57 protein-coding genes and 3 tRNA genes (2 of these 60 only partly in view) are annotated in these 56055 nt (G+C 62.9%); 32 read left to right on the forward strand and 28 right to left on the reverse strand.

Translation table 11 applies throughout. The features are described 5' to 3' along the window. Positions 1–537 carry the 3' portion of a DUF4282 domain-containing protein gene (locus JGU71_RS13825; protein WP_199704742.1) on the forward strand. Its footprint begins 24 nt before the window's first position, so only the last 537 of its 561 coding nucleotides appear in the window; its start codon lies off the left edge, out of view; the stop codon is at positions 535–537. A 1-nt stretch (position 538) separates the two neighbouring features. Here the strand turns inward: JGU71_RS13825 and JGU71_RS13830 are convergent, their stop codons facing one another. Next, a complete protein-coding gene (locus JGU71_RS13830; RefSeq protein ID WP_199704743.1) occupies positions 539–949 on the reverse strand; it encodes a MarR family winged helix-turn-helix transcriptional regulator in 411 nt (136 codons plus the stop codon). Between the two features lie 87 nt (positions 950–1036). Here JGU71_RS13830 and JGU71_RS13835 point away from each other — a divergent pair, with 87 nt between their 5' ends. Together JGU71_RS13835 and JGU71_RS13840 are read left to right on the forward strand one after the other, a co-directional pair. Then, positions 1037–2509 carry an MFS transporter gene (locus JGU71_RS13835; RefSeq protein WP_199704744.1) on the forward strand — a complete coding sequence of 491 codons (1473 nt, stop codon included), beginning with the start codon at positions 1037–1039 and terminating at the stop codon, positions 2507–2509. Beyond that, on the forward strand, positions 2506–3324 hold the full coding sequence (locus JGU71_RS13840) for a DUF72 domain-containing protein (protein ID WP_199704745.1): 819 nt from the start codon (positions 2506–2508) through the stop codon (positions 3322–3324). The genes JGU71_RS13835 and JGU71_RS13840 overlap by 4 nt, the downstream gene beginning before the upstream one ends. Here the strand turns inward: JGU71_RS13840 and JGU71_RS13845 are convergent. Both JGU71_RS13845 and rfbA read right to left on the reverse strand, forming a co-directional pair. After that, a complete protein-coding gene (locus tag JGU71_RS13845) occupies positions 3304–3891 on the reverse strand; it encodes a dTDP-4-dehydrorhamnose 3,5-epimerase family protein (protein ID WP_199704746.1) in 588 nt (195 codons plus the stop codon). The genes JGU71_RS13840 and JGU71_RS13845 overlap by 21 nt on opposite strands. Before the next feature lie 6 nt (positions 3892–3897). Then, a complete protein-coding gene (gene rfbA / locus JGU71_RS13850) occupies positions 3898–4773 on the reverse strand; it encodes a glucose-1-phosphate thymidylyltransferase RfbA (RefSeq protein WP_199704747.1) in 876 nt (291 codons plus the stop codon). An 87-nt stretch (positions 4774–4860) separates the two neighbouring features. On the opposite strand from rfbA, the gene rfbB reads away from it, so the two are divergent. Beyond that, the gene (gene rfbB, locus JGU71_RS13855; RefSeq protein WP_199704748.1) at positions 4861–5883 is read left to right on the forward strand and encodes a dTDP-glucose 4,6-dehydratase; all 1023 of its coding nucleotides are present in this window, start codon (positions 4861–4863) and stop codon (positions 5881–5883) included. Between the two features lie 66 nt (positions 5884–5949). Here the strand turns inward: rfbB and JGU71_RS13860 are convergent, their stop codons facing one another. Next, positions 5950–8100 (reverse strand): MMPL family transporter, encoded by a 2151-nt coding sequence (locus JGU71_RS13860; RefSeq protein ID WP_199704749.1) that lies wholly within the window; start codon positions 8098–8100, stop codon positions 5950–5952. A 129-nt stretch (positions 8101–8229) separates the two neighbouring features. Here JGU71_RS13860 and JGU71_RS13865 point away from each other — a divergent pair, with 129 nt between their 5' ends. Continuing rightward, on the forward strand, positions 8230–8823 hold the full coding sequence (locus JGU71_RS13865) for a TetR/AcrR family transcriptional regulator (RefSeq protein WP_199704750.1): 594 nt from the start codon (positions 8230–8232) through the stop codon (positions 8821–8823). On the opposite strand, the gene JGU71_RS13870 is transcribed toward JGU71_RS13865, so the two are convergent. Then, complete coding sequence (locus JGU71_RS13870) at positions 8824–10314, reverse strand: DUF2142 domain-containing protein (RefSeq protein WP_307829646.1); 1491 nt, start codon at positions 10312–10314, stop codon at positions 8824–8826. Continuing rightward, entirely contained in the window at positions 10311–11261 is a 951-nt protein-coding gene (locus JGU71_RS13875; RefSeq protein WP_199704751.1) for a glycosyltransferase, read from the reverse strand. The genes JGU71_RS13870 and JGU71_RS13875 overlap by 4 nt, the downstream gene beginning before the upstream one ends. Positions 11262–11352: 91 nt before the next feature. Here JGU71_RS13875 and JGU71_RS13880 point away from each other — a divergent pair, with 91 nt between their 5' ends. The 3 genes from JGU71_RS13880 (at position 11353) to JGU71_RS13890 (ending at position 15319) form a co-directional block, all read left to right on the forward strand. Then, on the forward strand, positions 11353–11844 hold the full coding sequence (locus JGU71_RS13880; RefSeq protein WP_199704752.1) for a GtrA family protein: 492 nt from the start codon (positions 11353–11355) through the stop codon (positions 11842–11844). 105 nt (positions 11845–11949) lie between these two features. After that, positions 11950–13848, forward strand: coding sequence for a glycosyltransferase (locus JGU71_RS13885; RefSeq protein WP_199704753.1), 1899 nt, complete (start codon positions 11950–11952; stop codon positions 13846–13848). Then, positions 13823–15319: a glycosyltransferase family 39 protein gene (locus tag JGU71_RS13890; protein WP_199704754.1), complete on the forward strand. Its 1497-nt coding sequence runs from the start codon at positions 13823–13825 to the stop codon at positions 15317–15319. The genes JGU71_RS13885 and JGU71_RS13890 overlap by 26 nt, the downstream gene beginning before the upstream one ends. Before the next feature lie 13 nt (positions 15320–15332). On the opposite strand, the gene JGU71_RS13895 is transcribed toward JGU71_RS13890, so the two are convergent. Next, positions 15333–15920, reverse strand: a complete 588-nt coding sequence (locus JGU71_RS13895) for a TetR/AcrR family transcriptional regulator (protein ID WP_199704755.1) — start codon at positions 15918–15920, stop codon at positions 15333–15335. A gap of 21 nt (positions 15921–15941) precedes the next feature. Here JGU71_RS13895 and JGU71_RS13900 point away from each other — a divergent pair, with 21 nt between their 5' ends. Continuing rightward, on the forward strand, positions 15942–16307 hold the full coding sequence (locus tag JGU71_RS13900; protein ID WP_199704756.1) for a hypothetical protein: 366 nt from the start codon (positions 15942–15944) through the stop codon (positions 16305–16307). Further along, the gene (locus tag JGU71_RS13905; RefSeq protein ID WP_233529206.1) at positions 16304–16813 is read left to right on the forward strand and encodes a hypothetical protein; all 510 of its coding nucleotides are present in this window, start codon (positions 16304–16306) and stop codon (positions 16811–16813) included. The genes JGU71_RS13900 and JGU71_RS13905 overlap by 4 nt, the downstream gene beginning before the upstream one ends. Positions 16814–16818: 5 nt before the next feature. On the opposite strand, the gene JGU71_RS13910 is transcribed toward JGU71_RS13905, so the two are convergent. From JGU71_RS13910 to JGU71_RS13940, 7 genes are all read right to left on the reverse strand, one after another. Then, positions 16819–18969, reverse strand: coding sequence for a putative bifunctional diguanylate cyclase/phosphodiesterase (locus tag JGU71_RS13910; RefSeq protein ID WP_199704757.1), 2151 nt, complete (start codon positions 18967–18969; stop codon positions 16819–16821). A gap of 89 nt (positions 18970–19058) precedes the next feature. Next, a complete protein-coding gene (locus JGU71_RS13915) occupies positions 19059–19916 on the reverse strand; it encodes an SDR family oxidoreductase (RefSeq protein ID WP_199704758.1) in 858 nt (285 codons plus the stop codon). 52 nt (positions 19917–19968) lie between these two features. Further along, complete coding sequence (gene rsgA / locus JGU71_RS13920; protein ID WP_199704759.1) at positions 19969–21009, reverse strand: ribosome small subunit-dependent GTPase A; 1041 nt, start codon at positions 21007–21009, stop codon at positions 19969–19971. A gap of 175 nt (positions 21010–21184) precedes the next feature. After that, positions 21185–22093 (reverse strand): galactofuranosyltransferase GlfT1, encoded by a 909-nt coding sequence (gene glfT1 / locus JGU71_RS13925; RefSeq protein WP_199704760.1) that lies wholly within the window; start codon positions 22091–22093, stop codon positions 21185–21187. Further along, a complete protein-coding gene (gene wzt, locus JGU71_RS13930) occupies positions 22090–22902 on the reverse strand; it encodes a galactan export ABC transporter ATP-binding subunit Wzt/RfbE (RefSeq protein WP_199704761.1) in 813 nt (270 codons plus the stop codon). Before wzt ends, glfT1 begins: the two co-directional genes overlap by 4 nt. 10 nt (positions 22903–22912) lie before the next feature. Beyond that, on the reverse strand, positions 22913–23779 hold the full coding sequence (gene wzm, locus JGU71_RS13935) for a galactan export ABC transporter permease subunit Wzm/RfbD (RefSeq protein ID WP_443624008.1): 867 nt from the start codon (positions 23777–23779) through the stop codon (positions 22913–22915). A gap of 31 nt (positions 23780–23810) precedes the next feature. Next, positions 23811–24383: a bacterial proteasome activator family protein gene (locus JGU71_RS13940; RefSeq protein ID WP_199704762.1), complete on the reverse strand. Its 573-nt coding sequence runs from the start codon at positions 24381–24383 to the stop codon at positions 23811–23813. Between the two features lie 157 nt (positions 24384–24540). On the opposite strand from JGU71_RS13940, the gene JGU71_RS13945 reads away from it, so the two are divergent. Then, entirely contained in the window at positions 24541–25740 is a 1200-nt protein-coding gene (locus JGU71_RS13945; protein ID WP_199704763.1) for a cysteine desulfurase-like protein, read from the forward strand. Here the strand turns inward: JGU71_RS13945 and JGU71_RS13950 are convergent, their stop codons facing one another. Beyond that, on the reverse strand, positions 25741–26721 hold the full coding sequence (locus JGU71_RS13950) for an NAD(P)H-quinone oxidoreductase (RefSeq protein ID WP_199704764.1): 981 nt from the start codon (positions 26719–26721) through the stop codon (positions 25741–25743). A 62-nt stretch (positions 26722–26783) separates the two neighbouring features. Between JGU71_RS13950 and JGU71_RS13955 the strand changes: the two genes are divergently transcribed. Further along, positions 26784–27278: a MarR family winged helix-turn-helix transcriptional regulator gene (locus JGU71_RS13955; protein ID WP_199704765.1), complete on the forward strand. Its 495-nt coding sequence runs from the start codon at positions 26784–26786 to the stop codon at positions 27276–27278. Between the two features lie 34 nt (positions 27279–27312). Further along, positions 27313–27400 (forward strand) — tRNA-Ser (locus JGU71_RS13960). A 74-nt stretch (positions 27401–27474) separates the two neighbouring features. On the opposite strand, the gene JGU71_RS13965 is transcribed toward JGU71_RS13960, so the two are convergent. Next, a complete protein-coding gene (locus JGU71_RS13965) occupies positions 27475–28608 on the reverse strand; it encodes a site-specific integrase (protein ID WP_199704766.1) in 1134 nt (377 codons plus the stop codon). After that, positions 28595–29236, reverse strand: coding sequence for a hypothetical protein (locus JGU71_RS13970; protein WP_199704767.1), 642 nt, complete (start codon positions 29234–29236; stop codon positions 28595–28597). The genes JGU71_RS13965 and JGU71_RS13970 overlap by 14 nt, the downstream gene beginning before the upstream one ends. Positions 29237–29346: 110 nt before the next feature. Between JGU71_RS13970 and JGU71_RS13975 the strand changes: the two genes are divergently transcribed. From JGU71_RS13975 to JGU71_RS14025, 11 genes are all read left to right on the forward strand, one after another. Next, a complete protein-coding gene (locus JGU71_RS13975; protein ID WP_199704768.1) occupies positions 29347–29562 on the forward strand; it encodes a helix-turn-helix transcriptional regulator in 216 nt (71 codons plus the stop codon). Beyond that, a complete protein-coding gene (locus tag JGU71_RS30575; protein ID WP_372433171.1) occupies positions 29486–29842 on the forward strand; it encodes a helix-turn-helix domain-containing protein in 357 nt (118 codons plus the stop codon). Before JGU71_RS13975 ends, JGU71_RS30575 begins: the two co-directional genes overlap by 77 nt. A gap of 2 nt (positions 29843–29844) precedes the next feature. After that, positions 29845–30345, forward strand: a complete 501-nt coding sequence (locus JGU71_RS13985; RefSeq protein WP_199704770.1) for a hypothetical protein — start codon at positions 29845–29847, stop codon at positions 30343–30345. Next, the gene (locus tag JGU71_RS13990; protein ID WP_199704771.1) at positions 30345–30545 is read left to right on the forward strand and encodes a hypothetical protein; all 201 of its coding nucleotides are present in this window, start codon (positions 30345–30347) and stop codon (positions 30543–30545) included. The genes JGU71_RS13985 and JGU71_RS13990 overlap by 1 nt, the downstream gene beginning before the upstream one ends. A gap of 632 nt (positions 30546–31177) precedes the next feature. Continuing rightward, positions 31178–31363 carry a hypothetical protein gene (locus tag JGU71_RS13995; RefSeq protein ID WP_199704772.1) on the forward strand — a complete coding sequence of 62 codons (186 nt, stop codon included), beginning with the start codon at positions 31178–31180 and terminating at the stop codon, positions 31361–31363. A gap of 745 nt (positions 31364–32108) precedes the next feature. After that, the gene (locus JGU71_RS14000; protein ID WP_199704773.1) at positions 32109–32291 is read left to right on the forward strand and encodes a helix-turn-helix transcriptional regulator; all 183 of its coding nucleotides are present in this window, start codon (positions 32109–32111) and stop codon (positions 32289–32291) included. A 1-nt stretch (position 32292) separates the two neighbouring features. After that, complete coding sequence (locus JGU71_RS14005; protein ID WP_199704774.1) at positions 32293–32604, forward strand: hypothetical protein; 312 nt, start codon at positions 32293–32295, stop codon at positions 32602–32604. A 7-nt stretch (positions 32605–32611) separates the two neighbouring features. Next, entirely contained in the window at positions 32612–37333 is a 4722-nt protein-coding gene (locus JGU71_RS14010) for a phage tail tape measure protein (protein ID WP_199704775.1), read from the forward strand. A gap of 32 nt (positions 37334–37365) precedes the next feature. Then, the gene (locus tag JGU71_RS14015; protein WP_199704776.1) at positions 37366–37608 is read left to right on the forward strand and encodes a hypothetical protein; all 243 of its coding nucleotides are present in this window, start codon (positions 37366–37368) and stop codon (positions 37606–37608) included. Positions 37609–37690: 82 nt separating this feature from the next. Further along, a complete protein-coding gene (locus tag JGU71_RS14020; protein ID WP_199704777.1) occupies positions 37691–38452 on the forward strand; it encodes a hypothetical protein in 762 nt (253 codons plus the stop codon). Between the two features lie 180 nt (positions 38453–38632). Beyond that, positions 38633–39001: a phage terminase small subunit gene (locus JGU71_RS14025; protein ID WP_443624014.1), complete on the forward strand. Its 369-nt coding sequence runs from the start codon at positions 38633–38635 to the stop codon at positions 38999–39001. Positions 39002–39230: 229 nt separating this feature from the next. Here JGU71_RS14025 and JGU71_RS14030 read toward each other — a convergent pair whose 3' ends face one another. Then, a complete protein-coding gene (locus tag JGU71_RS14030; RefSeq protein WP_199704779.1) occupies positions 39231–39641 on the reverse strand; it encodes a hypothetical protein in 411 nt (136 codons plus the stop codon). A 199-nt stretch (positions 39642–39840) separates the two neighbouring features. On the opposite strand from JGU71_RS14030, the gene JGU71_RS14035 reads away from it, so the two are divergent. Then, the gene (locus tag JGU71_RS14035; RefSeq protein WP_199704780.1) at positions 39841–40671 is read left to right on the forward strand and encodes a hypothetical protein; all 831 of its coding nucleotides are present in this window, start codon (positions 39841–39843) and stop codon (positions 40669–40671) included. A gap of 291 nt (positions 40672–40962) precedes the next feature. On the opposite strand, the gene JGU71_RS30410 is transcribed toward JGU71_RS14035, so the two are convergent. Further along, entirely contained in the window at positions 40963–42021 is a 1059-nt protein-coding gene (locus JGU71_RS30410; protein ID WP_199704781.1) for a helix-turn-helix domain-containing protein, read from the reverse strand. Between the two features lie 551 nt (positions 42022–42572). Here JGU71_RS30410 and JGU71_RS14045 point away from each other — a divergent pair. Further along, complete coding sequence (locus JGU71_RS14045) at positions 42573–43553, forward strand: Abi family protein (protein ID WP_199704782.1); 981 nt, start codon at positions 42573–42575, stop codon at positions 43551–43553. A gap of 357 nt (positions 43554–43910) precedes the next feature. Here JGU71_RS14045 and JGU71_RS30225 read toward each other — a convergent pair whose 3' ends face one another. Next, entirely contained in the window at positions 43911–44783 is an 873-nt protein-coding gene (locus tag JGU71_RS30225) for an anti-sigma-D factor RsdA (RefSeq protein WP_199704783.1), read from the reverse strand. Next, complete coding sequence (locus JGU71_RS14055; RefSeq protein ID WP_199704784.1) at positions 44776–45354, reverse strand: sigma-70 family RNA polymerase sigma factor; 579 nt, start codon at positions 45352–45354, stop codon at positions 44776–44778. The genes JGU71_RS30225 and JGU71_RS14055 overlap by 8 nt, the downstream gene beginning before the upstream one ends. A gap of 567 nt (positions 45355–45921) precedes the next feature. Between JGU71_RS14055 and JGU71_RS14060 the strand changes: the two genes are divergently transcribed. Beyond that, positions 45922–46872: an alpha/beta hydrolase gene (locus tag JGU71_RS14060; RefSeq protein ID WP_199704785.1), complete on the forward strand. Its 951-nt coding sequence runs from the start codon at positions 45922–45924 to the stop codon at positions 46870–46872. 4 nt (positions 46873–46876) lie between these two features. Here JGU71_RS14060 and JGU71_RS14065 read toward each other — a convergent pair whose 3' ends face one another. Together JGU71_RS14065 and JGU71_RS14070 are read right to left on the reverse strand one after the other, a co-directional pair. Then, positions 46877–47728: a DUF1932 domain-containing protein gene (locus JGU71_RS14065; RefSeq protein WP_199704786.1), complete on the reverse strand. Its 852-nt coding sequence runs from the start codon at positions 47726–47728 to the stop codon at positions 46877–46879. Positions 47729–47765: 37 nt separating this feature from the next. Continuing rightward, positions 47766–48254, reverse strand: coding sequence for a hypothetical protein (locus tag JGU71_RS14070; RefSeq protein WP_199704787.1), 489 nt, complete (start codon positions 48252–48254; stop codon positions 47766–47768). A gap of 181 nt (positions 48255–48435) precedes the next feature. On the opposite strand from JGU71_RS14070, the gene JGU71_RS14075 reads away from it, so the two are divergent. Continuing rightward, on the forward strand, positions 48436–49425 hold the full coding sequence (locus JGU71_RS14075) for an alpha/beta hydrolase (RefSeq protein WP_199704788.1): 990 nt from the start codon (positions 48436–48438) through the stop codon (positions 49423–49425). Next, positions 49409–50377, forward strand: coding sequence for an alpha/beta hydrolase (locus JGU71_RS14080; RefSeq protein ID WP_307829647.1), 969 nt, complete (start codon positions 49409–49411; stop codon positions 50375–50377). The genes JGU71_RS14075 and JGU71_RS14080 overlap by 17 nt, the downstream gene beginning before the upstream one ends. Here JGU71_RS14080 and JGU71_RS14085 read toward each other — a convergent pair. Together JGU71_RS14085 and hisC are read right to left on the reverse strand one after the other, a co-directional pair. Continuing rightward, on the reverse strand, positions 50371–52068 hold the full coding sequence (locus JGU71_RS14085; protein ID WP_307829648.1) for a bifunctional metallophosphatase/5'-nucleotidase: 1698 nt from the start codon (positions 52066–52068) through the stop codon (positions 50371–50373). The genes JGU71_RS14080 and JGU71_RS14085 overlap by 7 nt on opposite strands. Positions 52069–52177: 109 nt before the next feature. After that, the gene (gene hisC, locus JGU71_RS14090) at positions 52178–53266 is read right to left on the reverse strand and encodes a histidinol-phosphate transaminase (RefSeq protein ID WP_199704790.1); all 1089 of its coding nucleotides are present in this window, start codon (positions 53264–53266) and stop codon (positions 52178–52180) included. A 121-nt stretch (positions 53267–53387) separates the two neighbouring features. Here hisC and JGU71_RS14095 point away from each other — a divergent pair, with 121 nt between their 5' ends. The 3 genes from JGU71_RS14095 (at position 53388) to JGU71_RS14105 (ending at position 54417) form a co-directional block, all read left to right on the forward strand. Then, positions 53388–54116, forward strand: coding sequence for a dienelactone hydrolase family protein (locus JGU71_RS14095; RefSeq protein WP_199704791.1), 729 nt, complete (start codon positions 53388–53390; stop codon positions 54114–54116). Between the two features lie 97 nt (positions 54117–54213). Continuing rightward, positions 54214–54305, forward strand: a tRNA-Ser gene (locus JGU71_RS14100). A 39-nt stretch (positions 54306–54344) separates the two neighbouring features. Next, positions 54345–54417: transfer RNA gene (locus JGU71_RS14105), tRNA-Arg, on the forward strand. 54 nt (positions 54418–54471) lie between these two features. Here JGU71_RS14105 and JGU71_RS14110 read toward each other — a convergent pair. The 3 genes from JGU71_RS14110 to JGU71_RS14120 all read right to left on the reverse strand — a co-directional run. Further along, the gene (locus JGU71_RS14110) at positions 54472–54933 is read right to left on the reverse strand and encodes an SRPBCC family protein (RefSeq protein WP_199704792.1); all 462 of its coding nucleotides are present in this window, start codon (positions 54931–54933) and stop codon (positions 54472–54474) included. A gap of 66 nt (positions 54934–54999) precedes the next feature. Next, on the reverse strand, positions 55000–55386 hold the full coding sequence (locus tag JGU71_RS14115; protein WP_199704793.1) for a RidA family protein: 387 nt from the start codon (positions 55384–55386) through the stop codon (positions 55000–55002). A 13-nt stretch (positions 55387–55399) separates the two neighbouring features. Next, positions 55400–56055, reverse strand: partial view of a DUF998 domain-containing protein gene (locus tag JGU71_RS14120; RefSeq protein WP_233529207.1) — the 3' portion only. It continues 31 nt past the right edge of the window; 656 of the gene's 687 nt are visible here — the last part of the coding sequence; the start codon falls outside the window, past its right edge; the stop codon is at positions 55400–55402.

Here is a 56055-nt window from a genome sequence, read left to right on the forward strand (position 1 = left end):
GAGGACGTCGACCTGGCCACGTGGGCAGTCGACTCCGACGAGTACTGGGAACCAGATGCTCCCGAACCTGAGCCGACGCCTGCGACGTGGCCGAACCGCGTCGTTGCCTTCGGTCACTGGGCCACCTCTGTCGCGCGTGGGCTGCTCGACATCCGTTTCACCCGGGTAGCGACGCGGGATCTGCTGCCTGCGGTTTACGCCCTCGGTTTGGTGCTTGCCGTTGCAATCCCGATCGCCCTGACTGTGCTGGTGTTCCAGTGGTCGATTTTCGCGGGAGTGCTGTTCCTCCTCGTCGTCGCACCTGTGATGGGCGTGACCATCGCCGCGACGATCCGGCTGTGTCTAGAGCTTGTGCTGAGCCTGATCGAATTGGCAGGCATGGTCGACGACATTTCGACAATGGGCGCCGAGCTGCAGAACTCACTCGGCGATCTGTCCGGTCCGGTACATCAGATGGCGTCGAGTGTTCGCGCTGTGCAGTTCTGGCGCTTCAAAGAACGCAGGCAGTCGGCGAAGGTCCGCGAGATGCGGCGTTAGTTCAGACCAACGTTGAAGCGAGCACGGCTCGGTGCGTCTTGCGGGCGTCGGCGTGCAGGGCGCGGCCGGTATCGGTGAGGCAGACGAAGATCGATCGACGATCGCTTGTACACATGTTTCGTTCGACGAGGTGATCGCGTTCGAGCCGCGCAACCGTGCGTGACAGCGCACTCTGGCTCAGATAGATGTCCTGGGACAGATCACTCATCCGGTAGCTGCCGCTTGCTTCGTCGACGAGGCGGTCCAACGTCTCGAATTCGCTGACGCCGATGTTGTGCCCGTCCTGCAAGGCCTTTTCGAGCGCGCACGACACCGCCGAATGTTTGGCGAGTAGAAGCCGCCACTGGTCTACAAGTTCGCTGTCGGCGTCCGGTGTGGTGGTGAGCCGGCTCGCCGTCGAGTGCTCTGCCATGGCCGCGACACTAGCATGCACACGCATTGAATGCAATCGCATTTATTGCTGTTGCATTTAATGCATACGCATGTAATGTCTCATCCCATGACCTCCACTGCCACGATTCCGAACGCGGAGCACGCGCCCGCCGACAACGATTCGAACTGGTCACTTCGCCTCTGGGGAATTCTCATCACCCTCTGCGTCGTGTTGTTCCTCGATGGACTCGACGTCTCGATGGTCGGCGTCGCTCTCCCGTCCATCGGCGACGAACTGAACCTGTCGACCTCCACACTCCAATGGCTGATCAGCGGCTACATCCTCGGCTACGGCGGACTGCTGCTGCTCGGCGGCCGCACAGCCGACCTCCTCGGTCGCCGCAAGGTGTTCCTCATCGCACTGAGCGTCTTCGCGGTGGCGTCGCTGCTCGGTGGCGTCGTCGACTCGGGACCGCTGCTGATCGCAACCCGCTTCATCAAGGGTCTTGCCGCCGCGTTCACCGCCCCGACCGGACTCTCCATCATCACAACGACCTTCGCCGAAGGAAAAGCACGCAACAAGGCGCTGTCGATCTACACCCTGTTCGGCGCGAGCGGCTTCTCGTCCGGGTTGGTGTTCGGCGGTCTGATGACAGGTATCGGCTGGCGCTGGACCTTCCTGCTTCCGGTCCCGATCGCAATCGGCGCACTGATCGCAGCATTCATCCTCATCCCGCGCGACAAGGCGGACACCTCGGGCGGCTACGACATCGCAGGCGCGATCCTGTCCACCTCCGCGATGCTGCTTCTCGTCTACACCGTGGTCTCGGCGCCCGAAGCAGGCTGGGGATCGGCTCGCACGATCGGATCGTTCGTCGCCGTTGTTGCCCTCGGTGCGGCGTTCGTCAGCGTCGAGCAACGGGTCGCACATCCGTTGCTTCGCCTCGGAATATTGCGTCGCGGCAGCCTCGTTCGTGCCAATGTCGCCATCATCGCGATGGCAGGCTCGTACTTCAGCTTCCAGTTCATCGTGACGATCTACTTGCAGAAGACGCTCGGTTGGTCGCCGTTGGCGCTGGCCATGGCGTTGCTACCCGCAGGCTTGCTTGTCGCGTTCAGCGCGCCTTTCGCTGACCGCATCATCGACCGCTTCGGCACACCACGTCTGATCATCGTCAGCCTGGTAGCCATGGCAATCGGCTACTTCCTGTTCCTCCGTGTCGATACCCATCCCGCCTACGTCGCATTGCTGCTGCCGACGGTGCTGCTGCTCGGCCTCGGCTTCGCGCTCGGATTCCCGTCGATCAACATTCAGGCGACCAACGGGATCGACGATCACGAACAGGGCCTCGCCGCCGGTTTGGTACAGACGTCGATGCAGGTCGGGGCGGCGGTCGTCCTGGCGATCACCACCGCGATCATCACGACCGACGCGACCGCGCCGGACGAGGTGCTCGACGCCTACAGGCCGGGCCTGGTGTTCGTGGGAATTGTCGCAGTGGTCGGGGTGCTGGTAGCGGCGACCCACTTCATCGGCCGGACCGACAAGACACCCGCGGTGTCGAGCGAACCGAAGGATCGGGTAACTGTAGTGCCATGATTCGCGTTGGCACCTCCGGATGGGTCTATCCGCCTTGGCGTGGACAGTTCTATCCGGAGGGCCTCGCGCATCGTCGTGAACTCGAGTACATGTCCGAGCGAGTCGACTCCATCGAGATCAACGGGTCGTTCTACGCATTGCAACGACCGAGCAGCTATCAGAAATGGGCGGAGCAGACCCCCGACGACTTCGTCTTCGCGGTCAAGGCTCCACGCTTCATCACACACATGAAGAGGTTGGTCGACGTCGAAGAGCCGTTGGCCAACTTCTTCGCGTCGGGGATCCTCGCGCTCGGCCGGAAGCTCGGTCCGGTGCTGTGGCAGCTTCCGCCGAATCTGACGTTCGACGTAAAGGTCCTCGCCGCCTTCGCCCAACGACTGCCACGCACGACGAACGAAGCCGTCGAATTTGCCAAAGGCCACGGCGACAAGGTCGAGGGCCGCGCCTGGACGAGCACCGACGCCGACCGACCCTTTCGTCACGCTGTCGAAATACGCAACCCGAGTTTCGCTGTACCGGAGGCTGCGGACATATTGCGCGACAACGGGATTGCGCTCGTGATCGCCGACAGCGCAGGAAAATTCCCCGCCCCCGAAGAACTGACCGCCGACTTCGTCTACGCCCGACTGCACGGCGACGAGGAGCTCTACGTCAGTGGATACACCGACGACGCGCTGGACCGCTGGGCCGAGAAGCTCCGCAGCTGGACCACCGATCGCGACGCATTCGTCTACTTCGACAACGACGCGAAGGTGCGCTCCCCACATGATGCGATGGGTCTGCGGGCTCGGCTGTCACGCCCCGAAGGTGGGTAGCAGTCCGTCGGCTCGAGCCTGCGCGAAGCTCCGTGCGACGGAGTCCTTCGCAGACAGTGAGTAGTCGAGCGGCTCGCCGTTGCGGCCGACGGTCGGCCAGTCGATTCGCAGATCCGGATCGAGTGGGCTGACGTCGTGATCGAGTTCTGGGCTGTATTCGAGCGAGCACAGGTAGATGACCGTCGAGTTGTCCTCCAACGACAGGATGGCGTGGCCGAGGCCTGCGGACAGGTAGACCGCGCGCCGATCGACGTCGTCGATGAGCACCGAATCCCACTGCCCGAACGTCGGCGAACCGACCCGCAGGTCGACGACCACATCGAGAAAGGCGCCTCGTGCGCAGGTCACGTACTTCGCCTGGCCCGGCGGGTTGTCCGTGTAGTGAATGCCGCGCAGTACGCCGGCCGCCGACACGGAACAGTTCGCCTGCGCAAGCATGACCGGCGCACCGACCGCGGCAGTGAATTCCGTGGCCTTGTACCACTCGAGGAAGACGCCACGGTCGTCGCCGAACTGCTTCGGCGTCAACTCCCAGGCACCGGAAATAGCCAGTTCACGTATCTGCATCGACAGTCACCAATCCCGGCCGCGTTCGAGCAAGTTCAGTAGGTACCGTCCGTAACCCGACTTGACCGACGTCTCGCCACGCTCACGCAGTTGGTCGTCGGTGATGAAGCCGCGCCGCCACGCAACCTCTTCCGGCGCACCGATCTTGAGACCCTGGCGTTCCTCGATCGTGCGCACGTAGTTGCTCGCGTCGAGCAGCGAATCGAAGGTCCCGGTGTCCAACCACGCTGTTCCACGCGGCAGAACCTCGACACCGAGCCTGCCGGCTTCGAGGTATGCCTTGTTGACGTCGGTGATTTCGTACTCACCCCGCGCGCTCGGCTGCAGGTCCCGCGCAATCGCGACGACGTCGTTGTCGTAGAAATAGAGGCCTGGAATAGCAAAGTTCGATGCCGGCTGCACCGGCTTTTCTTCGATCGAGATCGCCCGACCGTCCTTGTCGAAATCGATGACGCCGTATGCCGAGGGATCCGATACCCAGTAGGCGAAGACGGCGCCACCGTCGACATCGTTGAACCGATTCAGCCGGGTGCCCATGCCCTGGCCGTAGAAGATGTTGTCGCCGAGGATAAGCGCGACCTTGTCGTCGCCGACGTGATCGGCACCGAGAACGAACGCCTGCGCTAGACCGTTGGGTTCTCGCTGCTCGGTGTAGGTCAGCGAGATGCCGAATTGTGCGCCGTCGCCGAGCAACCGCTGGAACGCGTCGGCGTCGCCGGGGGTCGTGATGATGAGGATGTCGCGGATACCAGCGAGCATCAGGGTCGAAAGTGGGTAGTAGATCATCGGTTTGTCGTAAACCGGAACCAACTGTTTGCTGACGCCGATCGTGATCGGATGCAGGCGTGATCCCGTTCCGCCCGCGAGGATGATTCCACGCATAATCGACAAGTCTCAGGTTTCCGCGCTACCGGCGCAAGTTCGTCGCGAATACTCTCGGCCGAGAGCGAATCGCGTATCGTCGCAGAAATGCACTTGCTGGTCACCGGAGGCGCGGGTTTCATCGGGTCGAACTTCGTGCACACGACGGTCACGGAGCGCCCGGATGTCGTTGTCACCGTGCTCGATTCGCTCACCTATGCAGGCAACAGTGCCTCGCTCGATCCGGTGCTAGACAAGATCGACTTCGTCCACGGCGATATTGCCGACCTGGATCTTGTCGACGAATTGGTGAGCAGCGTCGATGCGGTTGTGCATTTCGCTGCCGAGTCGCACAACGATAATTCGATCGCCGATCCGTGGCCGTTCCTGCAGACCAACATCGTCGGCACCTATTCGTTGTTGCAGGCCGTTCGCCGCCACGACGTTCGCTACCATCATATTTCGACTGACGAAGTGTACGGCGATCTGGAACTCGATGATCCACAACGTTTTTCGGAGTCGACGGCGTACAACCCGTCGAGTCCGTACTCGGCGACCAAAGCGTCGAGCGACATGCTGGTCCGTGCGTGGACCCGGTCGTTCGGGGTGCGGTCCACAATCTCGAACTGCTCCAACAACTATGGCCCGTACCAGCACGTCGAGAAGTTCATTCCACGCCAGATCACGAATCTGATCGACGGCGTCCGACCCCGCCTCTACGGCGCGGGCAAAAATGTGCGCGACTGGATTCATGTCGACGACCACAACAGTGCGGTGTGGGCAATTCTCGAACGAGGCGAGATCGGGCAGACCTACCTGATCGGCGCGGACGGCGAACTCGACAATCGGTCCGTCGTCGAGATGATCCTCGAAGCGTTCGGTCGCGAACCCGACGACTTCGATTTCGTGTCGGATCGGGCAGGTCACGATCTGCGTTATGCGATCGACTCTTCTCTGCTGCGGTCGGAATTGGGCTGGTCACCGAAGTTCGGCGACTTCCGGTCCGGTCTCGGCTCGACGGTCGAGTGGTACAGGGCGAACGAAGACTGGTGGCGGCCGCGGAAAGCGGCGACCGAGCAGGCCTATGTGGACCAGGGCGAAGTCGAACAGGGCGACGCCGCCCAGACCTGACGAGTGGGCTCTCACTGCGGGAATCTTCGAGGTGAATCCCGCGCTGAAAGCCCACTCGGCGAGGGTCTAGGCGTTGACCGATTCCCGCTCTTCCGACACTCCGACCCGATCGTGGATCTTGCGTAGTGGCGCGGGCGCCCACCATGCCGATCTGCCGAGCACTCGCATCGCTGCCGGAACGAGGACGCCGCGGATCAGCGTCGCATCGATGAGAACGGCAAGGCCGGCGCCGATTCCGAACATCTGGATGAAGCTGACCGACGAGGTTCCGAACGAGAAGAAGCTCACCGCGAGGATCACTGCGGCCATCGAGACGATGCGGCCGGTGCGTGACAGACCGTCGGCGACGGCGTCTTCGTCCGATGCACCGTTGTCGTGCATTTCCTTGATGCGGCTCATGACGAAAACCTCGTAGTCCATCGACAAGCCGAAGGTGATGCAGAACATCAGCACCAGCATCGACGTGTCGAGCGGCAGCGGGGTGAAGCCGAGCAATCCCGACAGCCAGCCTTCCTGGAAGATCAGCACCAGCACGCCGATCGTCGCGGACAGACCGATCACGTTGAGTACGAGGGCTCGAAGTGGTTGCAGCACACTGCCGGTGAAGAGGAACAGCAGAACGAAGGTCGACAGCACTATCAACCCGATCGCAAGCGGCAGCCGCGACGCGATTGCGTCCTGACTGTCGATGATCTCTGCTGTCTCGCCACCGACGAGCACGTCGGCGCCTGCGGTATCGGACCGTACAGCGGTGACCAGTTCCTTCGCCGCATCCGAGCGCGGATCGATGTCGGTGACGATCGACAACCGTTGCGCATCCCCGGCTGCGAAGCGAGAGTCCATCGGCGACGTGGCGACGAGACCACCGTCGACGAAGGTGCCTGCGCTTGTGTCGACCCGCTCGACGTCGTCGAGTTGTGAGAGGCGACCGGCAAGACCTTGCAGATCCACGACCGCCCCGGTGCTCACCACGTCGATTGCGGAGGTGTCGTCGGCGGTGAACTTGTCGCGCAATGCATCACCCGCCTCCCGGCTCGATGCAGAGGTCGGCAGCACGCGGTCGTCCGGAGTGCCGAATTCGACATGCAGCAACGGTGCTGCGAGCAGGACCATAAGCGCGACGACTGGTAGCGCGGTGACGAGCGGCCGTCGCATCACCAGTCGGGCGAGCGTGCCCCAGAACGGGACGACCGTGCTCGGCAGATGCTTTGCCCATGGCAGCTTGCCCGCATTCACCCGAGGGCCCAGCACCGTCAGCATCGCGGGCAGAACGATCAGCCCGCCGAGCATCGCGATGACGATTACGCCGATCCCCGCGTAGGCGAACGACCGCAGGAAGTACATCGGGAAGACGGTCAGCACTGCGAGGGCAGCTGCTACGGCTGTCGAGCTGAACAGGATTGTGCGGCCTGCAGTTTCGATGGTTCGGACAACGGCGGCGTCGACGTTGCCTGACTTCGCGTACTCCTCCCGGAAGCGACTGACCATCAGTAGGGCGTAGTCGATGGCGAGGCCGAGGCCGAGGCTGGTCGTGAGGTTGATCGCGTAGATGGACACATCCGTCGTGGACCCGAGTATCGCGAGTTCGGCGAACGTCCCGAAGATTGCGAACACCCCGATGGCAAGGGGCAGCAGGGCGGCGACGATGCTGCCGAACGCAAGTCCGAGCAGCACGAGCATCAGCGGAATGGCGATCATCTCCGCTCGGATGAGATCGGTGCCGATCTGTTCGCCGACGTCGTGCATCACGCCTTCTTTGCCGCCGATCGAGATGTCGAACCCGTCGACCGAACCGGAGAAGTTGTCGATGATGCTTTTCGCGGATTCGTCTGCGGGAGCTTTCAGTGTCACAGCGACAATCGCCATCGTCGCGTCGTCCGATCGCATGGTCGGTGCGTTGGTCTGCCAGTAGGAGATGACGCCGGCGACCGCCGGATCTGCTGCCAGCCGGTCGGTGAGCTGTGTGCCTGCGGCGCGGGTGTCGTCGACGTTGCGGTGTGCATCTGCGACGAGGATCAGGTCGGCGCCGCCGGGGAAGTTGTCGGCGAGTTGTACGGCTGCGCGACTGGATTCCGACGCTGGGTCGTCGAAGCCCTCCGACTGCAGGTTGCCGAACGCTGTCGAGCCGAGCACTGCGGCGCCGATCAGCGCGAACAGTGTCACGGCGAGGATTGCTCGTGCGTGGGAAGTGACGAAGTGGCCGAAACGAGTCAGCATCGCGGACTCCAATCTTTACGGGTGTTAACTTGTCGAGTGTTAACTTGCCACGCGATGTGTACACCTGTCAACATCTAGGTTGTGTCGCCGTCGACGAAGTCCCAACGCAGCAGCTACCACCATGGGGATTTGAAGAACGCGCTGACCCGAGCCGCAGAGGAACTTGCGGCCTCGGACGGGCCCGAGCAGATCACCGTGCGCGCGGTCGCGAAGAGTGTCGGCGTCACCCCGACCGCTGCGTACCGGCATTTTGCAGACCGCGACGAACTGCTCGACGCTGTCAAACAACGTGCAATGGTGGAACTGGCGACCTCGATCGGCGGACGCCTGGCAACGATCGATCCCGACGACTCGAGTCAGGCCGCCGCCCTCGCGCGACTACGCGCATCGGGGGAGGGCTACATCAACTTCGCCATCGCGGAGCCCGGATTGTTTCGGACCGCCTTCTCGCGTGGCGGGCAGATAACCGAACCGCCGAGCGATCCACACACCGGTTACGAGCCGTATCAAATGTTGGTGAGCATCGTCGAGGGCCTGGTTCGGGCGGGCTTGGTAGCCGAATCGGATCGGGCGATCGTCGAATCCACCGCGTGGTCGACCGTGCACGGTCTGTCGCTTCTACTGATCGACGGTCCGCTACGGCTGCTGCCCGAACCTGCGAAGCACCAATTAATCAGCGAGACAGTCGATTTCGTCTGTTCCCGCTATGTCAGTCCGAGCTGACTAACCCCACACGAAGGTGTAATACCTGGTCACGGCCGCGGCGAGCGACACGACGGTTGCCGCGATGACCGCGATTGCCGGACCGCGCATGCTCAGACCGCCGGACTCGTCGGTCAACCGCAGGCGGAACCAGCGCAGCGCGACGGCGAACCCGATGACGGCAAGCGGAACGAAGTAGCGGCCCTGCACGCCGTCGATGATGAAATATCCGACAGGCGTGAACGACAGGTACAGCGTCACGTAGATCATTGCGACCGTTGCCAGTAGCGCCAGCAGCACCAACACGGTCCGGCGCTGCGTCGCGACCATCCGCTCTGCAACGCCGAGGCTGATCACGATCGCGAGCAGGCACGCGACGATCGTCGTCGCGGGGACGTTGATGTAAGCGAAGCCGAGTTCGCCGAAGAACTCCGCGAACCACTCGTGGTCGCGGCGCATCACGCTTTGACCGAAGACGCTCGCGAAGTGAATCGGGTCCGAAAGGATGCCCTTCAACTGCTCGCTCGGCACCACCGAGTACCACTGCTTTTCCGGCCGCATGCGGCCCATGCCCTCGGTCGTCGGTGCCGAAATTTTCGTCCAGATCAGGAACATAACGCCGCCGACCGCGGCGAATCCCCACGGCAACCAACGCAAACGGCCGGCTAGACCGAGTCGTTCCGGCGGCACGACCACAACGAGCATCGCAAGGAGAATGTAGGTCGGCTTGCAGAGCGGCAGCGTGAGGACCGACAGCAGCAGCGCAGCGCGTTCGACCTTGCTCAGGTTGTCGCCGACGAACAGCGCCTTCACGATCAGCACCGAGACCAGCATCGCCAACGCGTTGGTCAGGGTGTCGGCGGTGACCGTGCCAGCCTGGAACACCGCGATCGGCAGCAGTGCGACCGTGAACGCGAGCCACTGCACCCGGCGTTCCCGCAACGCGCGTAGTGCGAACGCCACGATCAGCAGATACGCGACCAGACCGGCGAGCCGCGTCAGCAGAATCGTCGTTCCGACGTCGGCGTCGAACACCTCCGCCGTCCAGATGCCAACCGCGGCAGGAATGTACGGGACCGGCGAGTAGGCAGCCGTGTTCGTGAACCAGATCGTCTTCTGCTCATCGGAAATCGCAGCGGATTCCAGGTCCGAGTAGCGACCCGGCTCGAAGACCATCGGCCCTGGCTCTGCGGGATTGTCCGTGTAGTCGCGGAGTGCGTAACCCATCAGATCGTCGATGCTCTTCGGCACGTCGCCGCCGTAGGCGACCCCGCGCGAGTCCTCGATCTCCTGGGGAAGGATGCCGCCGTGTGCGACCTGGTATGCGCGACCGAACTGAGTGATCTCGTCGTGGCCCCAGAACGGCGGTGTGACGACAGCGAACGTCACGCCGAAAATGGCCGCCAGGATCGCGAACACAACAGACGCGGTGCCGAAACGTTCGATGGTCGACGAGGCTCGGTCGAACTTGGACTCCTGCCCGGAATCCTGCTCAGGAGGAGCCGTCGTCACCGCCGCGGACCTTCCGACACGGCCGAATAGCGCAGGTAGACCAGGCGGGCCGTCTCGTGCCGTGATCTGCGGATGCCGTCGAGGATCAGTCCGGCGGTCCAGGCGAGGCAGCCGAGCATTACGAGGGTGAACGCGAGAAACAGCGTCGGGAACCGTGGCACAAGCCCGGTCTCGTAGAACTCGATGATGATCGGCACCGACAGAATGATCGAGATCAGCAGGCTGAGCGTGCCGAACAGACCGTAGAACGCGACAGGCCGTTCGTGCCGGGCCAGCCCGACGATCAGTGAGAGAATTTTGAAACCGTCGTGGTAGGTCCGCAGTTTGGATTCGCTGCCCGCCGGACGGTCACGGAAGTCGACCTCGACCGACGTCTGCGGCACGCGCAGGTGCAGCGAGTGGACGGTCAGTTCGGTTTCGATCTCGAATTCACGCGACACCGCTGGGAAGCTCTTGACGAAGCGTCGCGAGAAGACGCGGAATCCGCTGAGCATGTCTTGGACGTTCTCGCCGAACACCTTGCCGACGACGCCGTTCAGGATTTTGTTGCCAGTTTCGTGCCCGGCGCGGTACGCGGTGTCGGTGCTGTCGATCTGTTTGCGGACACCGAGGACGTGATCGAAAGGGCCGTCGAGCAGGGCTTGGATCATCTCGGGCGCCGCGGCGGCCTCGTAGGTGTCGTCGCCGTCGATCATCAGGTAGACGTCGGCTTCGATGTCGGCGAACGCGCGGCGAACCACGTTGCCTTTACCTTTGGACAGTTCGCGACGAACGATTGCGCCGGCTTCGGCAGCACGTTCCGCGGTCGCATCGGTGCTGAGGTTGTCGTAGACGTAGACGACGATTCCAGGGACTGCTGCCTTGAGATCGGCCACCACTTTCGCGACCGCTGCCTCCTCGTTGTGGCACGGGACGACTGCGGCAATGCGAAGGTCGGCGGAATCCACCCCTGGTAGTCCTCTGCTCATGGTTTCTGTGCGGTCCCTATGAAGGAACAGTGTGCACGGGCAGGTTACAGGGAGTCGGTACCCTCGCCGTGTGACGACCCCTACCGATTCGCTGCTGCAGAAGGTCAAGTTGGGTCTGCGGCAGGGGAGTGCGTTTCTCGTCGTCGGTGGCATCGGTTTTCTCGTCGACGCGGGTACCTACAACCTCCTTGTGTTCTGGGGTGGCGAAGGTCCGCTGTTCCACGCGCCGCTGCAGGCGAAGATCATCGCGATCGCTGTCGCGACGGTCGTCACCTACTTCGGCAACAAGTGGTGGACCTTCTCGCACAAGAAGACGGACAATCCGCTACGCGAATACGTGCTGTATGCGCTGTTCAACGTGGTTGCGATCGGTCTGCAGCTGGGCTGCCTCGGGTTCTCGCGGTACGTGCTCGACCTCTCGAGTCCGCTCTCGGACAACATCTCGGGAACGCTGATCGGTCAGATCGTCGCGGTGGTGTTCAGGTACTGGGCCTACGACAAATTCGTGTTCGTCGGAGACGGCGGCAAAGGCAGCGACAAGACCGAAAATCGCCAGCCGTAACGGCCGCCACGTCGGGCCTTCGCACTGGGGAGGAATCGCTGACCGGTTGGTATCCTCACGTCAGCCGCGACCCGCGCCCTCGGGTTGCCCGACGCAGAGGACTCCATGGATCAGCCGGCAGCACAGGCCGTGACGAGCGAACCCGACTCGGGGGCGGCCCCTGCCAGCCTGCTGGTGGATCACCAAGCTCCCGAGCGACTCGTCGTACAGCGCGGAATCTTCGTCGGACCCTGGCCGACCATCAACGACGAGCTCTACGCGGTGGTCAAAGGTGGTTCGCAGCGAGAGCGCCTGTCCATCCAGCTCAACAAGGGTGCCGAGGCGAATCTCAATACCTACTTCGGTCGGTTCGCGGCGAGCTATTGGCAGCGCTGGACGACGGTCACCGAGGTTCAGGTTTCGGCGACGTTGAACGTTGCGCGTCGCGCGCGGATCAAACTGCTCGCCTCCGACATCGCGGGACATCGGCGCATCGTCGACAGCATCGAGGTCACCGAATCGGGCAGCTTCACGATGACAGCGCCACTCGACAAGTTCGTCGACGGTGGCGCGATGTGGCTGGAATTCGCTGCGATCGGCGGTGACGTCGAAATTTCCGACCTGGCCTGGACCGTCGACGCGCCCGATCACGTGCGCCCGGTCGCGATCGCGATCTGCACCTTCAACCGTGCCGACGACTGCGCCCAGACCATCGCCGCGCTGGCTTCCGACGACACCGTCGTCGCCGCGATCGATGCCGTGTTCGTTGTCGATCAGGGCACCGACCTCGTGCAGGATCGCCAGCTCTACACCGAGACCGCGGCCAAGCTCGGCGACAAACTTCGCTACCTGCGGCAGCCGAATCTCGGTGGGGCAGGCGGTTTTACGCGCGGTCTATACGAGGTGTCGGCGTTCAACGAGCATGCCGACGTCATCCTGATGGACGACGACATCCTGTGCGAGCCCGAAACGGTGTTGCGGCTCAACGCTTTTGCGAACCTGACCGTCGAGCCGACGCTCGTCGGCGCGCAGATGCTGTTCCTGCTCAACCCTGATTACTTGAATGTCGGCGCTGAGGAAGTGCATCTGCACAAGCTGATGCACGGCCAGAAGGTGCCGAAGGCGCTGCGCAACGTCAGCATGCTCAACAAGCGGCAGGAGCGCAGGGTCGACGCGGGCTACAACGCCTGGTGGACCTGTTTGATCCCGGCCGAGGTGGTCGCCAGGATCGGTCTGCCAATCCCGATCTTCTTCCAATGGGACGACGTCGAATACGGCATCCGCGCTCGCGAAGCCGGCTTCGTCACCGTCACTCTGCCCAACGCCGCGGTATGGCACGCGGACTTCTACTGGAAGGACTTCGACGACTGGGCGCGCTACTTCAGCACGCGCAACTCGTTGATCGTCGGTGCCCTGCATACCGAACTCGACGCAAAAGCGTTGTCGCGTCAGTTCTTCCGTTCGATCTCGGAACATCTGGTCGCGATGCAGTACGGCCTCGTCTACACGACGCTGAAAGGCATCGAAGACTTCCTCGACGGCCCGAAGGGTCTGGCCGACGGCGGTATCGAAGCGATGGCCGCGATCCGCAAGGGGCGAGCCGACTACCCGGAAACGATCAAGCATCCGGCGGCGACGGCACCCGTGCAATCGTCACATCTGCACACCCGTCGCGCATCGGGCGAGCCGAGTCACGCCAAGCTGATCCTGGTCAAGCGTGCGATCGACCAATGGTTCGGCCGTACGCAACACGGCATCATCGGGGTGACACGTGAAGATGCGCACTGGTGGCACATCTCGCTGTTCGATCACGTCGTCGTGACAGATGCGTCGCAGTCGGGGGTTCGAGTTCGCCAGCGGGACAAGGCAAAAGCGCGTGATCTGCTGCGTCGGACGCGCAAGGTACTGCGTCGTCTGCGGCAGGAACTGCCCGCCGTGCAGAAGGACTATCGAGATGCGCTTCCGACGTTGACCAGCCGCGAAAACTGGGAACGGTTGTATGCGGCGAAGCCTCCAACGAGCTGATTCGAGGTTCGTCGGGCCGGTTGCGGCCTTTGTGTTCGCCTTGGTTTTGGGCGTACTCGGCTCGTGGCGTCCGTCGTATTGGTACGACGAGGCCGCGACCGTCTACGTCTCGTCGCGTCCACTGCCTGACCTGCGACGCATTCTCGAACACCAGGATGCGGTGCACGGGCTCTACGACATCGGCATGCACTTCTGGTTCCGACTGTTCGGGAACTCGGAGTTCAGTGCCCGGTTTCCCAGTGCTCTAGCGGTCGGGATAGCCGCGGCCGGTGTCGTGGTTCTCGGCCGCCTACTGGTGAACGATCGGGTCGGGCTGTTCGCCGGTGTCGTCTTCGCGATACTCCCGCGGGTTACCTGGGCTGCGGTCGAGGCAAGGTCGTACGCGCTGACCGCTGCCGCTGCGGTGTGGCTGACGGTTGTTCTTGTCGTCGCTCTGCGTGGCACGCGGTGGTCGTGGTGGGCGGGTTATGCCGCCGGGGCTGCGGTGACGATCGTGCTGTTCGTCGACACTGCGACCCTGGTCGGTGCTCATCTGCTGACCGTTGCGATTCTGTCGCGGAAGTCGTTGCTGCGGTGGCTTTCCGCCGCTGCAGTCGGCGGATTGTTGGCCCTGCCTGCAGTCGTATTCATTCGAGGGCAATCGGGGCAGGTCGACTGGATTCCACCGCTCGATCGTCACGTCGTGCGGTCGGTGCTCGAGTATCAGTGGTTCGTGGGGGCGCCCGTTTTCGCGGTAGCAACCGTTGTCGTCGTTGCGCTCGCAGCACCTCGCATCGACAGGTCGTTGCTGGCTGTTGCCGTCCCGTGGGCGGTTGTTCCCACGGTTGCGTTGCTTCTGTTTTCTTTGCTCGCCGAGCCGATCTATCTCGATCGCTATCTGACCTTCACAACCCCTGCGGTCGCGTTGCTGGTCGGAGGAGCGATCGCGGCGGTCTCGGCTCGGGTCTGGGTAGCGCCCGCCTTGGCAGCCGTGCTGCTCGCGACGGCCGTTCCCGCATACCTCGCGCAACGGGGAACGTTTTCGAAGCCGAGCGAGATGGACTTCAGCGCCGTCGCCGACTTCTTCGAGACACACGGTGCGCCCGGCGACTGCGTCCTGTTCACAAACGACTCCGCCTGGAATCCGACCTCGGCACGGGTGGCGATGAACATCCGACCGACCGCGTTCGACGGTGTACGGGACGTGGGGGTAGGCCGTTCCGCGGTCGCCGAAGGTTGGCTGTGGGACGAGAACCTGACCATTCCCGATGCTGATCTCACTGGCTGCCGGGTGCTCTGGTTCGTTGCCGACGCCGACCGCGACACCGCACGAACGATTCGTCACACCTCGAACGAAGTGTGGAACCTCCCGCCGTACCGATTCGACACGTCGCCGGAGTATCGGCAACTGGCAGAGCGTGGTTTCACGATCGAGGAACGGTCACCGATCCACATGTCCCAAGTCGTTCGGCTGCAGTGGCGCGACGGCTGAGGTAGCGAGCCGTCTATATGTTCGCCAGCAGAGTCCTCGCTGCGTCGGCGATGTCGTCCTCTAGCCACTCCGGGAGCGGATCGGTCCGACCGTGGCGCCGCACGGCCGAGTAGGGCAGGTCGACGATCGCCCGCGCGACGGCGTCGAGGTTGCGCGGATCGTCGGCTCCCGTGAGAGCTCGGGCAATCCGGCGGACCTCGGCAAACATCGGCGCGTTCATGGCAGCGAGCGTGGTCGTGAAGGCGTCGTCCGGCGGGCCGTCGATCAAGTCGGCAGGCCTCGTGTTCAGGAGTAGCCGCGCATCCTGCGGTTCTTCGCGCGCGAACACGATCGCGCTCCGGGCAAGGGCTACACCCGCCTCCAGTGGATCCGGTAGTTGCGCCGCAGTTTTCGCGCGGGTTTGGAATCGCTCGAGAGCGCGGAGCCAGGCCGCTGTCAGGATGCCGTCGCGGTTGCCGAAGCGGTGGTAGAGCGTGCCTGCCGGTGCGCCGCTGCGCGCGGCGATCGCGGCGACGCTTGCCGAGCGCGGGCCGTCTGCCAGCACCAATGCGCGCGCTGCGTCGAGGATCACGTCGGTGCTGTGCTTGCGGGGTGGAGCCATGATCTAGTACAGTCCTTCTATATGGAACGTTTGCCTTATATCGATGAGCATGCCACAGAGATCGCCTCCGATCGGGCACATACCTGGGACGCGTTGCTCAGCGTCGTCTGCAAAGATCCCGCCGCTCCGACCCCACCCGCAGGCTTCGAGGTCGACGAAGCCGATGCGCCGAACCGTCTTGTCCTGAGGGGTCGACATCCCTTCTCGATCTACGAATTGGCCTTCACCCTCGACGAAAGCGGACCGTCCCGGACCCGGCTGACCGCCTACACCCATGCGGCGTTCCCCGGTCTCCACGGCAAGATTTACCGTGCCCTCGTCATCGGCAGTGGCGGCCACAGGATCGTCGTCGGACGAATGCTGCGAAAGATCGCGGCAGCGGCATGATCACCGACCTGATCCCCGGACTCGTGTGGGGAGCCACGCCCGGCGAACGGGCACTCCCACTGCCCTGCGACGACCTGTTGCCGGACGCAGGCACAACTGCCGACCGCGCCATCTCGGTCGACGCGCCGCCCGCCGTCGTGTTCTCCTGGCTGTGCCAGCTGCGGGTAGCGCCGTACAGCTACGACCTGTTCGACAACTTCGGCAAACGCAGCCCACGGACCCGTGACCCCGAACTTGTCGAGCTCCAACTCGGCCAGCGGTTTATGAACCTGTTCGATCTGGTGTCCTTCGTCGCCGACGAGCACATCACGCTGCGCACGAATCGTGTCGTCACCACCTACTCGGTGCGCCGCGCGGGTTCAGGTTCGCGGTTGCACGTGCGTGTGCTCTTCGAGGGGCCGGCTGTGCTCGCGCGAGCGCTCGCACTGGGTGATCTGGTGATGATGCGCAAACAACTGCTCGTCCTGAAAGAACTTGCCGAGCGCGAAGCCGCACACGTTGGGTGAAACCGTCAGTCGCCCAACCTGAACCGTGCCGCCGCATCCGCGGACATCGGTTTAGCGAACCGCCAACCCTGGCCGAACCGATAGCCGAGCGACTTCAGCAGATTCAGCTGCTCGTCGCTCTCGATACCCTCGGCAATAGCACTGACCCCGAGCGCCTTCGTCGTCGTCACGAACATCTCTAGAAGCGTCACCGCGCGGTCGGTCGGTAGGTCCGAGACGAAAGTGCGGTCGATCTTGATGCCGTCGAGCAGACCTGTCGCGGACAGGTCGCTGAGTCGAGCCATATTCGAGTAACCGATGCCGTAGTCGTCGATCAACGCCCTGATACCGGCGTCGCGCAAGGCACCGATCACGGCCCGAGACCGTCCAGAATCGTCCATCAGTGCAGTCTCGGTCAGTTCCAACACAACACACGACGGCGTCAGCCCAGCGCTCGCCGCAGCGTCGACGATCCTGCTCGGCAACGTCCTGTCCCGCAGTTGGCGAGCAGCGACGTTGACGCCGACGGTCAGCAATTCGCCACCTTTGGCGCGTGGCGTAGCCGTCGTCGCGTCGATCTGCGCATTCCAGTTCGCGGCCGCTCGAAGAGAACGATCGAGCACGAGGTCGAACAACTCGTCGATCAGCGGCGAATTCTCCGCCAGTGCAATGAATTCGTCGGGACCGACCGGACCGAGCTGAGTGTCGTTCCACCGAGCCAACGCTTCGAATCCGGTGATCCGAGACGCCGTCAGGTCGACGATCGGTTGGAACTCAACGTCGAGACTGCCGGACGTTATCGCCTTGCGAAGTCGGGTCGACACCTTGAGGCGGCGACTCGCACGGTCCGCATCGGCGCGATAGAAGCGATGCGCGGCTCGACCCGACCGCTTCGCTGCGTACATCGCACTGTCCGCGCGGGTCAGCAACGTGGCGATCGACACCCCGTCGCCCGGTGCCACAGCGATGCCGACGCTTGCCGTCACGCTGATGTCGAGTCGAATCGGCTGGCCGGCCACATCGAAGTTGATTCGCATCGGACGCGAGATCGCGTCGATGATCGACGACGCGACGGCCGCAGCCTGGTCCACGTCGGCGGTCCGCAGACCGACGACCAACTCGTCGCCGCCGAGGCGTCCGATGATCGACCGCGCGGGCGCTGTCTTGCGAATGCGCGTACCGACGCGGTGCAGCACTCGATCACCCATCGCATGACCGTGGGAATCGTTGATGTCCTTGAAATCGTCGAGGTCGATCAAGAGCAGTGCGAGTGGTTCGCCGTCCGACAGCAGTTCGGCCAAACTGTCCTCTGTGTGCGAGCGGCTGCCGAGGCCGGTGACGATGTCGGTTTCCGCCAGCAAGCGCAACGCCTTCTCGCTGATCACCTGAGCGGTGACATCGATACTCACGCCGAGGCTGCCTGTCAGTTCGCCCTCGTCGGAATACAGCGGTTGATAGTGCGTATCCCATACCCGCTCTTTGGCCTCTATGCGGAATCGAAACTTTTCGCCGGTCAAAGCGCGGCGATAGATTCGGGCGAGATCTTCTCGACCTGGCCGGAGGTCGAAAACATTGCGGCCGACAAGATCGTCGGACTCGACACCCATCCGGGCAAGGCCACCACCGGTAGCGACGCGAATTACCCCGTCGAGATCGAGTGAGAACACCACCAGTGGCGCCGAACCGAGGATTTCGCTGATCTGATCACCCGACATCCAACGTTTGTCCGAGGCGACCGGACCGACAGGCGTCGTCGTTTCGACAAGGGTTCCGTGCTCGGCGGGTTCACGGATGAATGCGACGATCCACTCCGGTGCTGCCCCGGAATCGACGTCGTCACCCGGCGTGGCAGTGATCGTCACTTCGATCGGCACACTCGTTCCGTCGCCGCGCCGGCCAAGCGTGCGGAACTTGAAAGCGCGTTCGTACGGCAGTTGACTGCTCGCCCGAAACCGTGCGACGGACGCCCGATGTGGTCCCCGCAGATGTGCGGGGACCACGACATCGATCATCTTCGACCCGATGACGTCGTTGCGGTTGCTTGCGAAGATGCGTTCGGCAATCGGATTGAATTCGATGATGGTGCCGTCGGCAGTCGCGATGATGACGCCATCGCTTGCAACTCGTGCGATGGCACGCCAGATCACCGCCAACTGTTTATCGACGTGAAGAGCCACTCGAACCTCTCGCCCCACCTGAGCCCGCGATCCGCGGTGTCGTTAGCGGAATGGTAGCGACCTCACGGGGTTCGATAGCGGATGTTCGCCTACTCGTCGAGAAAGATGTCCGTCACGAGGTCGACGTTCGGGTCGCCAGCGCGGTACTTCTCGAGATCGGTGACACCCGCGGCGGCGAGGACCTCGTCGTCGATGTAGAAGTTACCGGTGGCTTCCGTTGCGGGAGAGGTCAATACGACGTAAGCAGCATCGGCGTAGATGTCCGGGGTCCGCGAGGCGTTGACAACCGCGTCGCCGCCGAGCAAGTTGCGGACCGCTGCCGTCGCGATCGTGGTCCGCGGCCACAGCGAGTTGACGCCGATGCCGTCGCCCTTCAATTCTTCGGCGAGGCCGAGCGTTGTCAGGCTCATTCCGTACTTGGCCATCGTGTACGCGAGGTGGCCGCCTGCCCACTTCGGGTTGAGGTTCAACGGCGGTGACAAGGTCAGAATGTGCGGGTTGCGTCCGGCCTTGGCAGATTCACGCAACGACGGGATCGACAGCTTCGAGAGCAGGAACGTGCCACGGACGTTGATGTCCTGCATCAGGTCGTACTTCTTCATCGCGACGGCGTCGGTCTTCGACAGATCGATCGCGCTCGCGTTGTTGACGACAATGTCGATGCCCCCGAACTTCTCGACTGTCTGCGCGACGGCGGCCGCGACGGATTCGTCGTTGCGGACGTCGCCGACAAACGCCAGAACCTTGCCGCCGGCAGCCTCCAGTTCAGCAGCAGCTGTGTGGATTGTGCCGGGCAGCTTCGGGTTCGGGGTGTCGGTCTTGGCGATCAACGTGATGTTCGCGCCCTCGGCGGCCGCTCGCAGCGCGATGGCAAGGCCGATGCCGCGGCTGCCGCCGGACATGATCATGGTCTTGCCTGCGAGCGGCTTGTCTACCGATGTCGTCATTGCGCCTCTTCTCCCTGAACGGAAATAGTCTTCCGGCAACGGTAGACCGACGTCACTTCCGCGTGCGATACACCTCCCGTAATGCGCGTGACCGCGCCTTGACCGTGCGGGTGCGCTCCTGGCGTAGTCGTGCATCGGTGCGCGACGCGACCCATTCGTTCTCGCGGAGCAGTTTGCGATAGCTGTCGAGTCTGCGTTCGGCCAACTCACCGGATTCGACCGCTGCCAGTACTGCGCAGCCCGGTTCGTGCAGGTGTCCGCAATCGTCGAATCGGCAATCCTCGCCAAGCTCTTCGAGATCACTGAATGTCGTCGAAATGCCATGTGCGGCATCCCAAAGCCCGATACCGCGCAGTCCCGGCGTGTCGATCAACGTGCCGCCGGAGGGCAGCGGGAACAGTTCGCGATGGACCGTCGTGTGCCTGCCTTTGCCGTCGACGCCGCGGACTGCATTGGTTGCCAGTCGTTCCTCGCCGAGGAGCGTGTTGGCCAGTGTCGACTTGCCTGCTCCCGACGGTCCGATCAACACGACCGTCCCGTCGAGCATTGCGGTGAGGACATCGATCCCCTCGCCGTTCGTAGAGCTGACGGCAAGGACAGTCGCGCCGGGGGCGATGGCTCGAACGTCGTCGAGGCTCTGTGAAATATTCTCGGCGGCATCGGCTTTCGTCAAAACGACGACGGGTTGGGCGCCGCTTTCCCAGGCGAGCGCGAGCATCCGCTCGATGCGCCCGAGGTCGACGTCACCGTCGAGTGCGGTCACGATCAGCACGGTGTCGACGTTCGCCGCGAGGATCTGAGCTTCCGATCGTGCCGACGCCGTCGACCGTTGGATTGCGCTGCGGCGATCGAGAACGTGCATGACGCTCGGATGACCGCCGTGGTCGCCGACCGCTACCCAATCGCCGGTGCATACCGGCTCTATCGTTCGGGCGCGGATCGGTCCGTCGGGAGTTATGACATCACATTCGCCACGGTCGACGCGGACAACCCGAGCAGGGCTGAACTCGTTTTCGGCGGCGAGGAGGTTTTCGAATTGCCTTGCTACGGAATCGTTCCAGCCGTAACGGTCGAGAAGGTGGAGCTGTTGCATTGGGATTGAACTTTCGTCGAGGAGGAGACCCTCGACGCACGTCGGCGGAGGGTCAGGGGAGGTGGATTGTGCGCAGCACGACAACCGATACGACAGCCACGAACAACAACCTCCCTTTCCACTCGAATCGCTTGAACCTTAAAAATCGCAGACTTGCGGCGCCTGCGCAAGCTATTTATTCGGCGGGCCGCTGGAACCGTTCCTTGCGGCCCAACTTGCGCAGCCGCAACCATTCCCGCAGACCCGCTGGGTCGCGTTCGGTGACGAGGAAGAACCAGCCGAAACGGATCCATTCCTGCGGCAACAGTCGTCGCATTCCTGGCTGCGACATCAGATAGCCCCGGTTGCGGTAGGTGAAGTACCGCTTCGTCGCGTCGTCCGGGTACTGCGTGTGCATCCGCCCGCCGAGGATCGGCTTGAATTCCGCGGCACCGTTCGGGTGCAGGTAGGCGGTCTGCAGGCAGGTCCCGAACGGGAGTCCCGACCGCACGAGTCGCCTGTGCACCTCGACTTCGTCGCCACGTACGAACAGCCGCAGATCGGGAACGCCGACCGCATCGATCGCGTCGGCCGATAGCAACGCGCCGTTGAACAGCGACGCGATACCGGGCAGCAGATCTTCTTCGCCCAACTCCGACCGCAGCCGTCGCCATACGACGCCGCGGCGCAAAGGGAACGCGAGGCGGTCGGGTTCGTCGATGTCGCAGACGACGGGTGACACCTCGGCCAGCCCGTTCCGGAGCGCGCAGTCCAGCAGGATCTGCAGCACGTCGGGGCCTTCGGGCCTACCGTCGTCGTCGGCGAGCCAGACCCAATCGGCTCCGATCGATAGGGCGTAGAGGATGCCGAGTGCGAAACCGCCTGCGCCGCCGAGATTGTGCGCGGACCCGAGATAGGTGACGCTCGCGGGCTGATCTTCGACAAGCGTGCGGACCTCGGACTCGTTGCCGTTGTCGACGACGACGATGTGGTCGACCGGTCGCGATTGTGAGGTCAGGACAGCCAACGACTCGGCCAGCAGCGCTCGTCGTCGATGGGTGACAACGACAGCAACGATCCGGGGTGCGGAGCTTGTTTCGGTCATCCCTGCTCGCCGCGCTTTTTCTCCGCTTCGAGTTCCTGCAGCGTGCGTGCCACATGTTCGCCGGCCTCGGGTCCCTCGTAGGCCGTGACGACGTCCTGGATCCCGCCGCGTTCGCGAATCTGGCCGTGATCGATCCACATCGCGGTGTCGCAGAGTTGGGCGAGGAACTCGTTGGAATGGCTTGCGAACACCAGGATTCCGGAGCGTTCCACAAGTTTCTGCAACCGGATGCGCGCCTTCTTCATAAACTCCGCATCGACGGCGCCGATACCCTCGTCGAGCAGCAGAATCTCGGGGTCGATGCTGGTCACGACCCCCATCGCGAGCCGGACCCGCATACCCGTCGAGTAGGTACGCAAGGGCATTTCGAGGTAGTCGCCGAGCTCGGTGAAGTCGGCGATCTCTTCGATCTTGGCGAGCATCTGCTTGCGCGTCTGCCCGAGGAACAGTCCACGAATGATGATGTTCTCGTAGCCGGAAATTTCGGGATCCATACCGACCCCGAGGTCGAACACCGGTGCAACGCGGCCGCGGATCTGCGCGCTGCCACGTGACGGTTCGTAGATGCCCGAAAGTAACCGCAGCAGCGTCGATTTGCCCGCACCGTTGTGTCCGACGAGACCGACGCGGTCGCCCTCTTTCAGCGAAAGGTTGATGTCGCGCAATGCTTCGACGACAACAACTTTCGACGGATTGCGACCGATGGCGCCGCCCGCTTTGCCGAGAAACGCCTTTTTGAGCGAGCGCGACTTGGCGTCGAAGATGGGAAATTCGACCCAAGCTTGGTGAGTTTCGATACCTACCGACACGACGTATCCCCTAAACCCAGTAGGGCACGCGGGCCCGGTATTTGCGCATGGCCAGTAGGGCCAACGTCCAGCCGAGCACCGTGAACGCCAGCACGATGTACCAGTGGTAGGCCTCTTGCTCCTCGCCGATGAGCGGCGCACGGATGATGTCGAGGTAGTGGAACAGCGGGTTCAGCTCTGCCAGTTTCACCCGTTCGGCCGCCTGACCGCCCTGCTGCTCCAGCGCTTTCGTCGTCCACATGATCGGTGTCAGAACGAACGCGAGCAGCACGAAGCTGCCGAGAATCGGTGCGATGTCGCGGTAGCGGGTACTGAAGATGCCGAAGACGATCGACCCCCACAGCGCGTTCAACATCAGCAGTACCAGCGCGGGGATCGCCGCGAACGACGTCCAGGTCAGATCCCGCCACACGCCGAAAGCCACCAACATCACCACGTAGATCAGCATGTTGTGCGCAAGCAGCAGGATCTGACGCCACACGAGCCGATAGACGTGCACGCTCAACGCCGAGGGCAACTGCTTGATCAGCCCCTCGTTGGCGACGAACACTTCGGAGCCCTCGAGGATGCTGGCACTGATCAACTGCCAGACGATCAACCCGACGGTGACGTAGGGCAAGAACTCGTCGAGCGGTATGTCGAGCAGGGCCGAATAGAGGATTCCCATGGCCGCCGCCTGCACGCCGGTGGCGATGGTGATCCAGAAGGGACCGAGTACGGAACGCCGGTACCGCTGCTTGATGTCCTGCCAACCGAGCGACAACCAAAGCTCACGCTGGCTGAACCCGTCGCTCAGGTCCTTGAAGGCGCGCCGAAATGTTTGTGAGTCCGAGACGGGTAAAACCTCGTCATCGGTATCCGGAGCTGCAGTCGACACGATTGCCGAGCCTACCGGGGTCGGGCGGGGGTCAGAGATATTGCCCGGTCCCACCCGGTGCCGAAGGGCCTGGCCCACCACGCGGATCGGCCGAGTGCAGGCCGGGAGGCAGTGCACCCTGACGCATTTGCTCCAGTTGCGCGCGCGCTGCCATCTGCTGTGCGAACAGTGCGGTCTGGATGCCGTGGAACAGTCCCTCCAGCCAACCGACCAGCTGCGCCTGCGCAATCCGCAGCTCCGCGTCGGACGGCACCGACTCCTCGCTGAACGGCAGCGTCAGCCTCTCGAGCTCGTCGCGTAGCTCGGGGGCGAGGCCTTCTTCCAGCTCGCTGATCGACGAGCGGTGGATCTCCTTGAGCCGATTGCGGCTCGCATCGTCGAGCGGAGCCGCACGAACTTCTTCGAGCAACTGCTTGATCATCGTGCCGATCCGCATCACCTTGGCAGGCTGCTCGACCATGCCGGCGAGTGACTCGTGCTCGCTGCCTTCGGTGCCGGTCTTCGGCGCGGTCGCTCCGGCCGCGGCTGCTTCCTCGGGGGAAACGGCGACAGGTTGACCGTCGGGTCCGATAACGACCACTTGTTCGTTGTCCGCGTGCGTCATGACCCCATCTTGTCGGTTGCACACGAATTGCGCCAAGAAGCTCGAGCTCTATCCTGGAATGGGTCGTTGCGGGGGGTCGATGTGATGAAGGCTGGGCTTACATGATGAGAGGGATCTGCATCACTGCTTCGACGACGGACCATTTAGAGTGGCGGGCATGACATACGACGTCGCACGGGTTAGAGGGCTCATCCCCTCCCTGGGCGACGGGTGGATCCATCTCGATCCACAGGCGGGAATGCAGGTGCCTGATGCTGTATTCCGCGCTGTATCAACAGGATTCAGGACTTCGTCGTTTTCGCACACCGGTCAGCACAGTGCGTCGCAACGCAGTGCCGGGATACTGGAGCGCGCCCGACAGGCGGTCGCCGATCTGGTCGGTGGCGACCCGGCCGGCGTCGTACTCGGACCCGACCGTGCGCTCCTACTGGCGTGGCTGGCGGAGTCGCTGAGTTCGCGTCTCGGGCTCGGAACCGGCATCGTGCTCTCCCGTCTCGACGACGAAGCCAATGTCGCACCGTGGTTGCGGATCGCCAATCGGTACGGCGCTCACGTGCGCTGGGCCGAAGTCGAGATCGAAACCTGCGAGCTCCCCGCCTGGCAATTCGAGGAGTTGATCGGCCCGACCGCACGTCTGGTTGCGCTCACGGCGGCGTCGCCGATCGTCGGGTCGGCGCCGGATGTTCGGGTCGCCGCCGACCGTGTGCACGAGGTCGGCGGGCTGCTTGTCGTCGACGCCATCGGAGCCGCGCCCTACGCACATATCGACATCGACGAACTCGGTGCGGACATCATCGCCGTCAGCGGCACGTCGTGGGGCGGTCCGCAGGTCGGCGCGCTCGCGTTTCGCGACCCTGCTTTCCTCGACCGCATTCCTGCCATGTCGCTCAACCCGTACGCCAAGGGTGCCGAGCGGCTCGAGGTCGGCGGTCATCAGTACTCGATGCTTGCCGGGCTCACCACGTCGATCGACTACCTCGCCGGTCTCGACGAAGCAGCCACCGGAACTCGGCGAGAACGGCTCGAGACGTCGATCAGCTCGCTGCAGGCGTACCAGGACGATCTGTTCGAGCACCTCATGGCGACGCTGGGCGATCTGCCGAAGGTCACGGTCATCGGGCGCGCGTCCACTCGAATTCCGACCGTCAGCTTCACCGTCGCAGGCACGCAGTCGGAGAAGGTCGCAGCCAAACTGGCCGACCATCGGATCGGCACGCTCAGCGGCAGCCACGGCGGGAGTCGGCTGCTCGACGCACTCGGCGTCAACGACGAAGGCGGCGCAGTGACCGTCGGTCTGGCGCCGTACACGACCAAGTACGAAATCGATCAGCTCGGCCGCGCACTGTCGAGCCTGTGATCATCTGATTCGCAGCACCACTTTGCCGACACTGTCCGGCGAATCGAGCAGGTCGTGAGCTGCGGCGACGTCGGCAATCGGGAGTTCTGCGTGGACCACAGGCGAGACGGTTCCGTCCGCGATCAACGGCCACAGATGTTCGACGACCTCGGAGACGATCTCCGCCTTGCCTGATCGGCCGGTCTCGGGACGCCCGCGCAAACTCGCGGCTGTCACCGACGCACGCTTCATCAACAGCTTGCCGAGTTCCAACTCGCCCTTCATGCCGCCCTGCATACCGATAACGACGAGCTGACCGTCCGCAGCCAGCGCATCGACGTTGCGGGACAGGTACTTCGCGCCCATGTTGTCGAGGATGATGTCGGCGCCGCCATGTTCCTGTACAGCAGCGACGAAATCGTCGTCGTGATAGTTGACCAGGATCGAGGCACCGAGGTCCTTGCAGCGGTCCAGCTTGTACTGCGAGCCTGCGGTGACGGCAACGGTCGCGCCGCGAGCGACCGCAACCTGGATCGCGTGGGTGCCGATCCCGCTGCCGCCGCCGTGGACCAGCAGCAACTGGCCCGAATGCAGTCCGGCGCCCATCACGACGTTCGACCAGACCGTGCAGGCAACCTCCGGCAGCGACGCTGCGGCGTAGAGGTCGAGGCTCTCCGGTACAGGCAGTACCTGGGTCGCGGGGACGACGACCTCCTCGGCGTATCCGCCACCTGCCAGCAGGGCACACACCCGATCGCCGACCTTCCAACCGGTCACGCCGTCGCCGACCTCGGAGATCACGCCGGAACATTCCAGTCCGAGAACGTCACTCGCACCGGGCGGTGGCGGGTAGAAGCCCTGCCGCTGCAAGATGTCCGCACGATTGACGGCGGTTGCGACGACGTCGATCAGAACCTGCCCATGGCCCGGATGGAGGTCGGGCCCGTCGGTCCATTCCATAACCTCGGGTCCGCCGAAACCGTTCAACCTGATCGCGTACATGTGCCGACGGTAGCGCAGGCGAGTCGGCCGATAGCGCTGAGCTGTGCGAATAGAATGTTCGTGTGCAGGATGACCAAACCGGCCAGTCGGGGCTGGAACCGAAATGGCTCACCGCCGTCGAACAGCAGGCCTGGCGCGCCTACATCGACGGCCAGCAGAGGCTCACAGATCAGCTCAACCGCGACCTGGAGGATCGTCACGACCTCTCGATCGCCGAGTACCGAATTCTCGTCATGCTTTCCGAAGCGCCGGACCACGAACTGCGAATGAGCGAACTCGCCGACGGCGTGCTTTCCTCACGCAGCCGCCTGACCCATCAGATTCGCCGTATGGAAACCCAGGGCATGGTGCGCCGCAGCACCTGCGTCGACGACGGTCGGGGAGTGCTCGCCCAACTGACCGACGAGGGTCGCCGCAGGCACGAAGAAGCAGCGCCGACACACGTCGAAGGAGTGCGGCGGAGTTTCGTCGATCTTCTGACGCCCGAGCAACTGCAGACCATCGGCGACGCCTTCCGAAAGGTCAGCGCAACCATCGCCGAGACACAATCCGAATAGGACGCCACCGGGGTCAGCGGCTAGTATCTGCGACGGAAGCGTGGCAGAGCGGCCGAATGCACTCGCCTTGAAAGCGAGCGTCGTGAGAACGACCGGGGGTTCAAATCCCTCCGCTTCCGCCAAAGTTCGACCGCCCGCTATTTGCATCTAACGTGCAGGTAGCGGGCTTTTTGTTGCTCGCGCCATCAAGATCAAACTACGTCGCTGCCCACACATTGCCCACATTCGCGCCAGATCTAGCCTTATCCAAGGCGATGCCAACGGCGTCGAGATCCTCGTCGAACAGGTCTGCGTACGTGTCGAGGGTCATCGCCGCCGAGGCGTGTCCGAGCATCCGTTGCAGTGCCTTCACGTTGACGCCGGCCGAAACCGCGAGGCTTGCCGCGGTGTGGCGAAGGTCGTGCGGCGTGACGCGGGGGATGCCCGACTTCTCGACTGCCTTCGTGAACCAGCCGGTGAAGCTGACCGATCGTCGAAGGTGCTCACCGTCGCGGCCGGGAAACACGAGATCGTCGCGCGCCTTGCCCTCGCACTGGCGGGCCAGCTCGACGACGAGAAAGTCTGGGATCGGGACTGAGCGCGTCACGTGACTTTTCGGAGTGCCGACGTGCATGACCATGTTTACTTGCACGGCGTTTTCGCTTACGACGAGACGTTTACGCAACAGGTCAAGATGCTTCACGCGTAGACCGATCGCTTCGCCCCACCGGAGGCCGCAGTACGCGAGTAGGAGCACGAGCGTCTGGCGGTCACCGGCGGCGGTCGCGAGTGCATCCACCTGCGTATGCGTTAGGTAGATCCGTTCCTTGCGCTGTTTGCGTGGCAGGTTCTCGACGCCCCGCGCCGGGTTCTTCGCCAGTCGCTTCGCTTTCACGGCGCTGTCGAGCACCCCGGCAAGTACGCCGTATGCGCGGATGACGACGGTCGCACCCTTGCCCTTCACCTTCACACCGTCGATTGTCTTGTCGCGGCCGAGGTCGGCGATCCAGCGCTCGACCGCATCGAGGTCGACGTCGGCAAGGCGTTCCCCGCCCCATCGTGGCTCGACGTGCACACGCCACGCAGTTTCGAGGGACTTGTAGGCAGACGGTTTCAGGTCGGACTTTTTGCGCTCCAGCCACGTCGGCCCGATCTCGCCGACCATGATGTAACCCAGCTTCGGCGGCACATACTCGCCCCGCATCTTCTCGACTTCGACCGTCGCGGCGAAGTCCTGTGCTTGTCTCTTGCTGGTGAATCCGCGTTTGTCCGTTTGACGGCGGTCGGGCGTCCGATACCGGACTCGGTAACGTTTGCCCGTTGCGGTCTGGTAGCTCTCAATTGTCGCCACGGATTAGCCTCTCCCGCATCTCTGATTTGAGGGTGCGGGCGACCCGCCCGCGTTTCTGGGCGCTCGATCCTTCGCCTGCTCGGAAGTTTCTCTCCGCCGAGAAAGATCTGCCCCAAAGTTTCTGTGCCAGTTCGCCAAAGCGCTTCGGTGAGATGTTCAGGGAGGCTGCCGCGCGCAACTCGGCTTCACCTCCCGCCTGGCGGAAGGCCATGTCGCGAAGATTCCGTTCGAACTCGTCGTGGGTTAGCTCAACGATCGGGCGTCCGCCGGCGTCGTGGCCCACGACGTTCCTACGTCGATCTGCGGGTGTTCCCTGGACGAGTCTGACTATGTCAGCGCCGCTTAGTTCGATCCTTTCGGTGAGTTGGACCAGGCCGTCGTACTGAAACAGATCCCCGAGGCCGACTTCCGCTTGCGTCACCTCGCTGAGCGTCACGCAGAGCGCGATGAGCATGGGAAGCGTCGGGCTTACCTTGCCCTTTTCGAGTGCAGACACGCGGCTGTCGGTCCATTTCAAACCAAATCGGCGTGCTGCGGTTGCAATCTCGTCAGTCGTGGCGCCGTACGTCGTTCGCAGCCGGAGCACGTTTTGGCCGACGACTTTCGCTAGGGGCACTGGCGTTTCCATGACCGAGAGAGTACCGCAAAAAATCGTCGGCTTGACGATTGGCAGTGAATCGTGGTTATCTGGCCTCAGACCGCAAGATATCATCGGATTGAGAAGTGAGGAATCGGCTCATGAACGAGGAAGGTCGGCCACCGTTGGCCACACCCGCTGAGGTTGCCGAATATCGGCGGGTAACAGTCGCCGCGTTGGCGCAGGAGCGCTATCTGGGGACTGGTCCGAAGTTTAAGAAGCTCGGCAAACGAGTGCTTTATGACTGGGCCGACGTCTACTCGTGGATCGACGGAAACACCATGGCTCGCACAGACGGCGGTCGCGGTGCGGCCTGAAACGGTTGCGCTTGCAGAGATCGCCATAAATCGCATCGAGACTGCGCTCGATTCTGCAGGCACAACCCGCCTATCGCTTGCTACCGCTACAGGAATCCCGGTGTCGACGCTACGGCGTCGGATGAAGGGTCACGGAGCCCTTGACATTGACCAACTCGAAAGAATCGCAACAACTTTGGGGTACGAAGTCGAAGCTTTCGTGCTCCCCGAGGACGAATGGCGCGGCTTACAACGGCAAACGCGTCATGACATGCCTGACCAACAGAACGGAGAGATGTGATCATGTCCAGCCCTGAACCATCCTCGGAAGCCAGTCCCGACGAGTTCGCCGCGTGGATGTCCCGCGCGCATCCGGACGTCGCTCGTGAAAGCGCTCTTTGGCGCTGGCACCGCCACGACTTCGAGCATGCGGCCGTCACTGATTTGACTTCGATCCGCCCTCCAGCGGAAAAATGGATCAGCAGCAACTGGACTCGGTACTCCGATGTCGCTGCACAGACCGAGTTCTGTTCGGTTCCGCTGAGCGTGCGACTCGACCGTCACGCCGGGGAGTTGCACAAGGGTCAGAAGCAGCTGACGCACGCGTTCGCATCAGTGCAGCTTGCGCAGGTGGCAGTAGAGACCGCGCCGATTGTCGAATTGCTTCGTCACGGCATGGTTGATACGGATGATGTTCTGCCGCAGCCCGGTTCACGCTACCGGCTGACGTTGGACGAGGCTGCAGGGCTAGCACACCTGTTGTTGCTCGCCGTTGACGTCGCTCGCGCTGAACGGTCCCAATGATGGCGTACGCGTACATGGACGCCATCCTCGAGCAGCCCGAGATCCGGACGGAAAACTATCCCAACGAGCCGGACCGGGCTCGAATCAGCGTCCGCTACGCGTCACTCGTTGTTCATTTGAGCCTCACGGAGGCGACGGAACTTGCAGCCGCGCTCGCTTTGGCATTGACGGCCGTTGATACCTCCGAAGCGAGGACATGAGAGCAAATGGAGCCAAGCCCGCCCGGGACCAGAGACGAATCAGACGATTTCATGAAGGTGTCGCCTGCGTTGGTCCGTCGTCTCGGCAGTGCCAACTCCGCCTTGGTCTACGCGCGAATCGAATTCCGGTGTGGGCTGGCTGGAACGGGGCGAGTCGAGGACGTATCCGGCCGGTGGTGGCGCGCATCCATGTCCACGCTGTCACAGGAGACAGGACTGTCGGTGGACGCTCTGCGGCGAACACTCCCGAAGCTTCAGAGTTCAGGCCAAATCGAGTCGTACAAACATCGAATTGGCGGCGCCAGCGACCAGACCCTGTCATACCGGATCAGGCCGCTACCTGCCATTCGGGCAGACGCCCGATTCGAGAACGTCAAACAACCGGATGGCAGGTCAGGGGCACGGTCAATTGACCGAATCGATTCGGCCAAAGGGCCGACTTATCAATCGGTCAAACGCCCGAATCTTTCCTCTCTCAAAGAATTAGAAGACAGAGACACGCGCGCGACAGGCAAGTTCGACCGCGACGTCAAGAGCTGCCCGGACTGCCACGGCACCCGATGGGTCGTCGATGACGAACAAAACCCCGTCCGAAAATGCAATCACGTGCGCGCGCCGATCAGGAGGCCAGCATGACCACGACGATCGACAGATACGGCGAACCGATCAACGACGATCCGCCAACCGCCCACGATGCAGAACGCTGCAGTGGTTGGCGCGGAGAAGATTTCGACGGGCGACCTATCCCGTGTCTGCTGTGTAGGCCGCATCTCGCTCACACTGCGAAGGTGTACGACGGCGCAGGGATGATCCGGTGACTTCCTCGTTCTACGACAACCTCGTCAATGCTGTGTTGGTGGGTGCACCGAGCTTGCCGACCGCACGGTGCGCGGGTCGTCCGGAGTTGTTCGACGCGGACGTTGACGGAGAATCCGTCCAGGCTCGCACAGTTCGCCACGGCCTCGCACGCGCCGAGTGCTGCAGATGTCTCGATCTGTCCGCATGCCGGGAATGGTTGCAGCGGATGGACATTCATCACCGAGAGGTAAGCGGCATCGTCGGCGGCGAATCGAGAGGCTCCGACGAACGCGCAGCAGTTCCGAAAAGCATTCCAGTGCAACGAAATAAGATGCTCGACATCGACTCTGAGATCTACATACCGTTGCGCAGTGCGATGCAACTCACCTCGCGCTCAAGATCAACGATCTTGCGGTGGGTGAGGGACGGTCGAGTCGAACGGATGCTGCTTCCGGACGGTCTCGTCGGATTCTGTGAGGACGACCTCCTCAGGGTTGAAGCTGAGACGCGCCGCGCGTTGGCGGCGAACCGGAGCGTCGCGTGACGGGCTCCGGCGCGGTGATGTTGGCGTTGCCGCCCGAAATTTGTCGTCACGTTTGCATCGCGCTGCAGAGGTACATCCAGCACCGCAAACGGTCAGGGATGGTGATACCTGCCGAAATCCGAGAATTGGAACACAACCTCATCGAGTGGTCACGAACGATCAGTAACGGTCAGGAGCGGTCACGGTTTGCGCCTTCGGAACCGGAGGCCGAATCTGACGACATGACCAAGACTCTTGTCGACTATTCCGAAGCCGCACAGATGCTTTCGGCGTCGTACTCGACAGTCCAGCGCATGGTGCGAACGGGGAAGTTGCATCCGATCCTGCTCGGCGCCAGGACCCCGCGAATCGCAGTCGAGGAAATCCGTGGACTCGTAACGGCACGCGATATGGCGGTGGTCTGACATGAGTTACGAAGTGTTCGTCGATCAAGACGGTGTGCCGGCAGTGTCGGTCGACCGCGAACAAATCTTCCGCGACGCCGCCGAACTCGTCACGAAATTACTTGTGCTGAAGGAAGATTCACATTCAGCAGTGCGCGTGATCACCGACGAAGTCCAGGCACAAGGCCAACTCGCGCAAGCGGTAATGGGTGACGCCCTCGTGCTTCTGTCGTCACGAATAGTAGCCCCGCTGTTCCAAGTGCTCGAGACCAAAGGGATGACGAGCGCCGAGCTGTTCGACACATGCGTCACAGCCTTCGAGCGGGGACGGTGATACTCCGATGACCGGTGGCCGGATCAACATTCTTGTAGACCTCGACACCGCGGCCGCTATGTCGCAGCTCAAGACCCTCGGCGGCGCCATGGGTGTGACTCTTGGTGTCGCCGGGATCGCGGCAGGGTTCGGCAAAGTCGTCAGCCTCGGCAACGATCTGACGAACACGCTGAACACCATGCAGGCGGTCTCGTCGGCGACCGCTGATCAGATGGCCGCCGTGTCGGAACGGGCAAAGCAGCTCGGCAACGACATGACGATCCCGAACACGTCGGCGACGAATGCAGCCGAGGCGATGACCGAACTCGCCAAGGGCGGTCTGTCGGTCGAACAGACGATGGTTGCTGCGAAAGGCAGCCTGCAGCTTGCGGCGGCCGCGCAGATTGACGCCGGAACGGCCGCGAATATTCAGGCGCGTGCGTTGAACGCCTTCAAACTGGAGGCGTCAGACGCAACTCTCGTAGCCGACACGCTAGCGAACGTGTCGAACGCAGCCAGCGGTGAGATTGGCGATTTCGCGATGGGGCTGAATCAGTCCGCACTTGTTGCGAAAGGACTCGGCCTTTCTCTGGAGGACACTGCAACGACGCTCGGACTCTTCGCGAAGAACAGCCTTCTGGGATCAGACGGCGGCACGAGTCTCAAGACGATGCTGATCGCGTTGGAGTCGCCGAGTAAGGCGCAGGCCGCTGCTCTTCGGGAGTTGGGTGTAGAGCAGTTCAACGCTCAGGGTCAGTTCGTCGGTATGCGCGTGGTGACGGAGCAGTTAGCGGCTGCTCAGCAGCGGATGACGACCGAACAGTTCACCGCGGCGGCGGCGACTGCGTTCGGCACCGACGCGGTCCGTGGTGCGACTGCATTGGTTGCCGAAGGCGCAGCGGGCTGGGATGAGATGGCTGGCGCCATCACTCGTCAGGGTGGCGCGGCGGAAGTTGCGGCCGCGAAGACGCAGGGGCTTCCTGGTGCGTTGCAGCGGGTGCAGAACGCAGCCGAGACTTCTGCGCTGGCACTGTACGAACTCGTCGATGGTCCGTTAGAGAGGTTGGCGAACTTCGCTGCTGGTGGACTCACCAGCGCTACCGAGGCGGTCGGGAATCTCGGATCCGGATCAGCGGCGTCCGTGCCGTTCGTGCAGGGATTCGTCTCAGCCTGGGACGGTCTGCCCGAGGTCGGCAGCAAGGTCATCAACGTCTTGCGTCCGATCGGTGAAGTCGTTCGGGAGAACGTCGAGGCGCTTGGGCAATCCGGTGGTGTGGTCGAGACGGCAGGGCAGGCGCTGCACGGACTTGTCAACATCGCCGGTGCCGGACTGACGATCCTCACCCCGTTCGCGGAAGCGGTCGGTGCTGTCGGTTCGTTCTTCGCTGGGCTACCCGGTCCGGTGCAATCCGCAGTGGTCGCGTTGGTCGCGTTCCGGTTGCTTATGCCCGCGATCACAGCCTCGTTAGCGACAGCGGGAGCGGCTCTGTCCCGATTCGCGATTACCGCAACGGGCCAGGCGGTCGGCGCACTTGCCGCAGTCACAACTTCCTTCACGACCGCGGCGGCTGCGGCAACGCGATTCGGTGCGGTTGGTCGTGTCGTGGCAGGTGGTATGTCGGTCGCGCGGGTCGGGATCAGTTCGTTGACGTCCGCGCTCGGCGGACCGTGGGTGCTCGCGCTCGCGGCGGCGACCATCGGTATCACGTCCTGGATGGCGAGCAACGACGCTGCGGCCGAACGCGCAAAGCGGCTGCGGGACGCGACGGTGCAGATCGCGGCCGCGCAGCGCGACATGTACAAGGCGTTCACCGAATCCAACGGCGGATTGTCGCAGTTGGCGCTGTCGTCGATCAGCGTGCAGGTCGAAGCGGTAACCGGCAAGATCGACACGCTGACTGAGAGCGGCGCGAGCTGGACGAACTATGTCGGCGACGCCTTGCAGACTGTGTCGGGGTTTTGGGCGAACTCGGCCGGCGAACATACTGCCTACCTGGAGGAGCAAGAGGGCCGCGGCGACCGTATGAAGGCGGTCTATCAAAGCCTCGGCCTGAACGCGCAGCAGTTGGCCGAGCAGTTGGCCAACGATGACACGTGGCCCGAACTGCAGCGCAAGCTCGAAGGGGCTGGGCAGGGCGGTGCCGAGTTGCTCGCCGAACTCGGCCCGCTGCACGAGGAGGCGGTGCGCGCCCGGCAAGACGCGGCGCTGCTGACCCCGGGCGTGTCGGATTTGTCGGCTGCGGTGAAGACGCTGGCGGACACGTCCTCGTCTGCCGAGGAACAGCTCAGCGCTTTGCACGAGATCTTGGATGTGTTGTCGGGCAAGCAGATTCCGCTGTCGGAGGCGGTGGCGTCCTACAACGACACCATCAACAAGGTTGTCGAATCCACTGCTGAGGCGGTCGATCAGACGAAGGGGTTCGGCGACGCTCTTGTTGGTGTGAACGGTGCCGTCAACACGGTGCTGCCGAACGGTGGGGCGCTGTTCGATCAGTTGGTCCGGTTGCGTGGCGAAAGTGAAAAAGTTGCGCTCGCTGCCTACAACCAGAAGATTCAGACCGGCACTGTCGCCGAAGCTCAGCAGGCCGCACGCGAGCAGATGGCACGCACAGCCGAAGCGCTGGGTCCGCTTGCCGCCAAGTACGGGATCAGTGCCGACCAGATCGAGCGCATGGCACGCGAGGCGGGTCTCGTGCCCGAGACGATCGTGTCGGCGGTGGCATTACAGGGTGCGAGCGAGTCGACGCAAGAGCTGTTCATCATCAACCAGGAACTTGCGAAGGCTGGCGCAGGGGCGTCGGTCACGGTCGATGCACCGACCGAGGACGCCCGCAAACAACTCGAAGTGCTCGGCGTGAAGATCGAAGAAGTTGCAGGACACCCGAACCTGGTGAAGATCACCGCGCCGAATGAAACGGCGTTGCAGCAACTTGATCAGATCACGAAGGTGATCGACAGCGCGACGCGGACTCGGTACGTCGACATTGTCCCGCGACGAGTCGGGTCCCCTGAGCAGGTCGCCAACGCTGCGGTGCTGGATTCCGGGGTCACCTTCGGGCGGCCGCCGGGCCTCGCGACGGGTGGGCGGTTGCCGACGTCGGGACCGGGGACCGACGTTGTGGACGGGTTCCTGGGCATGATTTCCGGGATGCCTGCGGTTCGGCTCGACGGTGGCGAGCAGATCACGCGGCGAGCGATGGTCGATAAGTACGGTCCGCGTCTGTTCGATGAGATCAACGCGGGCACGTTCCCGATGTTGCCGGGGTACAAGGACGGTGGTCGGATCGCGGTCGACCGGATGAAAGATTTCGCGCAGTCGCAGAACGGTTTGCCGTATGTGTGGGGCTCGCGGGATTGCTCGTGGTTCATGTCCGCGATTCAAGCGGTCGGAATGGGTCACGAGCCTGGACGGCTGTACACGACGCACGATCTGATGGCGGGCAACACTGCCGGGTTGAAGTCGGGGTCGCAGGGTCCGTTCGTGATCGGTGTCAACGACGAGCATATGGCGGGCGATCTCGACGGTGTCCCGGTCGAGTCGGGCGGTAACGGTGTCCGGTACGGCGCGGGTGCGCTCAGTGCGAACGATCCGAGGTTCGTGAAGCAGTTCTATATGCCGTCGGATTTGTTCGATCCACCGCTCACCGCCACGTCTCGTGAGTCCTCCCGCGACGATGAGTCGTCAACGGGCGAGAACCGCGGCGACCGCAGCACCGCTGAGCCTGATGCACAAGGCACCGACAAGAACAGGTCTGCGGGGCAGGCGCTGAGCGACCTTCCGCAGACACTGTCGGGTGCGGCTGGTGCTCTGGCGAGCGAGGTCGTGTCGTCGGTGGTGGGTGATGTGCTCGGTGTTCTCGGTGTCAACGACAGCGGGATCGTCGGGAAGTCGATCAGTCTGGGTCGCAGCATCGCCGAATACGATCCCGACCCCACCGGGGACGGGCGTCGGAAACGGCAGCAGGAGTTCGACACGGCACCGACGACCGATGACTCGGATCCGAAGGTGATGGATCAGCAGCCGATCAGTTACGACTCCGGTCGTGGTGTCGAGCAGTGGGCACCGGTATTCGCAGAGGCGTTGTCTCGCACGGGTAATCCGTCGCAGGACCTGGGTCGGACGCAGGAGCAGGCTCGGATCGAGTCGAACGGTAACCCGGACGCGGTCGGTCCGGATTCGGCGGACGGTAATCCCCGCGGGCTGCTGCAGGTGAAACCCGCCACGTTCGCGGCGTTCCGGGATCCGGAACTCGCGAACAACGTGCTGAATCCGTTGGCGAACTCAGTCGCAGCAATGAAATACACCAACGATCGGTACGGCAATCTCGCCAACATTTGGCCAACCGCCAAGGGATACAAGGACGGCGGTATCGAACTGTCGCCGATGGCGGCAGGTAAAGCGAGCATCGTCGGCCCGAACACGTGGCGCGTCGTGGGCGATCGAGCCAAGGACGACGAGTTCTACATCCCGGACACTAACGATCCCGCGCATGTGGCGATCGGTCAGGAATGGGCACGGCGCCGAGGATTCCAGCTCGTCCGTATGCACGCCGACGGCGGCATTCACGGGGGCAGCAGCGGACGGGGCGCCGCAGCGATGGACGTCGACGCGATTGTCGGTGGTGTCTTCGGACGGATGGGAACCGTGAACATCAACGCACCGACCGGTGATTCGATCGGTATTCGCCGGGAGTGGGAGCGGTGGCTCGGCCGCGCGACACAGCATTACGCCATGGGCGGACGATCCTAGACCGAACGAAAAGCAAAGGGAGACAGTAACTAATGCAAGATGCGATCGCTCCAGGCAGAGGTCACTTCGACGCAGCCGGAAACTACTACCTGCCAGAGGGGCGCGGCGTTCTCTCGCAGACAGGCGTGTACACCGATCCGCACGGCGCCAAGATCTACGGCGCGGCCCAGTTCCGCATAAGTCCAGACACGGGCGGATTGGTCCCGCGGGTGCCGATCCGCGACGCAGCGGATCCGCAGCGGATCCGCAGCCGCTGCCGCCGATCGTCCCTGTAGGCCCAGGCTGGCCCGTACCGCCCGCATAACCCCACAGCCCCCGCATAACCCCGACAAACGAACCAACCGCAGGAGGACCCCCATGAAAACACTGATGCACACACTGATGTCCGAGCGGATCGCGCTGAGGGCTGCACTGACGGACAACATCCGCCGTGCGACGAAGCCGGATCCGAACTACACACGAGAAGCGAACGCGCAGCGCGCCAGCGAGGTTCGAGCGCAGCTGCTTCGTGATGGCAATGCTGTACTCGCTGAGCACGCACAGAAAGCGGCGCAAACCGCAGCGCAGTTGAAGATCGCTGCGGCAGGGGAGAGGCCTCATGTGGATGCGAGTTCGGCTGCCGATCTGATCCGTACGGAACAAGCGTGGCGGAACAATGTGTTGCCAGAGTTGGAGCGGGGCAGACCACTCAACCAGGTGCTGAGCGACGCTGCCGTCGACGACGTCCTCGGTGCGGAGCGATTCGCGCCGGCCTACTACCGGTCGAAGTTCAACAGCAACACGAGTCTGTCGGCGATGCAGGAGGGGTATGACGCCTCGACCATGCGAACGACGCTCACGCCCGCCGTACAGGATCTCAGCTTCGTCGATCACGCGATAGCAGACCGGTTTGCGAACATGGCACCGACAAGTGCCGCAGCAGATTTGATCCGATTCGCTGCCCGTGCTGATGTCGATCTCGCCACGTACCGCGATGTCGCCGCCAGTGTCGATCAAGGCGACGCGATGGGTGCCCAGATCACCATCCACTTGAGCGCGCAGAGCGGTTACGCCGCAGAACCAGCGCACGAAACGCAGGAGCAATCTGCGACCAGCAACAACGCTCCCGCCGACGCATAGGAAACGCGCGAACTGTGAACGGGACGGAAGCCTCTGCGGGGTCCCCGTCCCGGTGCACAGCTACCCAGGGGGGTGGGCCTCTCCCATCCGTCTCTGGCACTGAGCGACCAGGCTCTAGAAGGTATGTCGACCGAAAAACTCAAGTGGGAACTTTGCTAGGAGGGTGAATTGCCGCCCCTGATGAACCAGCAGACACCGAACAGCCGGGCTCGACGTCGGTCGAACGCTCCTGGTCACCGGCCCTTTTTCGTCGTCCTGCCGAGGGAAGGGTGCACGGACCCTGTCCCCAAAATTCCGGCAGGCAGAGTGTGGTCGAGGGTCGAAAAACAGCGTTGGAAAGAGCTGTGGACGTCGCCGCAGGCTACGCAATGGGACGAATCGGCGGCCGTAACCGTCGCTTTGCTCATCGCATACGAGACTCAGCTGCTTGCCGGTGAGGGCGCAGCGTGGCTCGCGCAAGAAGCACGTCACGCGGGCGACGCTCTCGGACTAACGCCGCGCGCGATGGCCGCCCTCGGCTGGACAATCGGCGACCGGACGTCGCAATGACCAGTGCACGCCGACGGGCCCGATCGAAGGATGGAAGCCTTGAATCCGGTGAGTCGGCCGGCGGGCGACAACACCACATGCTTCGGAAGTTCCGTCCTAATATCGCCCGAGGATGTATCGATTGCAGCAGCCTGATCGAGCCAAATGAACTTAGCGCGATTCTCTGCCCAGCCTGCTTGTCGCGGCGAGACGCGTAGCGAATCGGCGTAGGCCATCCTTCTCAAGGCGCTCATGCCCGTCGGGTTTTGGCGCTCTGGGCTGCGCACCACGCGTCGACAGTCGATTCCTCAAGCAGCAGAGGCGAATTCGGCGCATCACCGTTCTTCCAAGCTTGCGAGTAAAGAGGATGCCCCTTCACTCTGAGCTGGCGAATGCGGTTCGGCGTGTGTCCAGTCCTCGCCGAGATTCCTTGGATGTCTAGCAAGTGTGGTGGGTTGTCGATCGGCGCGCCGATGCTTTTGCGCGAATTGTGCTCGGTCTGTTGTGACTGCACCGTTACCGTCGGCCTTGCGTCGTCCTGCAGAAAATCGGTTGCGAGTATGAACCTCGCCCTCTGGTCGTTGCTGATGATCCCCGCGAAATCGAGCTGATCAAGCAATGTGCGGAGCGCGTCGATCTGTGTTGAAGAGGGTGTGTGCACGCGCTAGATCCTCCGGGTTGCGGTCTTTGCGCCATGGATCACGGCCAAAGAAGGCCCACGCATACTTGGGTTGCATCGGGGCCGACGGCTTGTTAGCGGCGCACGGACCCGACAATCGCGAATCGCGAGTAATGGAAACCAGGAGGAGCCCGCGCGCGCCGGTCGAGCGTCCTCACCTGCGCCGACTAGTCTGACCGGCGTGACGGTTGCGGTATGGGTGAAAGTGTTTGATGGAATCGTGCTTTCGACGGACTCTGCGAGTACGGCGCTGCTACCGAATGGTTCGGCTCAGGTCTACAACAATGCCGACAAGATCTTTCACCTCCACAGGAAGCTACCGATTGGAGCAATGACCTGGGGACTGGGCCAAATAGGTCCCGCTTCCATCTCAACGGTTTCGAAGAGCCTCCGATTGAGACTAATGGGACGTGATCCTGACCACCCGGAGTGGGAAGTCGACGCGGACACCTACACCATCGAAGGGGTCGCAGAGCGCGTCGCAGAAATGTTCTGTGAGCTGATGAAACAGACCAACCAGGACGATTGGCCAGGGCAGCTGGGCTACCTGGTTGCCGGGTTTTCTGCAAAGAGTGACCAGTCAGAAGCTTGGCTTCTCAAATTCGAAGACAAGGTCGACGAGGTGCCTGGACCGGAGCAGGTTGCTTCCACCGACCGATGGGGGTACGAGGCGTACGCGCAGCCTGACGCTGTAGATCGCCTGTTTCGGGGCTACGACCAGCGTCTTCTCGCGAGGTTGTTGGCAGCAACGCCTCCGCAGCATCATGCCGATATGGTCGCCCTACTGGAGGAACATCACAGGGTTCCGCTTCATCCAGCGATGCCCTTCCCCGACGCGATCGCGCTAGCGAAGTTCATGGTAGAAACCACTGCTGGATTCACCCACTTCAACCTGGGGCCGGATACAGTGGGAGGACCAGTCGAAGTCGCTGGAATCAACCTGCACGAGGGATTTAGGTGGATCAAGCGGAAGCACTACTTTTCGACTGAACTGAACCAGGGAGAGCTTTGATGAGTGCGAAATTCGTGACCTTCAATGGTGGGTCGGGTTCGTCGAGCTCGAAGAGCAGCGGCGCGTCCCGAGGAGTGTTTCGATCGGGTGGACAGACGTTCCAGATGCCGCCCCGCCCGACAGTCACCGTCCCGCGGCCAGCGTCGAAGCAGTCGGGCTCTGGAACGAAGGGCAAATAGTTCGGCTGTCGTCAACATTGTGGGCCGCGACGGATTGAACCTGATTCTGACCGGTGATGTAGTGCGTGAGCGGACCTACTGGTCCCGCACCCCGGTCGGTATGACGGGCGGCTTAGCAACCTAGTCGTTTTGTCGCTCGGCGCGTCGAATTCCTCTGCACGTATTGCCTCGATCTCGGGGACAAGCCCGCCGGGTCGGGAGCAAGTACAAGTGCGGGCTTGTAGGTCAGGTCTAGCGCGGCGAATATATCGCTGTCAGTGAGCCGCCATTTTCGTCCGATCTTGTGGCCGGGCAGCTTCCGTTCACGAAGATGTCGGGTGTACCACTCTTTGCTAGCGCCGATCTTTTTGGCCGCCTCTGCGACCGAATAGGTGACGATCGGACGCGGATCCGGGATGGATTGCTCCTCGGTCAACTCAGCTTGTGTGGTCGTGACGTTGTACTTCATTCGGCGTGGGTGTTTGCCAGAATCGTCGGGCGGCAAGTGCGTTGCGACGTAGGTGAGTTGCAGCGCGTCCTTGATGTCATGCTCGGTCACTTGCCACCTACCGCCTCGTTTGTGGCCGGGTAGGCGCCGAGCGTGCAACTTGTCGAGATACCAGGATTCTTTGGCTCCCAACCGCTCGGCTGCTTCAGTGACACTGTAGAAAGTCGCCAGAGGGTGCACGGGGTGTGGCGGCGGTAGTACGGTCGCGTCTACCCGCAGTTCGCTGTTCTGCCAGCGGCCATACGTTGGTTTTGAATGTCCCTCTGGGAAGGTCTCATGCTCCATGTAATGCACGCCGGCAGCGGTGACCTTCGGGTTGAGGTCTTTCGATGTTCTGGAGATGGTCACCAACTGCCGGTCCGCGAGCGCAATCACGGTTGTCCCGAATGTGGCCGCGTCCCAGGCTATTTCGGTCGACTTTGACGCGATCCAACGGAGGATTTCGAGTTGCCGAGCGTTCAGTCGGCGATAGTTCATTGCCAATTCACTCGGCACGGCGTCGAACTGGCCCGCAGCTCTCGGCGGCGCCGGATCTGCGCATTCATCCACTGCCGAACTTGCTCGTCGGTCATCCGCGAGGTCACTCCCAAAGCTTAGAACTAGGGTCAAGGGGTGAGGGGTTGGTGGACTGCGCACGATGCACGAAACGGATTGCTGCGGGTGAGCCCGTGGGATCTCGGGCACGACGATGTGAATCGGACTGTGTACCGGTCTAGCAACACGATCCGAATCTTAAAACTGTTGCACACCAACGGATTACGTGCGACCGCCTGCAGTACTGCCCAGGCCCAGGGGGGTGGGGCCTCTCCCCCGAATCTCCGGGCACTGAGCGACCGAGCTCTAAAACGCGCGGAGGGTTCAAAACTTGGACGGCCGAACGTCGAAAAGCTTCCGGCACTGTCGACAGGGTTAGGCCTAACCGTTACGAAAGCGTTACTTCACGTCAATAGCCCAACCCCCTGTGCGCCGTCGAACGACTGCAGTTAGGGGCGTCCGTCTTGGGCGCTGACGGCCGAACGCCGCTACGGCCACACCGCCTTCTGGACCCGCGCCTACCGAGGGCGCTGTGAGCCATTTAAGGGCTATCTAGCACCAGGCCGGGAGACGGACCTGCCTTTGACGACCTTGGCGCGACGCGGGTACCTTTTATTCATCAACCCCGGCCCCTCTGTTAGTCACCGACTGCGTGTCACCGGCTAACAAGGGCCGGTTTTCTTTTGGGAGCAGTTGCGCCAGTGGCGGAGTACAACAAGCCCCATCGCAATTTCAACGAGCAAATTGCGCTCATGAAGTCGCGAGGGTTGGGCTGCGAGGACGATCGTGCAGCCGTGCAGGCGCTGAAACGAATCGGCTACTACCGGTTGTCCGCCTACTCCTACCCATTCCGGCGCTTCGACCCAGATCGCCCGGGTAAACGGTGTGACGAGTTCATCGCAGGTGCGACCTTCGAACAGGTCGTGGAACTATGCGATTTCGACAGCAAACTGCGAGCGCAGATGCTCGTAGCCGCAGAGATCGTAGAGGTAGCGCTCCGCGTTCAGGTCGCTTATTTTCTCGGAAAGCGCGAAAGATTCGGTCACCTCGACCGGGTTCATCTCGACGAAGGTGAGTGCGCAGGACGGCGTGGCACCCACGAGAAAGACGTGCATACAGACTGGATTGACCGGTATGAGCGCCGCGCCTCTGACTCTCAGAACGAGGACTTCATTCGACATTTTCGCGAAAAGTACGACGGCCAATTACCGATCTGGGTGGCGGTTGAGATCTTAGAGTTCGGTCAGCTTGTCCGGCTGTACGGAATGCTCGACAAGCAGGACAAGCGGCGGATCTCGGATCATTTCGGAGTGAAGGGCCACAACGTGTTGCATAAGTGGCTGATCCGGCTCAACAATGTGCGAAATCACTGCGCACACCACGACAGGATATGGAACCGGATCGCGGTGTACGGGATTCCAGCCGTGCACGAACAACAGGTCCCCGCTGCGCTAACGCACTTGTCGAGGTTGGGCGACGACGATAGGAAGCGGATTTACACTGCAGCGGCACTGAGCGCGCATATAGTGACACTTTCCAAACCCGAGACCAATTGGCCTCGATCTTTTAAGACAGTCGTCAGCAAACTTCCGCTTCGAGATGGTGTGGTTACCGAGGCTGTCATGGGCTTCCCCACCGGGTGGAAGAGTTTCGACATTTGGAACTACGAACCGAAACGGTAGCGCCGACTGCGTCCAGCATGCCGCCTGCGTGCCCACATTCTGCCCACACTTGCCCACGAAACATGGTGAATCTAGGTGAATTACAGTGATGTGTTTGTGCAGCTAGACGGCGAATCGGGCCTCTGACCAGAGGGTCGAATGGGGTTCAAATCCCTCCGCTTCCGCCAAAGTTTTGCGGTGTCGGGGGCACCTTCACGTCGTCCAGTGGTGTCAGCGCCACTCTTATCCCGCTCCGGCTCGGAGCCGATGCGACATCGGTCCCGCCGAGGGGTACGTATGCCACATTCGCTCCACGGTTTCGAGTCCGCCGGAACGAAAGAACCCCGCCACCTCAGGCGACGGGGTTCTTCGCGAAATCTAGCCAGCCGGCGGCGGCTGCTGCTCCCACGGTGGTGGGGGAAGCGTCGGCAGCGGTGGCAGTGTCGGCAGCGGTGGGAAATCGATCGTCGGGTTCGGCGCGGGCACCGGGGTCTGCGTCGGTGTCTCCGGCGGCACCTGGCTCACGGACGTCGCTGCGTTACTCGGGTCGGCAGTCGACGTCGCGGTTGTCGCCGCCGCTGATTGAGTTGCGCTCGCCGCAACAGTTGCCTCGACGGTGGTCGGGTTCAGCTTCTGATTCAGCTCTTGTTCGAGCCGAGTCGACCACTCCATAAGCACGTCGTGTGCTGCGGTGTCGTTCACATCGCTGGCACGCGAGGATGCTTCCGCGAGTTGGATCTTCGCCTCGTCGGGTCGGCCGGATTGAATGAGCTGCTCGGCTTCGTGCAGGTAGGTCGAGGTATCGATGTTGGCGACCGTGGAGTCGGCGGCATCGCTGAACACGACCTGCTTCACGTTCCACAGCGGATCGCCAGGCTCGGCGTTGTAGGAAAGAACGGTCATGCCGCCGCCGACCAAGGCGACTGCCGCGGCTACACCTGCAAGCGGACGAACCATCCGGAGCACCCGGGACGAACGGTCGCGGGTGCGCTTGGCGCCGATCTCCTGATGGATCGCCGCAAGCACTTCGTCTATGTCGGGTCCTGCTGGCAGAGGCTCGTCGACGATGTCAGCGCGCCAGCTCGAAAGCAGCGCAGCAATGTCGTTGTCGTCGTCGAACGCCTCGCCGTTGACGATCGCGTCGATGAGGGCGTCGTCACGTTGGACGGCGGCGATATCGATCGGCGCTTCGACGCTCGACGCGCCGTTCTGTGGGTCCGCACCGAAGCCGCGGTTCTTGTCCCTAGCCATTGGTTTCACCCACCGTCGCCACTCTTGTCTTGAGTTTCGCGAGCGCTCGATGTTGAGCGACACGCACCGCTCCCGCTGTGCTGCCCACCGCGGTGGCGGTTTCTTCTGCCGATAGACCCATGACGAGCCTGAGTATAAGTATTTCTCGGTGCTGTTCAGGCAGTGTGGCGAGGAGCGTGTTCATCTGTCGCGCGGCCTCTGAATCGAGAGCGTGCTGCTCGGGTCCGCTGTCGGTGGAGATGACGTCGGGGACATCTGCCATCGGGTCGGACTTGTTTCGCGATGCGCTCCTGTGAGCGTCGGCCACCTTGTGAGACGCGATGCCGTAGACGAAGGCCATAAACGGTCGACCTTGGTCCTGGTACCGCGGCAATGCTGTCATCACAGCGAGGCATACCTCCTGAGCCACATCGTCAGCGGAGAGCTGCCCACGCTCCGCCGACCCGACCCTGGCTCTGCAATAGCGCACAACCAACGGCCGGACAATCTCCAGCACTTGGGAAAGAGCGGATCGGTCGCCGTTTGCAGCTAGTGCAACTGCGGCGTCCAACTCCTCACCCGTATTAGTCATCGACAGAGTATTTCCCGGCGTTACAGTGACACGCTCATCAGACAGGCGTGCTTCCCAGAATTACGGAACGTTACTAACCATAGTCACCGCTGTGCCACCTCCCGATCACGAACCTGCCGATACCACGGACGACGACGCTCGCCGCATCGGGTTCGATTGCGATCGAACGAATTTGGGCGTGGCTGGCAGTCGGGTTCCGACGTGGCGGGGAGCGCTTCGGCTATCGCGCGACATGCCCGAAATGCCTGATCGAGACGGTCTCGACACGCGAATGTGATTCACGTAACTCACTTGCAGCCGTTTACGAAAACGGGCATTTCGGAATGGGTGCCGCGTTAACAATCCGGTCGGTATTGGCGTCGAAACCATACTTTCGGTCGAATTTGCGTCCGAATCCGGCGGCGCTCGGAATTGGACGAACACGCGACCAAGGACGATCAACGCCTGCCCGGCCAGATCAACCAGCCGTTATCCGTCTGCTCCTCGATCGTTGTCCCAAGCAATGTTCTCCCCAGCCGGTCTGGGTTAGTTTTGACGCTCCGGGTGGTCGTTGGGGAGGGTTTTCGGATGCGCAGAGTGCTGTTGTTGGTCGTTGCGATGGTTGCAGGCTTGGTCGGCGCGGTGGCATCGCCGCAGGTGGCGAACGCAGCAGAGGTTGTGAACGTCGTCGGCTTGAGCCCGACGCGGACCGCCGTCTTCGTCCGTTCGCCGGCCATGAATCAGGTAGTCCAGGTGCAGATCCTGCATCCGGCAGGCGGCGGTTCGCGCCCGAGTTACTACCTGCTCGACGGCTTGCATCCCGGGGTGAACGAGAGCACCTGGACCAACGCGACCGACGCGGAACGGTTCTTTCTTGGCAAGAACGTGAACGTCGTGCTGCCGGTCGGCGGCTTCGCCAGCTACTACACCGACTGGGACCGCCCGGACCCGCGCTTCGGCAACTACAAGTGGGAGACCTTCCTGACCAGGGAGTTGCCACCGATCATCGACGGGCAGTTCGGCGGCAACGGCGTCAACGCGATCGGCGGGTTGTCGATGGGTGGCAACAGCGCCTTCATTCTGGCGGCTCGCAATCCGTGGCTGTATCGCGCAGTCGCGGGATTCAGTGCCTGCCCGGATACCGCGATGTCGATGCCTGCGATCGTCGCGTCCATCGCGATGCGCGGCGGCGATCCGACCAACATGTGGGGACCGATCAATGGTGCAGGCTGGCGAGATCACGACCCCGCGCTCGTCGCCGACCGCTTGCGAGGCAAAGCGCTCTACATCTCGACGGGCACCGGCCTTCCCGGCCCGCACGAGCTCGAACTCAAACCACAGCTGGCCGAGAACATCCTGACCGGCGGACCTGTCGAGGCGATGGTCTTCGCATGCGTCGTCGGATTCGAGCAACGGTTGCGTGGCATGGGAGTCCCCGCGCATTTCGCCTACCGGCCGTTGGGCACACATTCGTGGTCGTACTGGCAGGACGACCTGCACGATTCGTGGCCGATGATCGGGTCCGCGATCGGGGCGTGACGCCTCAGACCGCTCGGCCGCGCAGACCCCAACTGTTGGCCAGGTCCACCGGATCGGCGTCTGCTATCCGCTGATACATCTGCGCGGCAGCTCGGGAGAACCCATCGGGCAGTCCGACGGCCGCGAACGCGTCGCCTGCCTCTTCCATCTCACCGACCCATCGCCATGCTTTCCCTGCAGCGCGGTCGTCGAGCTGCTGCAGCAGGGCGGTGAGGTCCTTGCCGGTCCGTGCGAGTTCGTCGCGTAGCTCGTCCTGCACCCCGTAGGCACGAGCGGCTTCCGCGATGGCCAGCCAGATCGTCGGCAGTGCTTTGCTCTGCGCCGCGAAGCATGCCTTCAATCCACTCGCCGACCCGATCTCGCCGTCGAGGACCCGAGCCGTGAACGGCGAACCGTCGAACAGCGCCGCCACGACGGGTGCCTGCTCGCCGGCCAGCCACAACACCGTGTGCCCCGGCTCCCACGCGGGTGGACCGATGATCGCCGCGTCCACGGTGCGATCAGCCCCGAACAGGTCACCGATGCCAGCGACGGTTGCAGGCGACACGGCGTTGGCGTCGACATAGAGGGGTCGGCGATCGCCTGCCGCGGCGGCAACCTGCTCTGCAACACCGCGAGCAGCGTCCGGCGGGCACACCGAAATGATCACGTCGGCACGACGGACCAGTTCGGCCAGGTCGGGTACACCGACGAAATCGGCGATCTCAGCCCGCTTCGACGTGGTGACGCTGCGCCCGGCCGCTGCCCAGATCACCGCCCCGGCGACAGGCTTGAGCGCCGAACCGACGGACGCACCCATCACGCCGGGGTGCAGGATCCCGATGACGGGACGGGACGGGAGAACGATCGGGCTCATGGGAAGCATCATCCGCTAGCAGGGGAGCGGGGCTCGGCTAGACCTCGTCCGGCTCGAATTCGCGGACGTAGGCGGGTGCGGGTTCGGTCTTCGTCGTACCGTTCTTCGGTGCCGAACCGGTCTTCGACGGGGTTGATTTGCTGCCGTTCCTGGCAGGCGTTTCAGGCGGTGCCGTCGACTTGGCCGGCTGCTTCGAGCCGTTCGATTGTTTTTCCGGAGACTTGGCTGCGGGTGCTTTCGGCGTTGCGCCTGCGGTAGCGGACCGGATCTCCACGACAGCTTCGACGCCGTGGTTGCCGAGTTCGTCCTGCATGATCTTGGCGGCCTTCTCGTACACGATCTTCGTGACGAGTGACGGAGCGAAGTTGCCGGCGAAACCGCCGATCCAGCTGTTAGCTGCGGCGACCTCGAGCGGATTGACGATCTCCACGGTCAGTATCCGCCCGCGGCCTACCGTTCGGGCGCCTGTGAGCACCGCTTGCGTGGTGTGCGGCTCGTCTCGGCTCAGCAGTCGCCGCGCGAGCACGATGAGTACGATCAGCGCCGCGAGGGTACATGTGCAGATAATGAGCAAAAGAATAAAAATTGCGATCTCCACCTCTACCGTCAGCGTTCGTGCCTTCGCACTTCCATTGTGCATATTTCCTTCTCGAACCTACCGTTTGCGTTACCGTGGTCCGGCTACGAGCCGTGAAGGAAGTACGTCGATGGGCCGGAGATTTTTCGCGACCGCCAGTCTTGCGTTGGCGCTCGTGCTCTCTGGGGGAGTTCCCTCTGCGGTCGGCGCGCCGATCCCGGCGCTGCCACGACCCGGTGGACCCGCGACCGTCGTCTCGGTCGACGAGTTGACGCCGACGCGGTCCGCATTGTTCATCGATTCGCCGGCGATGGGCAGGATTGTGCAGGTACAGGTCCTGCACCCGGCGTCGGAGGGGCCACGTCCGTCGTTCTATCTCTTGGACGGCGTCGACAGCACCGACGATGAGAGTTCGTGGACAAAGAAGACCGACATCGTCGATTTCGTTGCGGGAAAGAACGTCAACGTCGTCCTTCCGGTCGGCGGTATGGCGAGTTACTACACCGATTGGCAGAAGGCGGATCCCGCGCTCGGGGTCAATATGTGGGAGACGTTTCTCACGAAGGAACTGCCACCGATCATCGACGGAGAGATGAACGGCAACGGGGTTCGAGCGATCGGCGGGTTGTCCATGGGTGGGCAGGCGGCGCTCATCCTGACCTCGCGTAACCCCGACCTCTACCGTGGCTCCTTCGTATTCAGCGCGTGCCCCGACACAGGCTCGCCGGCGTCGCAGAACCTCGTCCGCGTGACCGTGGCGTCGAGAGGGGGCGATGCGACCAACATGTGGGGACCCGCTTCCGACCCCGACTGGCAGGCTCACGATCCGTGGACGAACGCCGAGCGGTTGCGCGGCAAGGTCCTCTACATGTCGGTCGGCAACGGAGTGCCCGGCAACAACGACTTTCAAGGCGACATCGACGCAGCGACAGTGCTGTCGGAAGGTGCTCCGCTCGAGGTCGGTGCGTTGATCTGCACAAAGGAATTCCAGAGTCGACTCGATTCGCTCGGCATCCCTGCGCAGTTCGTCTACCGGCCGATCGGAACGCACTCGTGGCCGTATTGGCAAGATGACCTGCATGACGCCTGGCCGACGATCGAGAGTGCGCTCACGAGCTAGCGCAGTAGTTGCGGCGATCGCCGCTGTCACGATGCTCTTTGTGCCTGTGCAGCACGCGTCGGCCGCGCCCGTTGCGACCATCGATCGTGTCGAATCCATCACCGACCGCTGGGTTCGAGTGTTCGTCGACTCGCCGGCCATGGGCTCGGTCGTCGAAGTGCAGGTACTGCATCCGAAGAATCGGTCGACGCCGCGCCCGACCGTCTATCTGCTTGACGGTCGTAGCGCTGACAGTTCGGGTAGTCACTGGACCGATCGCGGCGGCGCTGTGGAGTTCTTCGCCGACAAGGACGTCAACGTCGTTATGACTGTCGGCGGAACGGCAAGTTATTACACCGATTGGCAGCGGGCGGACCCGACCCTCGGGACCTACCGGTGGGAGACATTTCTGACGAAAGAGCTTCCGCCGCTGATCGATTCGGCGTTCGACGGCAACGGTCGCAACGCGGTGGCAGGCATTTCGATGGGTGCGCAGGCGGCGATGATGCTCGCGTTCAGAGCCCCGCAGGTCTATTCGGCCGTCGCGTCGTACAGCGGTTGTTATTCAACGACCGACGATCTCGGTCAGGCGCAGATGCGACTGGTCGTCGCGAGTTTCCGCGGCGACGCCGACAACATGTTCGGTCCGCCGACCGATCCCGAGTGGGCGGCGCACGACGTGATCGGCAACGCGGACGGACTGCGTGGGAAGGCGATCTACATCTCTGCGGGAAGCGGTCTACCGGGGCCGTTCGAGAACCTCGCAAATCCCGACGCTCTGAATTCCGTCCTGTTCGGCGGGCCGATCGAAGCGATCACCAATCAGTGCACACAACAATTGGCCGGCCGATTGGCCGAACTCGGTATCCCTGCAACGGTGAACCATCGGCCTGTCGGGACACATTCGTGGCCGTATTGGACGCAGGAACTCGCCAACTCCTGGCCGACGCTTGCTGCCGGACTTGGTCAGTAGCAGTCTCCGCACGCGATCCGGTCGGTTGCCGGCGGCTCGATCGGAGAATTGGCAGTGACGTAGTCGACGAGAGCGTCGACGTCTTTGCCGGCGTCGGTGCGGTCGGTGCCGGTTGTGAATCCCGCAAAGTTGTCACCGCCGTCGGCGAGGTATTGATTGACAGCGACGCGGTAGGCCGCGGCCGGATCCACCGGAATGCCGTCGATCGTCAACCCGGATACCTTCGCTCCTAGCGGTGCTGAATTGCTGATCCGATAACGAAGGTTCGCCGACGGCGCGAGGATTTCCCGAGCCGCGGGCCCGTCCGCCGGTGGCCGGAACTGCTGCTCGAGGACGGAGTCGAGTTGCGCTCCGGTCATGGTCAGCACCTGCAACTGGTTGCCGAACGGTTGGACGGCGAAGATTTCACCGAAGCTGACCGATCCTGGTACCGGTGACGTCGAAATCACGTTGAGGTCGCCTCGCAGTCCGCCTGCATTCGTCAGCGCGACGTCGGCGCCCGCAGACCGGGATGCCGCGAGATGCGAATCAGCGACGAGGTTGCCGAGTGGTGACTCACCCGTCCTGGATTCGTCGCGAACAATATCGGCGGTGATCTGCCCGATCTGGCGGCTGGTTATGGCCGACGCCTTCTCGGTCGCGCGGTCTACCAGCGCTGACACGGTTGGGTCCGGCGTGATGTCGCGCGTCACGATCTGGTTGAACGAACTCGTCCGATCACGCAGGACGTCGCGGCTGTCCCTGTCGATGTTGATGTCGACGACGGAGACGCCTCTGCCGTTGGAAGCGCCCTGCATAAACGCGCGCGGAGCACCCATCGGGTCGGCAACCGTGCAGTTGTACTGCCGATTGCCCGCCGCGGTGAAGATCACGTCGACCTTCGGGCTGGCCTTCTCCGCGATCGTTCGCGCAGCGCTGGTGGTGAGATTGCAGGTGTCCGGACCGCCCGGACCCGATTCGTCGCCTTTGTGAAGCAGGACGGTTATTGCCTTCACGCCGAAAAAGTCGAGTAGGTCGGCGGTGCGGTCGATCGCTGTGAGTTCGTCTCCGAAGGTGAGTCCGGTCGCGCGGTCGGCGGCGATGAACTGACCGGCGTCGCGAGGCAGGACCCCGATCACCCCGACCGGTATGCCCTCGACGAAGTCGACGTTGAACGGCAGCGTCGCAGGGGAGCCGTTGGCGAGGGTGAGGTTGGCGGCGAGCATCGGGAACGAGGCGCCGTCGTAGGTTGTGTCGAACGTGCAACCGTCCACGGGGTGGCAGCCGCCGCGCTGCAACCGCTGCAACTCCGAAAATCCGCCGTCGAGTTCGAGATTGCCGATGCCCGAGGCGTTGACGCCGATCGAGTTCAGCATCTCGACCACCGGCTCGCCGTGAAACAGCGACGATTCCAACGCCGACGGACCCCAACTGTCGCCGACGGAGTAGAGCAGCGAATTGGTCGCTTGGCTGCGCAGCTGGCCAACATACGCCGCGAGGTAAGTAGCGCCTCCTGCAGGGACGGGGGAGCCGTCGACCTGCTCGATGACGCCGGAACTACCGTCGGGCGGCGTCAGATTGCCGCGGAAATCGTTGAACGCAAGCAAACGGACGTCGACCGTGTCGGTCGACTGTGCGACGGCGGGTGTGGGCGCGAGCAAACCGGCGACTGTGAGGGCGCACGCGAAGACTGTCGTCAAGCGACCGAGCACACGCACCACCTTTCGCCCACCTGTCGAAGTCTGCCAAGCCGACGCTTACAGGTACTCCAAGTGCGAGTTACATTTTCGTTTCAGATCAGCGACTTGTGTCAGTCCTGTCTCAGCGGTTTGCCGACACATCGGCGAAGCGCCGGCTCGCGGCGTTGGTGGCGAACTCGAGGAATGCGTCGTTCTCGTGCGGATCGCCGACCGTGACACGGACCCCGTCGACTCCGTAGGGCCGAACCAGCACACCTGCGGCAGCGCTCGCAGCCGAAAAGTCAGCGGACTGCGACCCGAGTGGCAGCCAGACGAAGTTTGCTTCACTCGGGGGAACGTCGTACCCAGCGCCGACCAGCGCGTCGCGCACCCGGACGCGCTCGGCGACGACGGCGTCGGTGCGCTCGAGCAGTTCGGCCTGCGATTGCAGCGAGGCGATCGCAGCGGCCTGCGCGACGCGGCTGACGCTGAACGGCACATGCACCTTGCCGAGATTGGCGATGACGGCAGGATCGCCGACCGCGTAGCCGACGCGGATGCTCGCCAAGCCGTAGGCCTTCGAAAAAGTCCGCAGCGTAACGACATTGGGTCGGGTTCGCCCCAGCTCGACGCCGTCCGGCCGGTCGCCTTCCGGGAAGCGCTGGTATTCGAAGTACGCCTCGTCGAGCACGACGAGGATGTGCGGGGGGACTCGGTCGAGGAACGACTCCAGCGCGCGCTGGCCGACCGCTGTTCCGGTCGGATTGTTCGGATTGCAGATGAAGATCAGCCGGGTGCGATCGGTGACGGCCGCCGCGATCGCGTCGAGGTCGTGCACGTGACCTTCGGTGAGTGGAACGGTCACCGCTGTCGCACCGACGACCTGCGTGACGATCGGATACATCTCGAACGACCGCCACGCGTAGAGCACTTCGTCGCCCGCAACGCAGGTGATCTGCGCGAGTTCCTGGCAGATAGCCACGCTGCCGCAGCCTGCGGAAACGCCCTCGGCGGGCACATCGAGTGCTTCGGCAAGTGCGGCGACCAGTTCGGTCGACCGATTGTCCGGGTAGCGATGCGCCAGTTCGACCGCTTCTGCGACAGCTTTGGCCACGCTCGGCAGCGGTCCGAGTGTCGTTTCGTTGCTCGCCAGCTTGTAGGCACCCGGAAAATCCCGGCCGGGAACGTAGAGGGGGATCGACGCGAGGTCCGGCCGAATTCGTGCTGTCACCAGCCAAGTATGAAGGGCGCCGCCGTGTGCGTTTCGGGCAGGCCTTTTCCGCGCGAGGGGGTTTCTTCGGCCGGCAACAGTATTTCGGGCGCGTTGTTGCGTATCGCCCTAGGCTTGTTGCATGTCGGGAATCTTCGAAGACACTGCTGTCGAGCGTACGAACGATGGGGACGAGACCGCATCGCCGGGGACCGTTCCGGTCAGTGCGATCGAGCCGGACGGCCACGCTCGCGGCGGGATCGTCGTACTCCACGAGTCGAGGGACTTCACACCAGCGCTGCTCGGCTTGATGCGGGCTCTCGCTGACGAAGGCTGGATTGCCGTCGCGCCGCACCTCTTCCATCGGGAACCGGAAGACTCGGCTGCCGAGGTGTTCGGCGACAACCTCTTCCGTGACTTCGACGCGTCCTTCGACTGGCTCAGAGCCAAAGGTGTGTTCGCGGACTGCATCGGTGTGCTCGGCTTCGACGACGCGGGAACAGCTGCCGTTCTTGTGGCGACCAACAGGCCCGTAGGCGCTGTCGTCAGTGTCGCGGCCAGGGGCATCGTCGAACCGATCACCGCGGGCGCCCAGACCTTGCTCGACGCGGTTCAGACTTTGCAGGCGCCGTGGCTCGCGCTCTACGGATTCGACGATCCGGAGACGCCGTCGGAGCATGTCGAGCGCCTACGTGACGCTGTCGCCACCGCATCCGTCGCAACGAACGTCGTCAGCTATGCCGGACTAGGCCATCGAGCCGACGAGGAAACTGCGGCGGGTGACATCGGTAAAGAGTTCGAAAGCGGTGCTGACGTCCTCCTCGACGCGCAGTCCAGAATTTTCGACTGGTTCGACAGCAACCTGCGCTAGAACGCCTGTACGCAGGCGTTTTGCGTACTGCGACGGGTCTGTGTAACCTTTCCCCTCGGCGGTTCGAAAGGACCGGCTCCTCTTCAAGGGAAGCTCGGGAGGCGTGCCAGAGCGGCCGAATGGGACTCACTGCTAATGAGTTGTCCCCTTTAAAAGGGACCGGAGGTTCAAATCCTCTCGCCTCCGCCACATCCGGTGATCGTTGCTGGACTACAACTGAATTAGCTCGCGCCCGTAGCTCAACGGATAGAGCACCTGACTACGGATCAGGAGGTTAGGGGTTCGAATCCCTTCGGGCGCACAACAAACACCCCGTCACCATTGGTGGCGGGGTGTTTTGCTGTTCAGCGCGGTGTCAGGACGCCTTCGACGCCTTGTACTCGGACTCGAGCTTCTTCTTGACCGTCGCATCCGAGTGCCGGATGGCGATGGCGACAAAGGGTTCGATGATTTTGCCGAGGGCCTTGCCCGCGATGCCGCCGGGCAGTTCGTAGTTGATGTCGACGACAACCTCGCACTGCTCGGGCCCGAGTTCGTTGATCTTCCAGTTGGTGCGGAGTTCGAAACCTGAAACGTAGTCGGTGCGGTAGCTTCCCGGCCGCTCGAACTCGACCACCTTGATCACCGAATGCAAAGTCTTGGGTCCGAGCTTCATGCCGCCGTCGTACACGGTGCCTAGGCCGTAGACGGGCTCACCGACGACCTCGAGCTTGGTGATGCCGAAGATCCATTCGCCGCCGTTGCGCAGATCGGACATGTAGTCGAAGGCGTACTCGCGAGGTATCGCGAACGTCGACTCGTTGTGCACGTGGACCATCCGTCGTCTCCCATTCGATCGTGCTGACCGGCGTCACAGTACCCAATCTCGATGCAAGCCTTGCAGTCAGACGATTGCGTCAACCTCGATTTCTACCAGCAAATCGGGTGAGATCAGCGCTTTCACCTCGACCATCGTCGCCGCGGGACGGATCTCTGCGAACACTTCACCGTGCGCGCGGCCGACCTCCTCCCACCTGCTGATGTCGGTGACGAACATCCGCGTCCGGACGACGTTCTCGGGTCCGGCGCCCACCTCGGCCAAGGCGGCGACGATTCGTTTCAACGCTTCTCGTGCTTGCGCGCCGATGTCGGCTCCGCCGACAGCCGATCCGTCGGGTGAGGCGGCCGTCGTCCCCGCGACCCAGACGAATTGGCCGACGCGGACAGCCCGCGAATAGCCGACGGGCCCTTCCCACTCCGATTGCGACGACACGTTTATACGATTGCTCATGGCGCTGATCAAACTAGCTGTCGGTAGGAGAAGGCGACCGAATTCCGACGAGCACCGCTACGCCGAGGGTGACTATCCATAGCGACATCGCGCCGACCTGTCCGCGCTGCGCGTACCCGAGGCTGTAGGCACCGTCCAGGTTGTCGGCGATCAACATCCACGCTGTCGTCACCGAAGCGATGACGAAAAGCAGCAATCCGACTAGGCGCAGTACCCGAAACATGCGATATCGGAATGCCGCGACGGTGAACGCGATCATGGCGACAAAGATTGCGTTGACGGCAATAGTGCTGGTCAGCGCATGGATGTGATGAAGTTGGGGGAACAGTCCGCTCGGCTCGGAACTACACGGATGCTCGGGCGTCGCGATGCAGCCGATCGGCAGTTGGGAGTCTGCGATCGTGGCTGCTCCGAAAACCGTGAGGGCAATCCAGCCTGTTGTGGTGAGCGGCCGTCGCGGCAGCACAATCAGCGCGGCCAGCGCGGCGAGAATCATGAGTGTGCCGGTGACCGAGTCCGCAACGGAGAAGACGTCGCGGTACCGCTGCCCGACCGCATCCAGTTCGCTCAGAAACGTATTGCGCGGATCGAGGCCGGTTTCGATGAAGAACTCGAGGACCCACGACGAATAGGCGATCCCGCCAAGGATCAGCGGGATCGGCAGACCTG

Source organism: Antrihabitans stalagmiti (assembly GCF_016482825.1).
Classification (GTDB): Bacteria; Actinomycetota; Actinomycetes; order Mycobacteriales; family Mycobacteriaceae; genus Antrihabitans; species Antrihabitans stalagmiti.

Excerpts from the sequence above, each read along its gene's own strand:
- JGU71_RS13915 (WP_199704758.1), bottom strand. The coding sequence starts at position 19,916 with ATGACGACATCGGTAGACAAGCCGCTCGCAGGCAAGACCATGATCATG.
- JGU71_RS13975 (WP_199704768.1), top strand. The coding sequence starts at position 29,347 with ATGAACGAGGAAGGTCGGCCACCGTTGGCCACACCCGCTGAGGTTGCC.
- JGU71_RS14000 (WP_199704773.1), top strand. The coding sequence starts at position 32,109 with ATGACCAAGACTCTTGTCGACTATTCCGAAGCCGCACAGATGCTTTCG.
- JGU71_RS13840 (WP_199704745.1), top strand. The coding sequence starts at position 2,506 with ATGATTCGCGTTGGCACCTCCGGATGGGTCTATCCGCCTTGGCGTGGA.
- JGU71_RS30225 (WP_199704783.1), bottom strand. The coding sequence starts at position 44,783 with ATGGCTAGGGACAAGAACCGCGGCTTCGGTGCGGACCCACAGAACGGC.
- rfbA (WP_199704747.1), bottom strand. The coding sequence starts at position 4,773 with ATGCGTGGAATCATCCTCGCGGGCGGAACGGGATCACGCCTGCATCCG.
- JGU71_RS14110 (WP_199704792.1), bottom strand. The coding sequence starts at position 54,933 with ATGGTCCACGTGCACAACGAGTCGACGTTCGCGATACCTCGCGAGTAC.
- rfbB (WP_199704748.1), top strand. The coding sequence starts at position 4,861 with ATGCACTTGCTGGTCACCGGAGGCGCGGGTTTCATCGGGTCGAACTTC.
- JGU71_RS14065 (WP_199704786.1), bottom strand. The coding sequence starts at position 47,728 with ATGAGCCCGATCGTTCTCCCGTCCCGTCCCGTCATCGGGATCCTGCAC.
- JGU71_RS13900 (WP_199704756.1), top strand. The coding sequence starts at position 15,942 with ATGGAACGTTTGCCTTATATCGATGAGCATGCCACAGAGATCGCCTCC.
- JGU71_RS13995 (WP_199704772.1), top strand. The coding sequence starts at position 31,178 with ATGACCACGACGATCGACAGATACGGCGAACCGATCAACGACGATCCG.
- JGU71_RS14005 (WP_199704774.1), top strand. The coding sequence starts at position 32,293 with ATGAGTTACGAAGTGTTCGTCGATCAAGACGGTGTGCCGGCAGTGTCG.
- JGU71_RS13970 (WP_199704767.1), bottom strand. The coding sequence starts at position 29,236 with ATGGAAACGCCAGTGCCCCTAGCGAAAGTCGTCGGCCAAAACGTGCTC.
- JGU71_RS13830 (WP_199704743.1), bottom strand. The coding sequence starts at position 949 with ATGGCAGAGCACTCGACGGCGAGCCGGCTCACCACCACACCGGACGCC.
- JGU71_RS13890 (WP_199704754.1), top strand. The coding sequence starts at position 13,823 with ATGCGGCGAAGCCTCCAACGAGCTGATTCGAGGTTCGTCGGGCCGGTT.
- JGU71_RS13945 (WP_199704763.1), top strand. The coding sequence starts at position 24,541 with ATGACATACGACGTCGCACGGGTTAGAGGGCTCATCCCCTCCCTGGGC.
- JGU71_RS13990 (WP_199704771.1), top strand. The coding sequence starts at position 30,345 with ATGGCGTACGCGTACATGGACGCCATCCTCGAGCAGCCCGAGATCCGG.
- JGU71_RS13985 (WP_199704770.1), top strand. The coding sequence starts at position 29,845 with ATGTCCAGCCCTGAACCATCCTCGGAAGCCAGTCCCGACGAGTTCGCC.
- JGU71_RS13835 (WP_199704744.1), top strand. The coding sequence starts at position 1,037 with ATGACCTCCACTGCCACGATTCCGAACGCGGAGCACGCGCCCGCCGAC.
- JGU71_RS14025 (WP_443624014.1), top strand. The coding sequence starts at position 38,633 with ATGAACCAGCAGACACCGAACAGCCGGGCTCGACGTCGGTCGAACGCT.
- JGU71_RS14060 (WP_199704785.1), top strand. The coding sequence starts at position 45,922 with ATGCGCAGAGTGCTGTTGTTGGTCGTTGCGATGGTTGCAGGCTTGGTC.
- JGU71_RS14015 (WP_199704776.1), top strand. The coding sequence starts at position 37,366 with ATGCAAGATGCGATCGCTCCAGGCAGAGGTCACTTCGACGCAGCCGGA.
- JGU71_RS13905 (WP_233529206.1), top strand. The coding sequence starts at position 16,304 with ATGATCACCGACCTGATCCCCGGACTCGTGTGGGGAGCCACGCCCGGC.
- JGU71_RS14075 (WP_199704788.1), top strand. The coding sequence starts at position 48,436 with ATGGGCCGGAGATTTTTCGCGACCGCCAGTCTTGCGTTGGCGCTCGTG.
- JGU71_RS13845 (WP_199704746.1), bottom strand. The coding sequence starts at position 3,891 with ATGCAGATACGTGAACTGGCTATTTCCGGTGCCTGGGAGTTGACGCCG.
- glfT1 (WP_199704760.1), bottom strand. The coding sequence starts at position 22,093 with ATGACCGAAACAAGCTCCGCACCCCGGATCGTTGCTGTCGTTGTCACC.
- JGU71_RS14055 (WP_199704784.1), bottom strand. The coding sequence starts at position 45,354 with ATGACTAATACGGGTGAGGAGTTGGACGCCGCAGTTGCACTAGCTGCA.
- JGU71_RS13940 (WP_199704762.1), bottom strand. The coding sequence starts at position 24,383 with ATGACGCACGCGGACAACGAACAAGTGGTCGTTATCGGACCCGACGGT.
- JGU71_RS30575 (WP_372433171.1), top strand. The coding sequence starts at position 29,486 with ATGACTGGGCCGACGTCTACTCGTGGATCGACGGAAACACCATGGCTC.
- JGU71_RS13950 (WP_199704764.1), bottom strand. The coding sequence starts at position 26,721 with ATGTACGCGATCAGGTTGAACGGTTTCGGCGGACCCGAGGTTATGGAA.
- JGU71_RS14010 (WP_199704775.1), top strand. The coding sequence starts at position 32,612 with ATGACCGGTGGCCGGATCAACATTCTTGTAGACCTCGACACCGCGGCC.
- JGU71_RS13860 (WP_199704749.1), bottom strand. The coding sequence starts at position 8,100 with ATGCTGACTCGTTTCGGCCACTTCGTCACTTCCCACGCACGAGCAATC.
- JGU71_RS13895 (WP_199704755.1), bottom strand. The coding sequence starts at position 15,920 with ATGGCTCCACCCCGCAAGCACAGCACCGACGTGATCCTCGACGCAGCG.
- JGU71_RS14095 (WP_199704791.1), top strand. The coding sequence starts at position 53,388 with ATGTCGGGAATCTTCGAAGACACTGCTGTCGAGCGTACGAACGATGGG.
- JGU71_RS14020 (WP_199704777.1), top strand. The coding sequence starts at position 37,691 with ATGAAAACACTGATGCACACACTGATGTCCGAGCGGATCGCGCTGAGG.
- JGU71_RS13885 (WP_199704753.1), top strand. The coding sequence starts at position 11,950 with ATGGATCAGCCGGCAGCACAGGCCGTGACGAGCGAACCCGACTCGGGG.
- JGU71_RS14115 (WP_199704793.1), bottom strand. The coding sequence starts at position 55,386 with ATGAGCAATCGTATAAACGTGTCGTCGCAATCGGAGTGGGAAGGGCCC.
- rsgA (WP_199704759.1), bottom strand. The coding sequence starts at position 21,009 with ATGCAACAGCTCCACCTTCTCGACCGTTACGGCTGGAACGATTCCGTA.